At 59.3% G+C, this 56,035-nt stretch carries 53 protein-coding genes and 1 tRNA gene (1 of these 54 cut by a window edge); 33 read left to right on the top strand and 21 right to left on the bottom strand.

Annotated elements, in window-relative coordinates:
* On the bottom strand, positions 1-947 hold the 5' portion of the coding sequence (nadA, locus tag ACUTJJ_RS06790) for a quinolinate synthase NadA (protein WP_445541728.1). It extends 25 nt beyond the left edge of the window; the window shows 947 of its 972 coding nt (coding positions 1-947); its start codon is at positions 945-947; the stop codon falls past the left edge of the window.
* Between the two features lie 69 nt (positions 948-1,016).
* Complete coding sequence (locus ACUTJJ_RS06785) at positions 1,017-1,919, bottom strand: NUDIX hydrolase (protein WP_296072523.1); 903 nt, start codon at positions 1,917-1,919, stop codon at positions 1,017-1,019.
* A 208-nt stretch (positions 1,920-2,127) separates the two neighbouring features.
* Between ACUTJJ_RS06785 and ACUTJJ_RS06780 the strand changes: the two genes are divergently transcribed.
* Entirely contained in the window at positions 2,128-2,502 is a 375-nt protein-coding gene (locus tag ACUTJJ_RS06780; RefSeq protein ID WP_296072525.1) for a PAS domain-containing protein, read from the top strand.
* Positions 2,503-2,771: 269 nt separating this feature from the next.
* Here the strand turns inward: ACUTJJ_RS06780 and ACUTJJ_RS06775 are convergent.
* A tRNA-Ala gene (locus ACUTJJ_RS06775) sits at positions 2,772-2,847 on the bottom strand.
* A 153-nt stretch (positions 2,848-3,000) separates the two neighbouring features.
* A complete protein-coding gene (locus ACUTJJ_RS06770; protein ID WP_063947181.1) occupies positions 3,001-3,387 on the bottom strand; it encodes a TIGR02300 family protein in 387 nt (128 codons plus the stop codon).
* Between the two features lie 226 nt (positions 3,388-3,613).
* Here ACUTJJ_RS06770 and cmk point away from each other — a divergent pair, with 226 nt between their 5' ends.
* A complete protein-coding gene (gene cmk / locus ACUTJJ_RS06765) occupies positions 3,614-4,246 on the top strand; it encodes a (d)CMP kinase (protein WP_063947255.1) in 633 nt (210 codons plus the stop codon).
* A gap of 169 nt (positions 4,247-4,415) precedes the next feature.
* Positions 4,416-6,116, top strand: a complete 1,701-nt coding sequence (gene rpsA, locus ACUTJJ_RS06760) for a 30S ribosomal protein S1 (protein WP_063947182.1) — start codon at positions 4,416-4,418, stop codon at positions 6,114-6,116.
* A gap of 93 nt (positions 6,117-6,209) precedes the next feature.
* On the opposite strand, the gene ACUTJJ_RS06755 is transcribed toward rpsA, so the two are convergent.
* From ACUTJJ_RS06755 to ACUTJJ_RS06740, 4 genes are all read right to left on the bottom strand, one after another.
* A complete protein-coding gene (locus ACUTJJ_RS06755; RefSeq protein ID WP_445541727.1) occupies positions 6,210-7,766 on the bottom strand; it encodes a hypothetical protein in 1,557 nt (518 codons plus the stop codon).
* 258 nt (positions 7,767-8,024) lie between these two features.
* Complete coding sequence (locus ACUTJJ_RS06750; protein WP_445541726.1) at positions 8,025-8,333, bottom strand: hypothetical protein; 309 nt, start codon at positions 8,331-8,333, stop codon at positions 8,025-8,027.
* A gap of 48 nt (positions 8,334-8,381) precedes the next feature.
* Positions 8,382-9,614 (bottom strand): hypothetical protein, encoded by a 1,233-nt coding sequence (locus tag ACUTJJ_RS06745; protein WP_445541725.1) that lies wholly within the window; start codon positions 9,612-9,614, stop codon positions 8,382-8,384.
* A gap of 84 nt (positions 9,615-9,698) precedes the next feature.
* Positions 9,699-10,325 carry a ribonuclease D gene (locus tag ACUTJJ_RS06740; protein WP_445541724.1) on the bottom strand — a complete coding sequence of 209 codons (627 nt, stop codon included), beginning with the start codon at positions 10,323-10,325 and terminating at the stop codon, positions 9,699-9,701.
* Between the two features lie 160 nt (positions 10,326-10,485).
* Here ACUTJJ_RS06740 and ACUTJJ_RS06735 point away from each other — a divergent pair, with 160 nt between their 5' ends.
* The 8 genes from ACUTJJ_RS06735 to ACUTJJ_RS06700 all read left to right on the top strand — a co-directional run bounded on the left by ACUTJJ_RS06735 (position 10,486) and on the right by ACUTJJ_RS06700 (position 18,951).
* Positions 10,486-11,097, top strand: coding sequence for a nucleoside 2-deoxyribosyltransferase (locus tag ACUTJJ_RS06735; RefSeq protein ID WP_445541723.1), 612 nt, complete (start codon positions 10,486-10,488; stop codon positions 11,095-11,097).
* Complete coding sequence (locus ACUTJJ_RS06730) at positions 11,094-11,843, top strand: SDR family oxidoreductase (protein ID WP_445541722.1); 750 nt, start codon at positions 11,094-11,096, stop codon at positions 11,841-11,843. Before ACUTJJ_RS06735 ends, ACUTJJ_RS06730 begins: the two co-directional genes overlap by 4 nt.
* A 531-nt stretch (positions 11,844-12,374) precedes the next feature.
* Positions 12,375-13,562, top strand: a complete 1,188-nt coding sequence (locus ACUTJJ_RS06725; protein ID WP_445541721.1) for a M24 family metallopeptidase — start codon at positions 12,375-12,377, stop codon at positions 13,560-13,562.
* 117 nt (positions 13,563-13,679) lie between these two features.
* On the top strand, positions 13,680-15,284 hold the full coding sequence (locus ACUTJJ_RS06720; RefSeq protein WP_063947190.1) for an ABC transporter substrate-binding protein: 1,605 nt from the start codon (positions 13,680-13,682) through the stop codon (positions 15,282-15,284).
* Positions 15,285-15,347: 63 nt separating this feature from the next.
* Positions 15,348-16,355 (top strand): ABC transporter permease subunit, encoded by a 1,008-nt coding sequence (locus ACUTJJ_RS06715; RefSeq protein WP_004437854.1) that lies wholly within the window; start codon positions 15,348-15,350, stop codon positions 16,353-16,355.
* Entirely contained in the window at positions 16,352-17,266 is a 915-nt protein-coding gene (locus ACUTJJ_RS06710; RefSeq protein ID WP_063947192.1) for an ABC transporter permease subunit, read from the top strand. The genes ACUTJJ_RS06715 and ACUTJJ_RS06710 overlap by 4 nt, the downstream gene beginning before the upstream one ends.
* Positions 17,267-17,269: 3 nt before the next feature.
* On the top strand, positions 17,270-18,109 hold the full coding sequence (locus ACUTJJ_RS06705; RefSeq protein ID WP_063947193.1) for an ABC transporter ATP-binding protein: 840 nt from the start codon (positions 17,270-17,272) through the stop codon (positions 18,107-18,109).
* Positions 18,106-18,951, top strand: coding sequence for an ATP-binding cassette domain-containing protein (locus tag ACUTJJ_RS06700; protein ID WP_296072175.1), 846 nt, complete (start codon positions 18,106-18,108; stop codon positions 18,949-18,951). The genes ACUTJJ_RS06705 and ACUTJJ_RS06700 overlap by 4 nt, the downstream gene beginning before the upstream one ends.
* Positions 18,952-19,031: 80 nt before the next feature.
* Here ACUTJJ_RS06700 and ACUTJJ_RS06695 read toward each other — a convergent pair whose 3' ends face one another.
* The gene (locus ACUTJJ_RS06695) at positions 19,032-19,706 is read right to left on the bottom strand and encodes a GntR family transcriptional regulator (protein ID WP_445541720.1); all 675 of its coding nucleotides are present in this window, start codon (positions 19,704-19,706) and stop codon (positions 19,032-19,034) included.
* Between the two features lie 230 nt (positions 19,707-19,936).
* Between ACUTJJ_RS06695 and ACUTJJ_RS06690 the strand changes: the two genes are divergently transcribed.
* A complete protein-coding gene (locus ACUTJJ_RS06690) occupies positions 19,937-21,055 on the top strand; it encodes a mandelate racemase/muconate lactonizing enzyme family protein (RefSeq protein WP_445541719.1) in 1,119 nt (372 codons plus the stop codon).
* 186 nt (positions 21,056-21,241) lie between these two features.
* On the opposite strand, the gene ACUTJJ_RS06685 is transcribed toward ACUTJJ_RS06690, so the two are convergent.
* Together ACUTJJ_RS06685 and ACUTJJ_RS06680 are read right to left on the bottom strand one after the other, a co-directional pair.
* Positions 21,242-22,264 (bottom strand): LLM class flavin-dependent oxidoreductase, encoded by a 1,023-nt coding sequence (locus tag ACUTJJ_RS06685; RefSeq protein WP_445541718.1) that lies wholly within the window; start codon positions 22,262-22,264, stop codon positions 21,242-21,244.
* Between the two features lie 135 nt (positions 22,265-22,399).
* Positions 22,400-23,317, bottom strand: a complete 918-nt coding sequence (locus ACUTJJ_RS06680) for a LysR family transcriptional regulator (protein WP_445541717.1) — start codon at positions 23,315-23,317, stop codon at positions 22,400-22,402.
* 211 nt (positions 23,318-23,528) lie between these two features.
* On the opposite strand from ACUTJJ_RS06680, the gene ACUTJJ_RS06675 reads away from it, so the two are divergent.
* The 11 genes from ACUTJJ_RS06675 (at position 23,529) to ACUTJJ_RS06625 (ending at position 36,369) form a co-directional block, all read left to right on the top strand.
* Entirely contained in the window at positions 23,529-24,737 is a 1,209-nt protein-coding gene (locus ACUTJJ_RS06675) for an ABC transporter substrate-binding protein (RefSeq protein ID WP_006698064.1), read from the top strand.
* Between the two features lie 27 nt (positions 24,738-24,764).
* The gene (locus ACUTJJ_RS06670) at positions 24,765-25,550 is read left to right on the top strand and encodes an ABC transporter ATP-binding protein (protein WP_445541716.1); all 786 of its coding nucleotides are present in this window, start codon (positions 24,765-24,767) and stop codon (positions 25,548-25,550) included.
* A gap of 1 nt (position 25,551) precedes the next feature.
* Complete coding sequence (locus ACUTJJ_RS06665; RefSeq protein ID WP_445541715.1) at positions 25,552-26,253, top strand: ABC transporter ATP-binding protein; 702 nt, start codon at positions 25,552-25,554, stop codon at positions 26,251-26,253.
* Between the two features lie 2 nt (positions 26,254-26,255).
* Positions 26,256-27,143: a branched-chain amino acid ABC transporter permease gene (locus ACUTJJ_RS06660; protein WP_004437878.1), complete on the top strand. Its 888-nt coding sequence runs from the start codon at positions 26,256-26,258 to the stop codon at positions 27,141-27,143.
* Between the two features lies 1 nt (position 27,144).
* Positions 27,145-28,152: a branched-chain amino acid ABC transporter permease gene (locus ACUTJJ_RS06655; RefSeq protein ID WP_445541714.1), complete on the top strand. Its 1,008-nt coding sequence runs from the start codon at positions 27,145-27,147 to the stop codon at positions 28,150-28,152.
* A gap of 73 nt (positions 28,153-28,225) precedes the next feature.
* Positions 28,226-29,821, top strand: a complete 1,596-nt coding sequence (locus ACUTJJ_RS06650; RefSeq protein ID WP_445541713.1) for a GMC family oxidoreductase — start codon at positions 28,226-28,228, stop codon at positions 29,819-29,821.
* A 13-nt stretch (positions 29,822-29,834) separates the two neighbouring features.
* Positions 29,835-30,719, top strand: coding sequence for a 3-hydroxyisobutyrate dehydrogenase (gene mmsB / locus ACUTJJ_RS06645; protein WP_445541712.1), 885 nt, complete (start codon positions 29,835-29,837; stop codon positions 30,717-30,719).
* Positions 30,716-32,671 carry an acetoacetate--CoA ligase gene (locus ACUTJJ_RS06640; RefSeq protein ID WP_445541711.1) on the top strand — a complete coding sequence of 652 codons (1,956 nt, stop codon included), beginning with the start codon at positions 30,716-30,718 and terminating at the stop codon, positions 32,669-32,671. The genes mmsB and ACUTJJ_RS06640 overlap by 4 nt, the downstream gene beginning before the upstream one ends.
* Before the next feature lie 4 nt (positions 32,672-32,675).
* Positions 32,676-33,461 carry a 3-hydroxybutyrate dehydrogenase gene (locus ACUTJJ_RS06635; RefSeq protein WP_209090228.1) on the top strand — a complete coding sequence of 262 codons (786 nt, stop codon included), beginning with the start codon at positions 32,676-32,678 and terminating at the stop codon, positions 33,459-33,461.
* Positions 33,462-33,593: 132 nt separating this feature from the next.
* Entirely contained in the window at positions 33,594-33,935 is a 342-nt protein-coding gene (locus ACUTJJ_RS06630; RefSeq protein WP_445541710.1) for a hypothetical protein, read from the top strand.
* A gap of 97 nt (positions 33,936-34,032) precedes the next feature.
* Positions 34,033-36,369 (top strand): glucose/quinate/shikimate family membrane-bound PQQ-dependent dehydrogenase, encoded by a 2,337-nt coding sequence (locus tag ACUTJJ_RS06625; RefSeq protein WP_445541709.1) that lies wholly within the window; start codon positions 34,033-34,035, stop codon positions 36,367-36,369.
* A 157-nt stretch (positions 36,370-36,526) separates the two neighbouring features.
* Here ACUTJJ_RS06625 and ACUTJJ_RS06620 read toward each other — a convergent pair whose 3' ends face one another.
* Positions 36,527-37,027, bottom strand: coding sequence for a YciE/YciF ferroxidase family protein (locus ACUTJJ_RS06620; protein WP_445541708.1), 501 nt, complete (start codon positions 37,025-37,027; stop codon positions 36,527-36,529).
* 170 nt (positions 37,028-37,197) lie between these two features.
* On the opposite strand from ACUTJJ_RS06620, the gene ACUTJJ_RS06615 reads away from it, so the two are divergent.
* Complete coding sequence (locus ACUTJJ_RS06615; RefSeq protein WP_063947212.1) at positions 37,198-37,683, top strand: MgtC/SapB family protein; 486 nt, start codon at positions 37,198-37,200, stop codon at positions 37,681-37,683.
* A gap of 34 nt (positions 37,684-37,717) precedes the next feature.
* On the opposite strand, the gene ACUTJJ_RS06610 is transcribed toward ACUTJJ_RS06615, so the two are convergent.
* The 5 genes from ACUTJJ_RS06610 to ACUTJJ_RS06590 all read right to left on the bottom strand — a co-directional run bounded on the left by ACUTJJ_RS06610 (position 37,718) and on the right by ACUTJJ_RS06590 (position 40,354).
* Positions 37,718-38,128, bottom strand: coding sequence for a TIGR02588 family protein (locus ACUTJJ_RS06610; protein ID WP_445541707.1), 411 nt, complete (start codon positions 38,126-38,128; stop codon positions 37,718-37,720).
* A gap of 7 nt (positions 38,129-38,135) precedes the next feature.
* The gene (locus ACUTJJ_RS06605; RefSeq protein WP_445541706.1) at positions 38,136-38,996 is read right to left on the bottom strand and encodes a TIGR02587 family membrane protein; all 861 of its coding nucleotides are present in this window, start codon (positions 38,994-38,996) and stop codon (positions 38,136-38,138) included.
* Between the two features lie 54 nt (positions 38,997-39,050).
* Positions 39,051-39,491: a PPC domain-containing DNA-binding protein gene (locus tag ACUTJJ_RS06600; protein WP_144578491.1), complete on the bottom strand. Its 441-nt coding sequence runs from the start codon at positions 39,489-39,491 to the stop codon at positions 39,051-39,053.
* Between the two features lie 62 nt (positions 39,492-39,553).
* Positions 39,554-40,114 (bottom strand): DJ-1/PfpI/YhbO family deglycase/protease, encoded by a 561-nt coding sequence (locus tag ACUTJJ_RS06595; RefSeq protein ID WP_445541705.1) that lies wholly within the window; start codon positions 40,112-40,114, stop codon positions 39,554-39,556.
* A gap of 18 nt (positions 40,115-40,132) precedes the next feature.
* Positions 40,133-40,354, bottom strand: a complete 222-nt coding sequence (locus tag ACUTJJ_RS06590) for a hypothetical protein (RefSeq protein ID WP_063947256.1) — start codon at positions 40,352-40,354, stop codon at positions 40,133-40,135.
* A gap of 289 nt (positions 40,355-40,643) precedes the next feature.
* Here ACUTJJ_RS06590 and ACUTJJ_RS06585 point away from each other — a divergent pair, with 289 nt between their 5' ends.
* Genes ACUTJJ_RS06585 through ACUTJJ_RS06575 form a run of 3 tightly spaced genes read left to right on the top strand, consistent with a single transcriptional unit; the run spans position 40,644 to position 44,405 of the window.
* The gene (locus ACUTJJ_RS06585) at positions 40,644-41,474 is read left to right on the top strand and encodes an N-formylglutamate amidohydrolase (protein ID WP_445541704.1); all 831 of its coding nucleotides are present in this window, start codon (positions 40,644-40,646) and stop codon (positions 41,472-41,474) included.
* Positions 41,471-43,348: a flavohemoglobin expression-modulating QEGLA motif protein gene (locus ACUTJJ_RS06580; protein WP_445541703.1), complete on the top strand. Its 1,878-nt coding sequence runs from the start codon at positions 41,471-41,473 to the stop codon at positions 43,346-43,348. Before ACUTJJ_RS06585 ends, ACUTJJ_RS06580 begins: the two co-directional genes overlap by 4 nt.
* Positions 43,349-43,358: 10 nt before the next feature.
* Complete coding sequence (locus ACUTJJ_RS06575) at positions 43,359-44,405, top strand: glutathione synthase (protein WP_209090220.1); 1,047 nt, start codon at positions 43,359-43,361, stop codon at positions 44,403-44,405.
* Here ACUTJJ_RS06575 and ACUTJJ_RS06570 read toward each other — a convergent pair whose 3' ends face one another.
* Together ACUTJJ_RS06570 and ACUTJJ_RS06565 are read right to left on the bottom strand one after the other, a co-directional pair.
* On the bottom strand, positions 44,406-45,425 hold the full coding sequence (locus ACUTJJ_RS06570) for an NAD-dependent epimerase (protein WP_445541702.1): 1,020 nt from the start codon (positions 45,423-45,425) through the stop codon (positions 44,406-44,408). It abuts the gene before it with no gap.
* A gap of 86 nt (positions 45,426-45,511) precedes the next feature.
* A complete protein-coding gene (locus ACUTJJ_RS06565) occupies positions 45,512-46,843 on the bottom strand; it encodes a UDP-glucose dehydrogenase family protein (RefSeq protein ID WP_209090216.1) in 1,332 nt (443 codons plus the stop codon).
* A gap of 378 nt (positions 46,844-47,221) precedes the next feature.
* Between ACUTJJ_RS06565 and ACUTJJ_RS06560 the strand changes: the two genes are divergently transcribed.
* Both ACUTJJ_RS06560 and ACUTJJ_RS06555 read left to right on the top strand, forming a co-directional pair.
* A complete protein-coding gene (locus tag ACUTJJ_RS06560) occupies positions 47,222-48,109 on the top strand; it encodes a DMT family transporter (RefSeq protein ID WP_445541701.1) in 888 nt (295 codons plus the stop codon).
* 104 nt (positions 48,110-48,213) lie between these two features.
* Positions 48,214-49,194 (top strand): glutathione S-transferase family protein, encoded by a 981-nt coding sequence (locus ACUTJJ_RS06555; protein WP_445541700.1) that lies wholly within the window; start codon positions 48,214-48,216, stop codon positions 49,192-49,194.
* A gap of 11 nt (positions 49,195-49,205) precedes the next feature.
* On the opposite strand, the gene ACUTJJ_RS06550 is transcribed toward ACUTJJ_RS06555, so the two are convergent.
* Positions 49,206-50,108: a LysR family transcriptional regulator gene (locus ACUTJJ_RS06550; RefSeq protein ID WP_445541699.1), complete on the bottom strand. Its 903-nt coding sequence runs from the start codon at positions 50,106-50,108 to the stop codon at positions 49,206-49,208.
* Between the two features lie 209 nt (positions 50,109-50,317).
* On the opposite strand from ACUTJJ_RS06550, the gene amaB reads away from it, so the two are divergent.
* The 4 genes from amaB (at position 50,318) to ACUTJJ_RS06530 (ending at position 54,659) form a co-directional block, all read left to right on the top strand.
* A complete protein-coding gene (gene amaB / locus ACUTJJ_RS06545) occupies positions 50,318-51,847 on the top strand; it encodes an L-piperidine-6-carboxylate dehydrogenase (protein ID WP_445541698.1) in 1,530 nt (509 codons plus the stop codon).
* Positions 51,848-52,074: 227 nt separating this feature from the next.
* Positions 52,075-53,028, top strand: coding sequence for an aliphatic sulfonate ABC transporter substrate-binding protein (locus ACUTJJ_RS06540; RefSeq protein ID WP_445541697.1), 954 nt, complete (start codon positions 52,075-52,077; stop codon positions 53,026-53,028).
* 15 nt (positions 53,029-53,043) lie between these two features.
* Complete coding sequence (locus tag ACUTJJ_RS06535; protein WP_445541696.1) at positions 53,044-53,823, top strand: ABC transporter permease subunit; 780 nt, start codon at positions 53,044-53,046, stop codon at positions 53,821-53,823.
* An 8-nt stretch (positions 53,824-53,831) separates the two neighbouring features.
* The gene (locus ACUTJJ_RS06530; protein WP_445541695.1) at positions 53,832-54,659 is read left to right on the top strand and encodes an ABC transporter ATP-binding protein; all 828 of its coding nucleotides are present in this window, start codon (positions 53,832-53,834) and stop codon (positions 54,657-54,659) included.
* Positions 54,660-54,697: 38 nt separating this feature from the next.
* Here ACUTJJ_RS06530 and ACUTJJ_RS06525 read toward each other — a convergent pair.
* A partial coding sequence (locus ACUTJJ_RS06525; protein WP_445541694.1) for an aldehyde dehydrogenase family protein occupies positions 54,698-56,035 on the bottom strand: 1,338 nt, incomplete at its 5' end.

Below are 56,035 nucleotides of genomic sequence, written 5' to 3'. Positions count from 1 at the left end.
GCGCGGCGCGCGGCAACGGCGATGGCCGGATCAACCGTCACTTCGTGGCGGTTTTCCTCCAGCGCCGTGCGGATGTTGCCAAGCGTGATGCGTTTCATATGCGGGCAGAGATTGCAGGGACGGATGAATTCGACATCCGGGTGATGCACGGCGACGTTGTCGCTCATCGAGCACTCGGTTAGCAACACCACGCGGGCGGGGCGCTCGCGGCTGACATAGTCGGACATGACGGCGGTTGAGCCGGAAAAATCTGCGGCCTCCACGACATCGGGTGGGCATTCCGGGTGCGCCAGCACGGTCACACCGGGATGGCTTTCCCTGAGTTCCCTGATGTCATCGGCGGTGAAAAGCTCATGCACCTCACAATGGCCGCGCCATGCTATCAGCTCCACATGGGTTTCGCGCGCGACGTTTTTCGCCAGATATTCGTCCGGCAACATCAGCACACGGGGCACGCCGAGGGATTCCACCACCTGACGCGCATTGCCTGAGGTGCAGCAGATATCGGAGGCGGCCTTCACGGCCGCAGACGTATTCACATAGGTCACAACGGGCACGCCGGGATAGGCTTTGCGCAGAAGGGCGATATCCTCGGGCGTGATGGAATCGGCGAGCGAACAGCCAGCACCCATATCCGGAATGAGCACGGTTTTTTCCGGGTTGAGGAGCTTGGCCGTCTCCGCCATGAAATGCACGCCTGCGACGACGATCACATCCGCTTCCACCTCCATTGCCTTGCGGGCGAGCGCCAGGCTATCGCCGACGATGTCCGCCACGCCATGGAAGATTTCCGGTGTCTGGTAATTGTGGGCGAGGATGACGGCGTTGCGGTCGCGCTTCAGCGCGAGGATGGCGTTTACATCGTCCTGAAAGCTCATCCATTCCGCTTTGGGAATGACGCGGGAAACGCGGTCGTAAAGGCTTGCAGCGGAAATCGGTTCGTTCACGGACGCCTCCCATTAATGCTCTAATTGAGCATATGTCGTCCAAATACATATTCTCATCATGAGCATATGTCAATTGCGGGAGAGGGGAAGCTTTGATCCAGAAAGCGCGCGTTCATCAAGAACGGTTTGACGAAAGCGGAAGAGTTTGGCTGGGCGTCCGCCGGTCTCGGTGGTCACGTCGCCGGTTTCTTCGACCAGTTGCTGCAACTCGATCAGTCGGCGGAAATTCTGTTTGTGCAGCGTGAGGCCCGCCAGGGCCTCGACAGCGCGTTGAAGCTGGAGGAGCGTGAAGGCATCCGGCATGAGTTCGAAAACCACCGGACGATATTTGATCTTCGCTCGCAGGCGCGCGATGCCGGTGGCAAGGATGCGGCGGTGATCGGCAAACATCGGCTTGCCGAAATTGATCCGTGGTTCGCCCTGCGCTTCCTCGACCAGCCCGGCTTCATAGAGCAGCTCGTACCGTTGCAGGGTAAGTTCTTCGTTCCATCCGCCGCCATCAAGGCCGAAGGTGAAGTTGGCCCGCAGATGACGCTGGTCCTTGCAGGCGGTGTCGGAATCGGCCCAGTCGCGGAGCCGGTCGATGATACTTCCCAGAATTTCGGGACGGCCCTTGCGATGATCCTCCCAGGGGAAATAGTCGTACCAGCCGTGCCACAGCGCGCGTCTCCCGCCCGACGCTTCCTGCTCGCGCACCAGGCCGAGATAACCGATCGAGATCGTTCTCCCGCCTGGAATGTCGTTGTTACGGTCGCGATCGGCGAAGGTGTAGAGCTGCTCCAGGTAACCAACCGGGTGGTGCGTCTGCTCGTGGATCCATTCACGCAACCCGCTCTGGAGTGTCCTGTGTCCGAATTCGAAAGGCCCGGAGGGTAGGGCGATACCTTCCCGAACGGTCATCACACGCGGTTCATCCGTCGTCATCGCGGTAACGACGGCAATGAGTTCGGCGTGGGCAAGCCCGATTGTCACGGCTGGTCCTTTTATCGTTGTCCCCAGGATCAATCTTCTTTGGCACAGGATGCCTGGTTCGCCAACATGGCCGCTAAAATGCGCTGTCGATAAAACGCCTGTTCGCACAATCGCGGCCCGTCAGACAAAAGGATGAACTCTTGGCATTAGCCGTCCGGCATCAGCTATGTTACAGAGCCGCCGCAAGCTTTTCAGACCATAAAGGCTAGTGTTGGACAACATATCTTTCGAAGAGACACTTGTGGGTTATTACACCTGGAACGTCGGGCCGAATCTGGTTTATCTGGATGCCGTAGCCGCCCATCTGCGCGAATTTTCCCCGGAACAGGGCGCAAGAGGCATTCCGGTCGAGGATTTCATTGCCCAAATCGAAAACGGTTCGCGCGCACGCGTTGCTCAGGCCGTCTATAATTCCCTTACCAATGGCGTGTTTTATGACCAGGAATACCGCATCCAGCTGAGGGCGGGCGGTTTTCGCTGGTTGCGCACGACGGGACGAGTAATTCTGGACAGCGACCGTCTTCCGATCATGGCGATGGGCACGGTGAGGGATGTGACGGCCGGCAAGGTTCTGCTGATGTAGCAGACGGCTGGACGCCACGAAGCCGGCTGATCAATTCATGCATTGCCTGATGGTGCGGTGAGGTTCTGGGCCGGAGTGCGTGGGACCGGTCAACATATCATCGGCCTCCGCCTGCGGCACGCGGGCTCACCGGTGCTGAAGCATCGTCTGTGTGACATATATCTGGATGCCCGCATCAGGCACGAGGATGTGCGGCGTGGCGACAAAACGCGATGCTCGGACATCGTTTTACGTTTTTGCGCAAAGAGATTTTACTGCTGAGAAGGATTTGGTGGAGCTAAGCGGGATCGAACCGCTGACCTCTTGCATGCCATGCAAGCGCTCTCCCAGCTGAGCTATAGCCCCATAAGGGTTCCGGCATTTCTTCCGGTTCCGGGAACCGAAGCGGTTGTTGTTTCCGTTCGGTGGCGGCTTACTACTTCGGCTTTCCGGTGAGTGCAAGCATAAAAAACGGCCCGGCGTCATTTTTTTGTCGCCGGGCCGGATTATCATGGAAAATCAAGCTTCTTCGTCGTCACCCGGTACGCCGATGATGCCGGACATGTCGTCGTCGTCATCTTCGTCGTCGGTTTCGAGGAAGGTGTCGTCATCATCGTCGATTTCGACGTCGTCGTCGTCACCCAGATCAGGGATGTCGTCGCCGCTGTTGTCGCCATCGGCATCTTCCAGCGAGACGAGTTCGACTTCCGTGTTTTCGGTATCGACTTCCGCCACTTCCTCTTCTTCAGCCTGCTCCATCTTGGCCTGGGCGGTGCTTTCCTCGAAGAAGGAGAGCGGCCAGGACTTGCCGGTGTAGGGAGAAACGACCGGGTCGCGGTTCAGATCGTAGAACTTCTTGCCGGTATCGGGGTCTGTGCGCTTGGTACCAAGTTCCGCTTTTGCCACTGTCTAAGCCTCAAATTGTCGAATGAGTTTCGGTGTGTACGCCGTGAAACCGGCATAGACGGTAAAATTTATAGCCGGTCCCCTTAATCGTTGCGCTCTTTCGTGTCAAAGACAAACTTCGCGTGCTACCTCCGCTGGCGCAAGCCCTATGCGTCTATGCTGATGTAATAGGAGAGGCTTCGCACACATTATTATAGTGACGACGGATGCACGGACGGAACGCTTCATGACCTTCACGATTGCCATAGATGGGCCAGCCGCGGCCGGCAAAGGAACCCTTTCCCGCAGGATAGCCGAGACCTATGGCTTTCATCACCTTGATACTGGCCTGACCTACCGCGCGACCGCTAAAGCTCTTCTGGATGCCGGGCTGCCGCTCGATGATGAGACCGTCGCGGAGAGAATAGCGCTGGAGGTCGATCTTGCCGGCCTGGATCGCGCCGTGCTTTCCCGGCACGATATCGGCGAGGCTGCGTCAAAGATTGCGGTGATGACGCCCGTGAGGCGCGCGCTGGTCGAGGCGCAGCAGCGCTTTGCCGCAAAGGAGCCCGGTACGGTGCTTGATGGCCGCGACATCGGGACCGTCGTCTGCCCGGACGCGCCGGTGAAGCTCTATGTGACGGCTTCTCCAGACGTGCGGGCGCGCCGGCGCTACGATGAAATTCTGGAGAGTGGCGGCGCCGCGGATTATGATTCCATTTTCGCCGAGGTGAAAAAACGTGACGAGCGGGACATGGGCCGTGCCGACAGCCCGTTGAAACCGGCTGAAGACGCGCACTTGCTAGATACGTCGGAAATGAGTATAGAGGCGGCGTTTCAGGCCGCGCGCACGATTATCGACGCCGCTCTGAAGAGATAGGTTTTTCGCGGAACGGCTTGTCGCCATCTGCGTTTAGTCCGGAATTGCCTGAAGACATGTCCTTGCGCCGGAAAGCCTCTTGAAGAGGCGGGCATGGGTTCGGGTATCAACAACACTAGCCCACCGGCGCTTTGTATTCGCCCCCGTGCGGATGCATTCAGGAGATTTCATGTCAGTATCTACCCCCACGCGCGACGATTTCGCAGCGCTTCTCGAAGAATCCTTTGCCTCTAACGATCTTGCCGAAGGCTATGTTGCCAAGGGTATCGTCACGGCAATCGAGAAGGACGTCGCCATCGTTGACGTCGGCCTCAAGGTCGAAGGTCGCGTTCCGCTCAAGGAATTCGGCGCAAAGTCCAAGGACGGCACGCTGAAGGTTGGCGACGAAGTTGAAGTGTACGTCGAGCGCATCGAAAACGCTCTCGGCGAAGCTGTTCTGTCGCGCGAAAAGGCTCGTCGTGAAGAAAGCTGGGTCAAGCTCGAAGCCAAGTTCGAAGCTGGCGAGCGCGTCGAAGGCGTTATCTTCAACCAGGTCAAGGGTGGTTTCACCGTCGATCTGGACGGCGCTGTTGCCTTCCTTCCGCGTTCGCAGGTCGACATCCGTCCGATCCGCGACGTGACCCCGCTGATGCACAACCCGCAGCCCTTCGAAATCCTCAAGATGGACAAGCGTCGCGGCAACATCGTCGTTTCGCGTCGTACGGTTCTCGAGGAGTCGCGTGCCGAGCAGCGTTCTGAAATCGTTCAGAACCTCGAAGAAGGCCAGGTTGTTGACGGCGTCGTCAAGAACATCACCGATTACGGTGCGTTCGTTGACCTCGGCGGCATCGACGGCCTGCTGCACGTCACCGACATGGCATGGCGCCGCGTCAACCATCCTTCGGAAATCCTCAACATTGGCCAGCAGGTCAAGGTTCAGATCATCCGTATCAACCAGGAAACCCACCGTATCTCGCTCGGCATGAAGCAGCTCGAGTCGGATCCGTGGGATGGCATCTCCGCCAAGTACCCGGTTGGCAAGAAGATCTCCGGTACGGTCACGAACATCACCGACTACGGTGCATTCGTTGAGCTGGAGCCGGGCATCGAAGGCCTGATCCACATTTCCGAAATGTCCTGGACCAAGAAGAACGTACACCCCGGCAAGATCCTGTCCACGAGCCAGGAAGTTGACGTTGTCGTTCTCGAGGTCGATCCGTCCAAGCGCCGCATCTCGCTCGGTCTCAAGCAGACGCTTGAAAACCCGTGGCAGGCATTCGCTTACAGCCATCCGGCTGGCACGGAAGTCGAAGGCGAAGTCAAGAACAAGACCGAATTCGGCCTGTTCATTGGCCTCGAAGGCGATGTCGACGGCATGGTACACCTGTCGGACCTCGACTGGAACCGTCCGGGCGAGCAGGTCATCGAAGAGTACAACAAGGGTGACGTCGTTAAGGCTGTCGTTCTCGACGTTGACGTTGAGAAGGAACGCATCTCGCTCGGCATCAAGCAGCTCGGCAAGGACGCTGTCGGCGAAGCCGCTTCTTCCGGCGACCTGCGCAAGAACGCAGTCGTTTCCGCTGAAGTCACCGCGGTCAACGATGGCGGCATCGAAGTGAAGCTCGTCAACCACGAAGACCTCACCTCGTTCATCCGTCGCGCTGATCTCTCCCGTGACCGTGACGAGCAGCGCCCTGAGCGCTTCTCCGTTGGCCAGGTTGTCGACGCCCGCGTCGTCAACTTCTCGAAGAAGGACCGCAAGGTCATGCTTTCGATCAAGGCTCTGGAAATTGCTGAAGAGAAGGAAGCCGTCGCACAGTTCGGTTCGTCCGACTCGGGCGCTTCGCTCGGCGACATCCTCGGCGCGGCTCTGAAGAACCGCGGCGAATAATCGCCAAGATCGTTGAAATGAAGAACCCGCCGGAATTTCCGGCGGGTTTTTTATTGCTTGCAGCTCATCCGTATGGGGGCAGCGAGCCGCTTTTCAGAGCATGCCGCTCATCTTCAGGTAATAGTTTTCTGCACTGTCGTCGGACGTTGCTGGGGACCCGCTCACCTGCTCCCCGCTCGTGTCATTGGCGGCGATGCGTTCTTCCTTGTCTTCCTGATTATCGCGATCCTCAGCCCCAGCCTCGGCTTCCTCTTCCGCCTCTTCCTCTGAAAAAGGTCCACCACCCCGCGGTGGCGTTTCCGATTCGTAGTCCTCATCCGCTGGCGGGTAGGCGACGATCGGTAGTGGCGTGCCGTCTTTCGCAAGAGCCGCGGCGAGCAGGGATTGCGAGGCCGTTTGCTCCAGCATCGCCGTTCTCGCTTCCGGGTCGAGCGTCGCGCGCGGCGACATCTGGGGCTCCGGGCGATTGGCCGCAGCGTCCGTCTCGTCGCCAACGGGATGAGATGTAGGCGTTGCGAGGGCGGCTTTTTCCGTGGCCTGATCGTCAGACTGCTGTTGCGCAGCGCTTTGCGGCGCGGGCAGAGCCTGCTGCATAACGGCTGCCTTGAGCGGAAGCCTGCCTGTTGCGGCCGCAAGCAACAGGGTGTTTATGGTTTCGGCATCGTCCGTCCGAGGACCGGATGGTGGGATGACGCCCGTGCGGGTTTCCTTCGAATCGGTCTTGGTCAATTCCCGATGCGCAACGGCAGGGCGGGTTTCACCATTGTCGATGCGGGGCAAGTTTGGCAGACGGTTGTCACCTGACATCTCCTTCGCCCCGCCGCCGGCTTGCGGCGGAAGCGGACGTGCGGCGTCGTTTGCTCGTCCATCCGGTTTGGCGATATTGCTCGGCACCTCATCCGTGTCGGCCAATACGACTTGCTTTGTGGTGCGAAATTCGGGCGGCGTAGTTAGAGCCGCGACCGTTGCTTTCACCGCTGCGCCACTGAGGACGAGCGGGCCGATGAGCATGGGAAGAAGTTTGGTGGCGCCTGCGGCGTTCGCCGCCGGCGCTGTGGGGGCGAAGGATGGGCGGGGTTCGATAGTCTGATTCGGTGCTGTCTGCTGTCTCGGCTGGCCGGGCGGTGCAGCGGTCGTCTCGGAATGAGCCACATTGTTCTGCTGATAGGATGAAACCGCGGCCCTGGCCGCCAAATCCGCACCCTTGTATCGGGAAAGCTCTATCAGCAGCGCCAAACGAGCAGCATCCGGCCCGGTCGGCTGTTTGAGAATGTCGGCGAGCATTGTCAGGGTCAAACCCTGCAGCGCCTTGCCGACCTGTTGTTCCAATGCCAGGCGCTGCGATGCTGGCAAGGCGCGGAGCGCCTCCGTCAGTCGCGTCACGTAGGTCTGGATAGCCTCGCCGTCCCGGCGTGGCAGGTTCATAAGCTTGCCCAGCGCTTCTGCCAGAACAGCAGTGCTGCGGGAGAGCTGAAATTCGCCGGTGAGCGAGGCGACGGCGGCCCGGGGGAAGAGGCTGCCACTGGTTTCAGGGGCAGGATCGCCCATCCGTGTCGGCACGATTTCTTTCACCGGCGTGCGCGTGGTCACCAAAACGGTGGTCCCACTGGCGGCGTCGGCTGCTGCGATTTTCGGTACAGGCGGTAACATGCTGCGCTCCGTTCCTATCGGTGACCGCCGCTGGCTGCGAGAGGCCAATCCCCATTGGCCTCGTGATCCGCATCTGGCTCGAATGGTGAGAAATCGCCGCGCCGGTGATGTACAGGTGTCATCTCGCCCGCTCATGCGGGAGCGCCGTATGCGTCTCTGCCCGCGTCAACGGTTCCAGCGCATACAGAATCATCTGGTTCAATCCTGGCTTGCAACTGTTAAGATTTGGCTAACCGGCCCCGCGCCGTAGGCGCGCAGTCAGGGAGAGACGCCGATGAACATGCGATAGAGGCCGTTATCGTCGGAATTCACCGAGGAAATATGGTCCGCGTCGCTTGAAGGAGCTTCGTACGAAACCGGTGGCATGGCATCAAGCCAACTCGCCATGGGCAAGCTGCGCTCCGGCCGCCTCTCCACCGTGGACATGGGTTGCTCCTCGCCGGCGGCTGCAGCAATGGTCGCGTCGTCGGGTACAAGCGGCGGGGCGGCCATGGACAGCAGGGCTCGCGCCACATTGTGCTCATCGTCGTAAAGGACCTCGCCGGGCAAGCCGGGAATATCGGTCATGTCTGAACTCACATCATGTTTCGCTCAAGGGAATGGTCCGAACGGCAGTCATGCCGCCTTTTTCTTCAGCAGTTCGTAAAGCCCATTGTCATCGATCGAGATCGGCAGAATGGCGGCGCGGGCGTCATTAACAACGGCCTGCGCTTTAAGCAGTTCTTCAGCATCATTTTCCACGTCAGCTGGACTTTCGGCCGCCGCTTCTGCCTTTGCCGGCTCATCTTGGTTTTCAGTTGGAGCGGTGTCTTCGTTCGATTTCGCTGCTAATACGGAGATGAGCGTCGTTTCAGGCAAGGTATCGCTCGGCTTCTGCTTGTTGGTGCCGTCTGCCTTTTTGTCCATGGAAGCATCGATGTGCTCCTTCACGGCATCCTGAAGCTCCTGCACGTCCTCAAGCTTGCCCTGCGCATTGAGCGCCTTGATTTCCTCCTCGCGCTCGGCCTTGACTTCGGCATCGTTGATTTCGCCGATCTCTTCCTTGCGGCGTTCGGCTTGCAGCTCCTCCTTCGTCTTCGGATCGGCGACATCTTCAAGGCGCTGGATAATCTTCAACGTCTCCCGCGTCATGAATTGCGTGCCCTGCACCTGCTCGTTCAGGGCATTTTTCACCGCGCGCGCCTCGTCCCCATAGGGGTTCGCGATAGCAGCGATCATCTGTTTTGCCGAAATGCCGAGTTCCTTGAGCCCCGTGACCTCTTCGAGCTCGGTGTCGTTTTTCGGCAAGGTTGCACGCATGGCCATGATGACCGTCGACATCTGCGCGCCGAAATTCTCCTCCTGACCCGTCAATCCCGCGCGCTTTGCGATGCGGGCGGCGAGAGCAGCCATGGCATCGGTCTTGGCATTGATACCGTTGTTCAGCACCTCCACAACCTGCGCCTCCGAAACGCCGAAGGATTTCAGAGAAATCGTCGTGGCTTTTCCCTGCACGTCGGTTTTGCTGAAACTCGTCGTCAGGGTGAGGGCGTCCTGAAGCCGCCGCGCGAAGGAGAAGCTTGATTCATCGGCTTCCTGTGTGACGCCAAGGGCGGAGGAAAAGCGGGAGACAAGGGATGCGAATGCGTTCGGGTCCTGTTTCATGAAACCGAACAGATAGGCACTGATCTTTTCGTTGGCGATACGATGGCTTTTGTCCGGCTGCGGCTGGGTCTTGACCGCATCATCCCTTTTGGTGCCGTTCGCCTTTTCCTGCTCTTCGCGCCGGCGGTCCTCTATGGCTTCCACCATCGAGCGCATTAGGTCGCTGACAGCAATACCCGCTGTCTGCTGTAGCGGAGTGATCATCCTTCACGGTTCCCGGCTGCCCAAAGTTGCAGCCGAGAATAGGCAGTTCTGGTAAATCAGACCTTAAACACAGGCTCGGGACGCTCAACTATGGGCGAAAATATCCGTTTCGTCCCAACCGAGAAGATCAAGCTTGGAGCGGGTCGGCAGGAAGGCAAAACAGGCGTCGGCATGATCGATTCGGCCGTCACGGATGAGGCGCGCGGTCAGCTTGTCACGTAGTGCGTGCAGATAAAGCACGTCGGAGGCGGCATATTCGAGCTGTGCCGGCGACAGGGTCTCCGCCGCCCAGTCGGAGGATTGCTGGGCCTTCGAGATATCGACTTCCAGCATTTCCTTGAGGTTGTCCTTCAGCCCGTGCCGATCCGTATAGGTGCGGCAGAGACGCGACGCGATCTTGGTGCAGAAGACCGGCGTGGTCGTGACCCCGAACGTATGGAACAGAACGGCGATATCGAAACGGCCATAGTGAAAAATCTTCTGATGGGCGGGGTCGGCCAGCATTCGGACGAGGTTCGGGGCCTCCGTCTGGCCGGCAGCAATGCGGATGACGTCAGCCGTGCCGTCGCCCGGTGAAAGCTGGACGACGCAGAGACGGTCGCGGCGCGGCACCAGCCCCAGCGTTTCCGTATCGACGGCGATGGCACCGGTGTAACGGGCGGCGTCTTCGGCGGAAATATCGCCTTCGTGGTAGCGGATGGTGGCTGCCATGTCTTGCTCCGAATTTTCCTGTCTGTCGAACCGGCTATAACGCAAAGGGCATCGGGGCGATACTGTTTATGGGCGGTTTCCGCCCTTCATCGGCTTGCCTTTGCGAAACAGCCCGGGTTAGGTTCAACACATTCCTTCCTTCAGATTGCATGAATTCCCCATGACAAAGAAAATCTATCTCGCTGGCCCGGAAGTTTTCCTCCCGAATGCGCGTGAGATGCTTGACCTCAAGGCAGCGCTCGCCCGGGAAGCGGGGTTTACGCCGCTCTCTCCAGGTGATTTGCAAATACCGCCGGCGGATACCAGGATCGGCCACGGCTGCAATATCAACGAAGTGGACGAGCGGATGATGCTCGAGGCCGATGCGGTGATTGCCAATCTCACGCCCTTTCGCGGGATCGCCGCCGATACCGGCACAAGCTACGAGCTTGGTTTCATGTGCGCGCTGGGTAAGCCGGTTTTCGCTTACACCAATGTCGCCGCCAATCATTTCTCGCGTATCAAGGCGCATTACAACGATGTTGCCACGATGGATGAAATGGGGCGGTATCGCGGACCGGACGGGCTATCCATCGAAAATTTCGACATGGTCGACAATCTCATGCTGCACGGCGGCATCCTGCGCCGGGGCGGGGTTGTCATTGTTGGCGATGCCGCAGAAGAGGCGCTGTATACGGATCTCGAGGCGTATAAACGCTGCCTTGCAGTGGCAGCCCAAAGATTGCTGACTGAAACTTATCCTGAAAAAACGAATGTGGAGGCATCATCATGAGCGGCACCATCCTTATTACCGGCGCGACATCCGGCTTTGGCCAAGCGACGGCGCGGCGTTTCGTCAAGGAAGGCTGGAAGGTCATTGGCACCGGCCGGCGGGCGGAAAGGCTGGAGGCCCTATCGGCAGAACTCGGGCCCGCGTTCCATGGGGCAGCCTTTGACATTACCGATCAACCCGCGACCGAAGAGGCGTTGGCGGCTTTGCCGGAGGAATTAAAGGGCATCGACATTCTCGTCAACAATGCGGGTCTTGCTCTCGGCACCGCGCCCGCGCCGCAGGTGCCGCTGAAAGACTGGCAGACGATGGTCGACACCAACATCACCGGTCTGCTCAACATCACCCATCATCTTTTGCTAACGCTGATTGACCGCAAGGGCATTGTCGTCAATCTTGCCTCGGTCGCCGCGCATTATCCGTATACGGGCGGCAATGTTTACGGCGGGACGAAGGCTTTCCTGCGCCAGTTTTCGCTGGGCCTGCGTTCTGACCTGCATGGAAAGGGCGTGCGCGTAACGTCGATTGAGCCCGGCATGTGTGAAACCGAATTCACGCTGGTGCGCACCGGTGGAAACCAGGAAGCGTCGGACAATCTCTACAAGGGCGTTAACCCGATTACGTCCGAGGATATCGCCAACACGATCTACTGGGTGGCTTCACAGCCAAAACACATCAATATCAACAGCCTGGAGCTGATGCCAGTCAACCAGTCCTTTGCCGGTTTCCAGGTCTACCGCGAAAGCTGATGTCCCGCTGAACGATGTGTGCTGAAAAACAGAGCAAGATTCGGGGAGCTATGCAGATTTGCAATGCTGCATTGCGAGACTTGCTCTGTTAAAAATCGCAGGAACCGCTATATTCCAATCATCGAAGCGACGCACTCCTCCTCCCAGCGTCGCTCGATGTGGATCGGTGGTACTCCTCCTCCCAATCACCGATCAAGTTTGAAGCCTGCCGCACCTCCTCCCGCGGCAGGCTTTTTCCTTTTCTGGACCTCTCTTCGCAGAAATATTTTGGTGGCCGCTCCTCGTTGCCGGCTGACAATACCCTTGGATTTCCGGGGGCGCGCCAATTCAAGTCGTCAAGGCGACGGCAACCAAAATCGGGACGGTGTCGATCACATTTTCGTTATGTCTAGATAAATTTGCACAGTTTTCTCTTGCCACTCTCCAGCGGCCCATTGCTTCGCTCCATGCCTCTGTTTAAGCATGAGCAAAAGAACGCTTGGGAGGTGGCTGGCACTTTGATGTCTGCGGCCCCAAAGCGACGGGGAAAGAATGGCAGACTTACAAGAGGCGCTGAAACGTTTTCAGCCGGTCGCGGTTTCATCGATCGCTGAAGATGAGTTCAGGCTGCGGCTGCGCGGCCTTCAGGCGCGTATGATCCGTGAAAATGTGAAGGCGGTCTGGCTCGATGCTTCGTCGTCGCTGACCTATTATACCGGTTTGTCGCTTGGTTTGTCCGAGCGTATTCATGGTGCTCTCATTCCTTCTGAGGGCGCGCCGCTTTATATCAGCCCGACCTTCGAAGAACCGAAGCTGCAAACGCTCATCCGCATTCCCGGTGACGTCGCCGTTTGGGAAGAAGATGAAAATCCCTTCGATCTGATGTCTGATCGCATCGACGCTTTCAGCTGTCCTGGTCATCGCGTTGCGATCGATCCTGCTACGCCCTTTGTGTTTGCATCGGCGCTCATGCAGCGGCTGGAAGGGCGGATCATCTCCGCCCAGCCGATGATCGTTGCGCAACGGCAGGTAAAGTCCGCAGCCGAAATCGCCATCATCCAGACGGCAATGGACGCGAGCTACAGCGTGCAGAAGGCAGTGTTCGAAGGTCTTCGACCCGGAATATCGACGACCGAAGTCGCCGATTTTGTGAATGCCGCCCATATTGCGCTTGGCCTCAAGCCGCTTTTCGTGGCGGTGCAATTCGGTGAAGCGACGGCCTATCCGCATGGCGTTGCCCATGCACAGACGCTGAAGGCCGGCGACATGGTGCTCGTCGATCTCGGGGGTATTCTCCATGGATATCGCTCAGACATCACCCGCACTTACGTTTTCGGCACGCCGACCGATCGCCAGCGCTTCCTCTGGAACACAGAGCGCGATGCTCATGCCGCCGCCTTTGCCGCTGCGCGCCCGGGCGTCGCCTGTCAGGACGTCGACAAGGCCGCGCGCGACAGCCTGAAGGCGGCCGGTTTCGGTCCCGCTTATCAGGTTCCCGGCCTGCCGCACCGCACCGGCCATGGGCTGGGGCTGGATATTCATGAAGAACCCTATATCGTTGCTGGAAATGCGACGGTGCTGGAGCCGGGCATGTGTTTTTCCATTGAACCGATGCTGTGCGTCTATGGTGAATGCGGCGTCCGTCTCGAGGATATAGCTTATATGACGGAGGCAGGGCCGCGCTGGTTCTGCCCGCCGGAAACGAACCTCGACCGGCTGTTTCAGCCGGTTGCCGGGTAATTGGTCGGGAGGCAAAAGACCGAACGGCGACACGGAACCCATGTCGCTGCTGACCAGAAGAGGTAGGCCCCTGGAGGGGGCCGCAGGAACTCAGAAAAAGAGGGAAAGGACCATCAGATGAAAATGCTGACCCGCAGTTTGCTTATCGCTTCTGCACTTGCGATGACTTCCGCCATGCCAGCCATGGCGAAGACCTTCGTTTATTGCTCCGAGGCATCGCCGGAAGGCTTCGATCCGTCGCCTTATACCGCAGGCGGCACCTTCGACGCTTCCGCGCATCCGGTCTACAACCGTCTGACGGAGTTCAAGAAGGGCACGACCGAAGTAGAGCCCGGCCTTGCGGAAAAATGGGACGTTTCCAAGGATGGTCTCGAATACACTTTCCACCTGCGCAAGGGCGTCAAGTGGCACTCCAACGACAAGTTCACGCCGAGCCGCGAATTCAACGCTGACGACGTGATCTTCAGCTACAACCGCCAGGGCGACGCCAAGAACCCGTGGAACCAGTATATCGCCGGCATCACCTACGAATATTACAACTCCATGGAAATGCCGTCCCTGATCAAGGAAATCGTCAAGGTCGACGATTACACGGTCAAGTTCGTGCTGACCCGCCCGGAAGCGCCGTTCCTCGCCAATATCGCCATGCCTTTCGCATCGATCGTGTCGAAGGAATATGCCGATACGCTTGAGAAGGCCGGCACCAAGGAAGACTTCAACAACCTGCCGATCGGCACGGGTCCGTTCAAGTTCGTCGCCTATCAGAAGGACGCGGTCATCCGCTATCAGAAGAACGCCGATTACTGGGGTGAAGCCCCGAAGATCGACGACCTGATCTTCGCGATCACGCCTGACGCCGCCGTTCGCCTGCAGAAGCTGAAGGCCGGCGAATGCCACCTGATGCCTTATCCGGCTCCGGCTGACCTCGCCACCATCCGCGCCGACAAGAACCTCAAGCTCGATGAACAGCCGGGCCTGAACGTCGCTTACTTCGCCTACAACACGACCGTTGCACCTTTCGACAAGCCGGAAGTGCGCAAGGCGCTGAACATGGCGATGAACAAGCAGGCGATCATCGACGCCGTGTTCCAGGGTGCAGGCCAGGTTGCCAAGAACCCGATCCCGCCGACCATGTGGTCCTATAACGACAGCATCAAGGACGATGCTTACGATCCGGAAGCAGCCAAGAAGGCTCTCGAAGCCGCTGGCGTCAAGGATCTGTCGATGAAGATCTGGGCAATGCCGGTTCAGCGTCCGTACATGCCTAACGCCCGTCGCACCGCCGAGCTGATCCAGTCGGATTTTGCGAAGGTCGGCGTCAAGGCGGAGATCGTATCCTTCGAATGGGGTGAATATCTCAAGAAGTCCACCGAAACGAAGCGCGACGGTGCCGTCATCCTCGGCTGGACCGGCGACAACGGTGACCCGGACAACTTCCTCAGCGTTCTCCTGTCCTGCGCCGCAACCGGTGAAGGCGGTGCGAACCGTGCACAGTGGTGCAACAAGGAGTTCTCGGACCTGCTCGCCAAGGCAAAACAGACCACCGACGTTGCAGAGCGCACCAAGCTTTATGAGCAGGCCCAGGTGATCTTCAAGGAACAGGCTCCGTGGGCGACGCTTGCGCACTCCACGCAGTTCGTTCCCATGTCCGCCAAGGTTTCCGGCTTCACCATGAGCCCGCTTGGCGACTTCACCTTCGAAAACGTCGACATCGCGGAGTAATCCCCGAACAACCGGACGCGCGGAAGAACCCTGTTCTTCCGCGCGTCTTTTCAGGAAAAAACCATGATCCGGTTCATTCTCGGCAAACTTCTCTATCTCGTTCCGACCTTCCTCGGGATTACCATCGTCGCCTTCGCCTTCGTGCGCGTCCTGCCGGGCGATCCCGTGCTGTTGATGGCGGGCGAGCGTGGTATTTCGCCCGAACGGCATGCGCAGCTTGCCGAACAGCTCGGCTTTGCACAGCCCGTGTGGCAGCAATATCTCCATTTTCTCGGACGGCTGCTTCAGGGCGATCTCGGCAATTCGCTGGTCACCAAGAAGCCGGTTCTCACCGAGTTCCTGTCGCTCTTTCCCGCGACGGTCGAGCTTGGTCTCGTCGCCATCATCATCGCAACGCTGATCGGCGTGCCCGTTGGCGTCATCGCCGCCATCAGACGTGGTTCCTGGTTCGACCAGATTTCCATGACGACGGCTCTGGTTGGCTTTTCCATGCCGATCTTCTGGTGGGGGCTGCTGCTCATCATCATGTTCTCCGGTATCCTGCAATGGACGCCGGTTTCGGGCCGTATCTCGCTGATGTATTTCTTCCCCTCCGTCACCGGTTTCATGCTGATCGACAGCCTGATTTCGGGGCAGAAGGGCGCCTTCGCCTCAGCGTTTTCGCATCTTATCCTGCCCTCGGTGGTGCTTGCCACCATTCCGCTTGCCGTGATTGCGCGCCAGACGCGCTCGGCCATGCTGGAAGTACTCGGTGAGGATTATGTGCGCACGGCTCGCGCAAAGGGCATGTCGCCTTCGCGCGTCGTTGGCATTCATGCGCTGCGCAACGCCATGATCCCTGTCATCACCACTATCGGTCTCCAGATCGGCGTGCTGATGGCGGGTGCGATTCTGACAGAAACCATCTTTTCCTGGCCGGGTATCGGCAAGTGGATGATCGATTCCATCTCGCGCCGCGACTATCCGGTCGTGCAGAGCGGCCTGCTGTTGATTGCGGGCCTGGTGATGATCGTTAACCTGCTCGTCGATCTGACCTACGGCCTCATCAATCCAAGGATCCGTCACAAATGAGCGATGTGACCACAGCTCCGGTCGTCAGGCTTTCTGACGCTGCCATCCGCCGCCGGATGATCGCCGATTTCTGGTTTTATTTCCGCCAGAACCGCGGTGCCGTCATCGGCCTTGCTGTCTTCATCCTGTTGGTGCTTGTCGCGGTGTTCGCGCCGCTCATCGCGCCGCATGATCCGACCCAGCAATATCGCGACGCCCTCCTCGTGCCGCCGGTCTGGCAGGAAGGCGGCCGTGCCGGCTTCTTCTTCGGCACGGACGCCGTCGGGCGTGACATGTTGTCCCGCCTGATCTACGGCGCGCAATATTCGCTGTTCATCGGTATCGTTGTCGTCTCCATCGCGCTCGTCGGCGGCATCGTCATCGGTCTCATTGCTGGCTTTTTTGGTGGCTGGGTCGATTCCGTCATCATGCGCGTCATGGACGTCATCCTGGCGTTTCCATCGCTGCTTCTGGCGCTGGTGCTTGTCGCGATCCTTGGGCCGGGCCTCACCAACGCGATGATCGCGATTGCCATCGTCTATCAGCCGCATTTTGCCCGTCTGACGCGCGCTGCCGTCATGAGCGAGCTTCGGCGTGAATATGTCACGGCCGCGCGCGTGGCCGGTGCCGGCAATCTGCGGCTGATGTTCAAGACCATCCTGCCGAACTGCCTTGCGCCGCTGATCGTGCAGGCAACGCTTTCGTTCTCGTCCGCCGTTCTCGACGCGGCCGCACTCGGCTTCCTCGGCATGGGCGCTCAGCCGCCTGCCTCCGAATGGGGTACGATGCTTGCCGAAGCGCGTGAGTTCATTCTGCGCGCCTGGTGGGTTGTGACCCTTCCTGGCCTGACGATCCTGATCTCGGTGCTTGCCATCAACCTGATGGGTGACGGGCTGCGCGATGCGCTCGATCCCAAACTGAAGCGGAGCTGAGAGATGAGCCTGCTGAAAATCAAGAACCTGACGGTTAAATTCGCCACCGCGACAGGCGCGTTCACCGCCGTCGATGGCATCGATGTCTCCGTCGACAAGCACGAAGTGCTGGCGATCGTCGGTGAATCCGGTTCGGGCAAATCAGTCTCGATGCTCGCCGTCATGGGGCTTCTGCCCGATACGGCGACGATTACGGCGGATGAAATGGTGTTTGACGGCATCAACCTGCTGGCCATGTCGCCGCAGGAGCGCCGCAAGTTGATCGGCCGCGAGATTACCATGATCTTTCAGGAGCCGGTCGCCTCGCTCAATCCGTCTTTTACGGTCGGTTTCCAGATCGAGGAAGTTCTGCGCCTCAATCTCGGCATGGGCGGCGCTGCCGCGCGCGCCCGGGCGCTGGAACTGTTCCGCGCCGTCGGTATTCCCGATCCCGAGACGAAGCTGAAGGCCTATCCGCATCAGATGTCGGGCGGCCAGTGCCAGCGCGTGATGATTGCGATTGCGATCGCCTCCAAGCCGCGCCTTCTGATCGCCGACGAGCCGACGACTGCGCTCGACGTGACCATCCAGAAGCAGATCCTCGACCTGTTGATGAAGCTGCAGGAAGAATACGGAATGGCGCTGATCCTCATCACCCATGACATGGGTGTCGTTGCGGAAACCGCCGATCGCGTCGTGGTGCAATATAAGGGTCGCAAGATGGAGGAGGCAGATGTCTTGAGCCTCTTCGAAGCCCCGCAGCATCCCTACACCAAGGCATTGCTTTCGGCCCTGCCGGAAAATGCCACCGGCGACCGTTTGCCCACTGTCTCTGATTTCTTTGGCAAGGAGGGCGTTCGATGAGTATCGTTGTGGAAGGCAAGGGGATCACCCGCCATTACCACGTTCCCGGCGGCATTTTCGGCGGCGCAAAGACCGTTCAGGCGCTGAAGGGCATCGATTTTGCCGTCGAGCGCGGCAAGACGCTCGCCATCGTCGGCGAATCCGGATCGGGCAAGTCGACGCTCGCCCGCATCATCGCGCTGATCGACCCGGCGTCCGGCGGTGAGCTCAAGATCGAGGGCAAGCCGGTCGATATCGCCAAGCGCCGTCCGGACACGCAGATGCGCTCCAAGGTGCAGATGGTGTTCCAGAACCCCTATGGCAGCCTTAACCCGCGCCAGAAGGTGGGCGACGTGCTGATGGAGCCGCTCATCATCAATACCAAGATGCCGGCTTCCGAGCGCCGCGAGCGGGCCGAAGCCATGCTGGTGAAGGTCGGCCTTGGTCCTGAGCATTTCAATCGCTATCCGCACATGTTCTCGGGCGGCCAGCGCCAGCGCATCGCCATTGCGCGCGCGCTGATGCTGAACCCGGCGCTTCTGGTGCTGGACGAGCCGGTCTCGGCACTCGATCTTTCGGTGCAGGCACAGGTCTTGAATCTGCTGCGCGATCTGCAGGAAGAATTCGAGCTGACCTATGTCTTCGTGAGCCACGATCTTTCGGTGGTCCGCTATATAGCTGACGACGTGCTGGTCATTTCCAAAGGCGAAGCTGTGGAGCAAGGCACGCGTGAGGAGCTTTTCGCCGATCCGAAGCATCCCTATACGCGGCAGCTTTTTGCCGCCACGCCCGTCACGGATGTGGAGGCAATCCGCGCCCGCGTTGAACGCCGCAAGGCGGCGCGACAGGGCGCGACGGTGTGAAATCGACGCATCGATAGATCAACAAGTGAGAAGGGCCGGATTTCCGGCCCTTTCTTTTTCAGGCCTTAAATCGTGACAGGTCATGCCCCGGCCTCTTTTAGGAGCCGAACCTGACGCAGCGTGTTCTGGCGGCTGCGCTCCAGATGCCGCCACAGCGCATCGATGATCTGGGCCTTACTGCCGGCGGCAATGGCGTCGGCAATATTCTGGTGCTCCTCGACCGAGCGGGCGTAATCACCGAGGATCGAGACGAAGACCGTGTGGGTCTGGTCGAGAATGCGCTCATGCGAGCCGGAAATGACGGGAATGCGCGCCGCCGACACAAGGGTCGTGTGGAAGCTGCGGTCATAAAAAAGCGCTTTCGACAATTCGTCCAGGGTCGAGCCCTTGGCGAACTCGCGATGTTTCGCAAGGCTTTCCAGCAGTGTCGCGTGCAGCGCTCCGTCCAGTTGGCCGGCATCGAAGGCCACATCCACCGCACCTTTTTCGAGCAGCATTCTGGCGGCGTAAAGTTCCTCCACATCCTCCACGGTGAAATTGCGCACCACCATGCCGCGACGGGAGGAATTGACCACCAGGCCATCGGCCTCGAGTTTCAGGCAGGCTTCCTTGACCGGCGTGGGGCTGATGCCAAGATCGGCGGCAAGCTCATTGGGCAGCAGCCGTTCGCCGCCGCGCAATCTGCCGCTGACGATGCGCGCGCGCAGTTCCTGATGCGCCTGTTCGGCGAGCGTGACTTTGACCAGCGAGTTCATGGCGGCATCATTGCCCAGCTTCGAAGGGCTGACAATGGCTGAATATTAAAAATAAAAAATTTTTTATTTTACAAGTGCCGTTTTTCCTTTAGCTCTATCCATCGTCGGAAGCCGGCTGCTGGAGGAGGGCGGTCGGGCCATTTCCCGAAAGCCATCTTCGCGGCCATGGTCGCGGGGACGCGGCGTCTATTCCTCCCCGCAAGCAATCAGCAATCGAGGAATGACCGATCATGAAAATCACCACCGTCGAACCCTTCATCCTGCACCTGCCGCTGACCTCGGACTCCATTTCGGATTCCACCCACAGCATCACGCATTGGGGCGTCGTCGGCGCGAAGATCACCACCAGCGAGGGCCTTGAGGGCTATGGTTTCACCGGCACCCATGCGCATCTGGCGTCGGACAGGTTGATTACATCCTGTATTAGCGATTGTTATGCACCATTGCTCGTCGGCGAGGATGCGTCGGAGCATTCACGGCTCTGGATGAAACTCGCCCGTTATCCCTCGCTCCAATGGGTCGGCAGGGCCGGCATCACGCATCTGGCGTTAGCCGCGATCGATGTGGCTCTCTGGGACCTGAAGGCGAAAAAGGCGGGTGTGCCGCTGTGGCACTATCTCGGCGGTGCACGCACGCCGGCGGTGGAAGCTTACAATACCGATATCGGCTGGCTTTCCTTCTCGTTGGACGATTTGCTCGCAGGCAGCACAAGGGCCGTGGAGGAAGACGGCTTTACCCGATTGAAGATCAAGGTCGGGCATGACGATCCGAATATCGACATCGCCCGGCTCGCTGCCGTGCGCAAACGCGTCGGCTCATCCATCCGCATCGCCATCGACGGCAACGGCAAGTGGGATTTGCCCACATGCCAGCGCTTCTGTGCGGCAGCGAGGGATCTGGACATCTACTGGTTCGAGGAGCCGCTGTGGTACGACGATGTGACGAGCCATGCCCGGCTGGCGCGCAATACCACTATCCCGATTGCGCTGGGCGAGCAGCTCTACACGGTGGATGCGTTCCGTTCGTTCATCGATGCAGGCGCGGTCGCCTACGTCCAGCCTGACGTGACGCGGCTTGGCGGCATCACCGAATATATCCAGGTCGCGGATCTGGCACTCGCCCATCGCCTGCCTGTCGTGCCGCACGCCGGCGAGATGAGCCAGGTGCATGTGCATCTGAGCTACTGGCACCCGGCTTCGACCATTCTCGAATTTATACCCTGGATCAAGGATCATTTTGAAGAACCGATCCAGGTGCGTGATGGTGTTTACAAACGGCCCGAGCAGCCGGGTGCGAGCACCACGCCGCTGACGGAAAGCTTCGCCCGTTATGGCAAGGCGGTGAAATGAACAGCGGTACACAGCCCGGATTTTAATGGAGGTAAGTCCGTCCTCCGTCATGCCGGACTAGCTCCGGCATCCAGCCACGGCGCGTCTGCGCCGTGAAAAGAGTCTCTCGCGATCAAAGACTTGATCGCGCTGGACCCCGAATCTAGTCCGGGGTGACGGAGTGTGGATGGTGCAATTTTTCCAAATTTAACGCCAGCCGAGTGCCGGCGCCACCTGCTTCAGGATGGTCTCGATCACATGGGCGTTGTAATCGACGCCCAGCTGGTTCGGCACGGTCAGCAACAGCGTGTCGGCCTCGGCGATGGCTTCGTCGGCCCTCAGCTGTTCGATCAGCTTTTCCGGTTCGGCGGCATAGCTGCGTCCGAAGATCGCGCGCGTCTTGTCGTCGATATAGCCGATCTTGTCGTCGCCTTCGTTACCGTAACCGAAATAGGCGCGGTCGCGATCATTGACGAGGGCGAAAATGCTGCGGCTGACGGAGACGCGCGGCTCGCGGGCATGTCCGGCCTCCTTCCAGGCTTCCCGGAAGGTGCGGATCTGCTGCGCCTGCTGGACGTGGAAAGGCTCACCCGTTTCGTCCGTCTTGAGCGTGGAACTTTGCAGGTTCATGCCAAGCTTTGCCGCCCACACCGCCGTTGCATTGGAGCTCGAACCCCACCAGATGCGCTCACGCAAACCTTCCGAATGCGGCTCCAGCCGCAGAAGGCCGGGTGGGTTGGGGAACATCGGCCGCGGGTTCGGCTCGGCAAAGCCTTCGCCCTTCAAAAGCTCGAGGAAGACCTCGGTGTGCTGACGCGCCATATCTTCTTCGCTCTGGCCCTCAGCCGGTCGGTAACCGAAATAACGCCAGCCGTCGATGACCTGTTCAGGCGAGCCGCGGCTGATGCCGAGCTGCAGGCGTCCACCGGCGATGAGGTCGGCCGAACCGGCATCCTCCACCATGTAGAACGGGTTTTCGTAGCGCATATCGATGACGCCGGTGCCGATCTCGATCTTCTTCGTGCGGGCGCCGACGGCGGCCAGTAGCGGGAAGGGCGAGGCCAGCTGACGGGCGAAATGGTGCACACGGAAATAGGCGCCGTCAGCCCCCAGTTCCTCCGCAGCCACGGCGAGGTCTATCGATTGCAGCAGCGTATCGGCTGCCGAGCGGGTCTGCGACTGGGGGGAGGGCGTCCAGTGGCCGAAGGATAGGAATCCGATCTTTTTCATAATGATCTTCCAGATGTCGGAGGATGCCGGCTCTGCAAGCCAGCTCTGTTGTTGTCCCTCATATAGGCAATGGGGCAGTTCCTCCAACCTGCCGGGCGTAGACAGGGTGTCGCCAAAATGTGAACGATCGCGATTTCAGACCATGATGCCGCGGTTGAGAATAAAGAGCTTTTCGTGGGCGCGCGCGGTGGCGAGGATGAAATCCATCAGGGAGCGCACCCGTGGCACGTTGGCAAAGTCCTGGTGGCTGGTAAGCCAGTAACCTCGCCGCAGCTCGACCTCACCCGGAAGCACCATCTGTAAATCCGGAAAGCGCGCGGCGATGAAATTCGGCAGGATGCAGAGCCCTCGCCCTCCGAGCGTGGCGGTTAGCTGTGCGAAGATGCTGGAAGACTGGAAATTTGGCCGCAGGCCTGGAAGCACGTCGCGCATGTAATCGAGGCCGGGCGAAAAGATCAGATCCTGCACGTAGCCGATGAAGAAGTGGTCGAGCAGGTCTTCCCGCTTCGTGATTTTCGGCTGTCCGGCGAGATAGGACCGTGAGGCGTAAATATGCAGCGTGTAATCGATGATCTGTTCATTGATATAGGGACCGGCCTTCGGCGGATCGAGCGTGACAGCCACATCCGCCTCCTTACGGGAAAGCGCCATGATCTGCTGGATCGTCACCATTTCCACCATGATGTGCGGATGAGTGGCGGCGAAGTCCTTCAGCCTTTCGACGAAGAAAAAATTGGAAAAACCTTCAGGGGCGCTCAGGCGCACAACGCCGCGCAGCAGGCTGCCGCTTTCGGAAATATCCGATTGCAGCCGTTCAGCCTCAGCCTCTATGCGCTCGACGGTATCCACCAGTCGACGACCCACCGTTGTCAGTTCGTAACCGCGCGGGTTTCGCTCGAAGAGCTTGGTTTTAAGCGAAAATTCCAGCCGGTCGATATGGCGGGAGACGGTGGCGTGGCTGGTGCGCAGGCTTCTGGCGGCGGATGAGAGTTGTCCGGTGCGGGCCACGGCCAGGAAATATTGCAGGTCGTCCCAGGTGAACGGCGTGGCCATATTCGTCTCCCATCAAGAGTTTTGTTCAAAAATGAACAGTTCCTGTTCGCAATTTGATGATGACTTGCTCTTGTGTCAACGGCCGAATTCGAGAAGTCTACGCTCAGGATGCACCGCTTTGAGGAGGGCGGTGCGGCCATTCATGTGCAGGGTTTCGGTTCACCGCTGCACAGACAATCTGAGGCTCGCAATCTCTCTGGGAGGAGAAGTCATGCGCAAGAGTATCGTTTTATCCACGGCCATGGCACTGGCCGCTGGCACCGCTGCCTATGCTGCCGAGATTTCGGACGGCAAGGTCAAGATCGGTATCCTGAACGACCAATCCGGCGTTTACGCCAACTTCGGCGGCAAATACTCTTACGAAGCCGCGAAGATGGCGGTCGAGGATTTCGGCGGCAAGGTGCTCGGTGCGCCGGTGGAAGTGGTGACCGCCGACCATCAGAACAAGGCTGACGTTGCCTCCAATATTGCCCGGCAGTGGTACGACACCGAACAGGTCGATTCCATCATGGAACTGACCTCGTCATCGGTTGGCCTTGCCGTGCAGGCGCTTTCCAAAGACAAGAAGAAGATCACCGTCAATACCGGTGCTGCCACCACCGAGCTGACCGGCAAGCAGTGCAGCCCGTATGGTTTTCATTGGGCCTATGACACCTATTCGCTGGCTGTCGGCACCGGTGGCGCGCTCGTCAAACAGGGCGGCGACAGCTGGTTCTTCCTGACAGCCGACTATGCCTTCGGTTATTCGCTGGAAGAAAATACGTCCAATTTCGTCAAGGCCAATGGCGGCAAGGTGCTGGGCTCCGTGCGCCATCCGCTGGCGACGACCGACTACTCGTCCTTCCTGCTGCAGGCGCAGTCCTCGGGCGCGAAGGTTATCGGTCTTGCCAATGCCGGTCTCGACACCTCCAACGCCATCAAGCAGGCGGCGGAATTCGGTATCGTTGCCGGCGGCCAGCGCCTTGCAGCGCTTCTCTTCACGCTAGCCGAAGTCCATGGCCTCGGCCTTGAGGCAGCTCAAGGATTGACGCTGACAGAAGGTTTTTATTGGGACCGCGACGATGAATCGCGGAAGTTTGGTGAGCGCTTCAAGGAGCGCACCGGCGCCATGCCGAACATGGTTCACACCGGCACCTATTCCGCTGTCTTGCATTATCTGAAGGCGATCGAAAAGGCCGGCACCGACGATGCCGACGCCGTCGCGAAAGCCATGAAGGAAATGCCCGTCAACGACGTCTTCGCCAAGGACGGCCATGTGGCCGCCAATGGTCGCATGATCCACGACATGTACCTCATGGAAGTGAAGAAGCCTGACGAAAGCAAGCAGCCCTGGGATTATTACAAGGTTCTCGCCACCATCCCCGGCAAGGAAGCCTTCATGGACCCCGCAAAGAGCGGTTGCCCGCTGGTGACGCAATAAAAGACTGATGCAATAAAGGGGAAAGTCATGACGATCGCTCCCGCCCCCGCCGGGCAGGCAGAACCTCGCGTCGTTCTTTCGGCGCGTGATCTCACTAAAACCTTCGGCGCATTCGCAGCCGTGAAAAACGTCGATCTCGACGTGCATCACGCCCGCGTCCATGCGCTGATCGGCCCCAACGGCGCCGGCAAGACAACGGTCTTCAACCTGTTGACCAAGTTTCTCCAGCCGACAGGCGGGGCGATCACCTTCATGGGAACGGATATAACAAAGACGCCACCGGACAAGGTGGCGCGTCTCGGTCTCGTGCGCTCTTTCCAGATATCGGCGGTGTTTCCGCATTTGACGGTTCTGGAAAATGTCCGGGTTGCGTTGCAGCGGCCGAATGGCCTTGCAACGCAGTTCTGGCTACCGCTGTCGTCGCTCGACAGGCTGAATGCCCGCGCCGAGGAGTTGATCGCAACGGTTGGCCTGACACGGGAAAAACATACGCTTGCGGCCGATCTTTCCTACGGTCGCAAGCGGGTTCTCGAAATCGCCACCACGCTGGCGCTCGATCCGAAGGTTCTGCTGCTGGACGAGCCGATGGCCGGCATGGGCGGGGAAGATGTTTCTCACGTCGCCGAGCTTATTCGTGAGGTGGCAAAGACCCGCGCGGTGCTGATGGTCGAACATAATCTGAAGGTCGTGGCCGATATCTGCCATCACGTTACTGTTCTGCAGCGTGGAGAAATTCTGGCTGAGGGCGATTATGCCACGGTTTCCGCCGATCCGCGTGTGCGCACGGCCTATATGGGCACGGAGGAGGCTTGATATGGCGGCGATGCTCGAAGTCTCCAACCTGAAATCCTGGTATGGCGAAAGCCAGGCGCTGCACGGCGTCGATCTGACGGTCGGCGAGGGTGAAACCATCACCATTCTCGGCCGCAATGGCGTGGGCAAGACCACGACGTTGCGCACCATCATGGGCATCATCCGCAACCGCAAGGGCGTCGTCAAGCTCGGCGGCAAGGATATGATGCCGGTGCCGCTGCATCGTACGGCGAAATACGGCCTCGGTTTCGTGCCGGAAGAGCGCGGCATCTTCGCGACGCTGAGCGTCGAGGAAAACCTGAAATTGCCGCCCGTCGTCGCGCCCGGCGGCATGACGCTTGATGAAATCTACGAGCTGTTTCCCAATCTTTACGAACGCCGCACCAGCCCCGGCACGAAGCTCTCCGGCGGCGAGCAGCAGATGCTGGCGATGGCGCGCATCCTGCGCACCGGCGTCAAGGTGCTGCTGCTGGACGAGCCGACCGAAGGGCTTGCTCCCGTCATCGTTCAGCGCATCGGAGAGGTTTTGCAGAAGCTGAAGAGCCGAGGCATGACCGTGGTTCTGGTGGAGCAGAATTTCCGGTTTGCGAGCCGCATCGCCGATCGCTTCTACCTCATGGACCACGGCCAGATGGTCGGCGATTTTCCGGTGGGGGAGCTTTCCGCCCGCATGGGTGAGCTTAACAAGGTGCTGGGGGTTTAACCATGACGATGATCTTCGGCGTTCCCATTCAGGCGCTCCTCGGGCAATTGCTTGTCGGCCTTATCAATGGGTCGTTCTATGCGCTGCTGTCGCTCGGTCTCGCTGTCATCTTCGGGCTGCTGCGCGTCATCAATTTTGCCCATGGCGCGCAATATATGCTCGGCGCTTTTGTCGCCTTTCTCGGCCTGCAATATTTCGGCATCAATTTCTGGGTAGCGCTCATCGTGACGCCGCTCGTCGTCGCGCTGTTTGGGGCCATCATAGAGCGTTTCCTTCTGTCACGGCTATATGATCTCGATCCACTCTATGGTCTGCTCTTCACCTTCGGCCTGGCGCTGGTGGTGGAAGGCACGTTCCGGTGGCTTTACGGCGCGGCGGGACAACCCTATTCGGTGCCGCGCGAACTGGCAGGCGGCACCAATCTCGGCTTCATGTTCCTGCCGAACTACCGCGCTTTCGTCGTCGTGATTTCGCTGATCGTGTGCATCGCCACCTGGGCCTTGATCGAAAAGACGCGCCTCGGCTCCTATCTGCGCGCCGCGACCGAAAACCCGACCCTTGTGCAGGCTTTCGGCATTAACGTGCCTGTTCTGTTGACGCTCACCTATGCGCTGGGTGCCGGCCTTGCGGGTTTCACCGGCGTGCTCGCCGCCCCCATCTATCAGGTCTCGCCGCTGATGGGCACGAACCTCATCATCGTCGTCTTTGCGGTGGTCGTCGTCGGCGGCATGGGCTCGATCATGGGCGCCATCGTCACCGGCTACATGCTGGGTATCGCCGAGGGTCTCACCAAGGTGTTCTATCCCGAGGCCTCCAACATCGTCATTTTCGTCATCATGGCCTTTGTGCTGCTCATCCGCCCCGCCGGACTTTTCGGAAAGGACGCCTGATATGTCCAAAGCCACTCATAGCCCGACGGCCGGTGCAATGCCGCAGACGGAAGTATCGACGACGGCAGCCACCATCAAGACCGTGCTCATCCTGGCCGGGCTTGCCGTGCTCGTCGCCGCGCCGATGTTCGTTTATCCAATCTTCCTGATGAAGCTTCTCTGCTTCGCGCTTTTCGCCTGCGCTTTCAATCTTCTCATCGGTTATACCGGACTGCTCTCCTTCGGCCATGCGGCATTCTTTGGCGGTGCGGCCTATTTCACCGCCTATTCGGTGAAGGAATGGGGTGTCACGCCGGAAATTGGCCTTGTGATCGGCATGGCGGGCGCGGCGCTTTTGGGGCTCGTCATCGGTTTTTTCGCCATTCGCCGGCAGGGCATCTATTTCGCCATGATCACGCTCGCCCTGTCGCAGATGTTTTATTTCTTCTGCCTGCAAGCGCCGTTCACCCATGGCGAGGATGGTTTGCAGGGCGTGCCGCGCGGCCACCTCTTCGGTATTCTCGATCTCAGTGGCCCGCTCAACATCTATTACACGGTGCTTGCCGCCTTCGTGCTGGCGCTGCTGGTCATCTGGCGTTTCGTCAATTCGCCTTTCGGCATGATCCTGAAATCGATCCGCGAAAATGAGCAACGCGCCATTTCGCTTGGCTATAGCGTGCAGCGCTACAAGCTCGGCGCGTTCGTCATGTCGGCGGCGCTTGCCGGTCTCGCGGGTGGGCTGAAGGCGCTGGTGTTCCAGTTCGCGACGCTAACGGATGTGACCTGGCAGATGTCCGGCGAAGTGATCCTCATGACGCTGCTCGGCGGCATCGGCACCATGATCGGCCCTATCTTCGGCGCGGGCCTCGTCGTCACCTTGCAAAACTATCTCGCGACCTCGGATTTCCCGGTCACCATCATCACCGGCCTCGTTTTCATGGCCTGCGTTCTGGTGTTCCGTCGCGGTCTGATCGGTGAATTTTATGCTTCCCGGCTTGGGCGGAAACTCGGCTTTCAGCACCGCAGCTAGCCAATTTTGAAAACACCTCAAAAGCCTCCCCGCGTTCGGGACGACGCGGCAAGGACGGCGTGTGGAGAAGAGCATGGGCGAATATGACTATATCGTCATCGGGGCGGGCAGTGCCGGATGCGTTCTCGCCAACCGCCTTTCGAAAGACCCGAACAACCGTGTTCTGCTTTTGGAAGCGGGCGGCAACGATAATTACCACTGGATCCATATTCCCGTCGGTTATCTCTATTGCATTAACAATCCGCGCACGGACTGGTGTTTCAAGACGGCGGAAGAGCCTGGCCTGAATGGACGCGCGCTGATCTATCCGCGCGGCAAGGTGCTGGGCGGCTGCTCCTCCATCAACGGCATGATCTACATGCGCGGTCAGGCACGGGACTATGACGTCTGGCGCCAGCTTGGCTGCGAAGGCTGGGGGTGGAACGACATCCTGCCCTATTTCCTGAAGTCGGAGGATTTTTATCGCGGCAAGAGTGACCTGCATTCCTCCGGGGGCGAATGGCGGGTGGAAAAGGCCCGCGTGCGCTGGGATGTGCTGGATGCCTTCCAGAAGGCGGCAGGAGAAGCGGGCATTCCCGCGACTGACGATTTCAACCGTGGAGACAATGAAGGAGCCGGCTATTTCGATGTCAACCAGCGGGCGGGCTGGCGCTGGAACACGGCGAAAGCCTTCCTTAAACCGGCGCTTGGCCGCAAGAACCTCACTGTCTTAACCAAAGCCCACGTCAAACGGCTCATCATCGAAGAAGACCGGGTCACGGGCGTCGAATTCCACCATGACGGCGTCCTGAAAAAAATGCGGGCGCGGCGCGAAACCGTGCTGTCGGCCGGCGCGATCGGCTCGCCGCATATTCTGGAGCTTTCCGGGGTCGGCCGTGGGGATGTGTTGCAGGCTGCCGGTATCGATACGGTGGCGGAGGTTCAAGGGGTGGGCGAAAACCTGCAGGACCATCTACAGCTGCGCATGGTCTACAAGGTCTCCGGTGTTCTGACGCTGAATGAGCGGGCCTCGACGCTCTTTGGCAAGGCGCGGATCGGCCTCGAATATGCGCTGACGCGCTCCGGGCCGATGTCCATGGCGCCGAGCCAGCTCGGTGTCTTCACCCGCTCTTCGCCGGAAAAGGAAACCGCCGATCTGGAGTATCACGTCCAGCCGGTTTCGCTCGACAAGTTCGGAGACCCGGTTCACACTTTTCCCGCGATAACGGCAAGCGTCTGTAATCTGCGGCCGGAAAGCCGTGGCTCAGTGCATGTGAAAGGACCGGATTTCGCCATGCAACCGGAAATCCGCCCGAACTATCTTTCCACCGAAGGCGACCGGAAGGTGGCCATAGATGCCATGCGACTGACGCGCCGCATCGTCGCCCAGCCGGCCTTTTCCCGCTTCAGGCCGGAGGAATACCGGCCCGGTCCCTCCTTCGAAAACGACAATGAGCTTGCCAAGGCGGCAGGTGATATCGGCACCACCATCTTCCACCCTGTCGGCACGCTGCGCATGGGATCGGATATCGAAAGCGTCGTTGATGCACGCCTGAAGTTCCGCCGGCTCGCCGGGCTCCGCGTCGCCGATGCCTCGGTGATGCCGCGCATTACATCCGGAAATACCAATTCGCCGACGATCATGATTGCCGAAAAGGCCGCCGACATGATCCTTGCGGATAATCGCTGAAAGGAACCTACCGATGAAGACCGTCGCTTTTCTGGGGCTGGGACATATGGGCCTGCCAATGGCCGCCAATCTCGTCAAGGCGGGTTATGCCGTCAGGGGATATGATCTTGCCGAAGCCTGCCGTGCAGCGGCAAAGGAGGCGGGCATTCCGGTTGCCGCGGATTCTGCCGAAGCTGTCAAAGCTGCTGAAGTCGTCATCACCATGCTGCCGAAAGGCGAACATGTCGTTTCGGCCTATGGCGATCTGGTCGGTAAAATCTCTGCCGGAACGCTCCTTATCGACTGCTCGACTGTGGACATGGCAAGTGCATTGAAGGCGCATGAACTGGCCGCTTCCGCTGGCTGCCCTTCGGTCGACGCCCCCGTTTCCGGCGGCACGGGCGGCGCGGCGGCGGGCACCCTGACCTTCATGTGCGGCGGTGAGGCGGAGGCTTTTTCGGCAGCGAGGCCGCTGCTGGAAGCCATGGGCAAGAAGATCGTGCATTGCGGCAAGGGCGGCAATGGGCAGGCGGCCAAGATCTGCAACAACATGATCCTCGGCATTTCCATGATCGCGGTTTCCGAGGCTTTCGTGCTCGGCGAAAAACTCGGACTTTCGCACCAGGCGCTGTTCGATGTCGCCTCCACATCTTCCGGGCAATGCTGGTCGCTCACCACCTATTGCCCGGTGCCGGGCCCGGTGCCGACATCACCCGCCAACAAGGATTACCAGCCCGGATTTGCCGCGGCCTTGATGCTGAAGGACCTGAAGCTTTCTCAGGAGGCGGCCAATGGGGCCGACGCCTCTACACCGCTTGGTGCTGCTGCAACAGCGCTTTACGAGAGCTTCGTTGACGACGGGCAGGGCGGGCGTGATTTTTCCGCAATAGTGGAAATGCTGCGCGGGAGCAAAGCATGACAGCCGCAACGCCATCCGAGATTCTATGGGTGCCGCCGGAAGAGCGGGTGATGGGCTCGGCGCTTTTTTCCTTCGCGACAAAAACGGCAGAGCTCCACGGGCAGGCCGCCGATGATTATGCTGGCCTGCTGCGCTGGTCCATCGACGCGCCGGAAGATTTTTACAATGCGCTGTGGGACGAGCTCGGCATTATAGGTGCGCGCGGCGAGGTAGCGTTCAAGCCGGGCGCAACGATTCGGGAGGCCGAGTTTTATCCGGGCGCGAGGTTGAATTATGCCGAAAACCTCCTGCGCGATGCCGATGAGCGTCTCGCCATCATCGCGCACCGGGACGACGGCACACGGCGCGAGATAAGCCGCAAAGCGCTTTATGACGACGTGTCGCGCATGGTGCAGGCGCTCGTTCATGCTGGCGTGCGGGAAGGCGACCGCGTCGGCGCGATCGTCACCCATGACATAGAAGCGATCGTGGGATATCTGGCCGTGAGCGCCATCGGTGCCATCTGGTCGTCCTGCTCCCCGGATTTCGGCCCCGCAGGTGCCTCGGACCGCCTTTCCCAAATCGATCCCAAAGTTCTCATCGCCGTACCGGAATATGGCTATGCCGGCAAACGCATCGACGTCGGACCCACCATCCGCGCCGTAGCTGATAGTGCGGGTCCGGAGCAAATCGTCCTGATCGGCGAAACCGTACCCGAAAGCCTTGCCGATCTCGGCTGCGTGACGCTTGCGGATCTCGTCGCGCCTTATGCTGCGGGCGAGATTGCCTTCAATCGTCTGCCCGTCAAGGCGCCGCTGGCGATCCTTTATTCCTCCGGCACGACCGGCAAGCCGAAATGCATCACCCATTCCGGCGGTGGACTGCTTCTCCAGCACATGAAGGAGCAGAAGCTGCAATGCGATATCAAGGAGGGCGAGCGCTTCTTCTATTTCACCACCTGCGGCTGGATGATGTGGAACTGGCAGGTCTCCGGTCTGGCGCTCGGTGCCACTCTCGTCACTTATGATGGCAATCCCGGCTATCCGACGCCCGGCCGGTTGATCGATCTCATCGATGCCGAACGTATTGCGACTTTCGGCACGTCGGCGAAGTTCATTGACGCCTGCCTGAAGGCCGGACTGACACCCCGCGAAAGCCACGATCTGTCATCGCTGCGGACAATCCTCTCCACCGGCTCGCCGCTCATCCCGCAGTCCTTCGATTACATCTATCGCGACTGGAAAGCGGATGTGCATCTCGCCTCCATTTCCGGCGGTACCGACATCTGCGCCTGTTTCCTCGGCGGTAATCCGCTGCAGCCGGTTCATCGCGGCGAATTGCAGGGCGCCATGCTGGGCATGGATATCGATACGCTTGACGATGAGGGCCGTTCCGTTCGTGGCGTTGCCGGTGAACTCGTCTGCCGCAATGCCCATCTTTCCATGCCGGTGAGATTCTGGGGCGACGACGATGGTTCGCGCTATCGGGCCGCCTACTTCGAACGGTTCCCCGGCCTTTGGGCGCATGGCGATTTTGCCGAACTGCGGCCTTCCGGCGGATACGTCATTCACGGTCGTTCCGACACGACGCTCAATCCCGGCGGCGTCCGTATTGGAACGGCAGAGATCTACCGGCAGGTGGAAGCCGTGCCTGAGGTCGAGGAGGCCATTGCCGTCGGCCAGGATATCGAGGGCGACCAGCGGGTCGTCCTTTTCCTGCGCATGAAGGAAGGTGCTGCGCTTACGGAAGAGCTGGAAAAGACGATCCGCAGCCGCATCCGCTCAGGCGCGACGCCGCGGCACGTTCCAGCAAAAATCATCGCCGTCAGTGCCATTCCCCGCACCCGGTCGGGCAAGATTTCCGAAATCGCGGTACGCGATACCATTCACGGGCGGCTGGTCAAGAATACCGATGCGCTCGCCAATCCGGAATCGCTTGAGCTTTTCCGCAACCTGCCGCAGCTGAGGGACTAGGCCGATGGAGGATCAACCAAAGACCGTGCTGGTTACGGGTTCCACCAGCGGCATCGGGCTCGCCATCGCCAAACGTTTTGCCGAAGCAGGGTATCTGGTCGCGGTGCATGGGCTAGAGACCCCCGAGGAGGCGAGGCAGGCGCTGGAGACAGTTGCAAGGGTCGCGCGGCACAGGCCGGTCTATTTTTCAGCCAACCTCGCCAAACATGACGAAAGCGCGCATCTGCCGGAAAAGGTCATCGCTGAGTTCGGCCATATCGATGTCCTCGTCAACAATGCCGGCATTCAGAAGGTCGCACCCATCGATGAGTTCGATGCAGCGGATTTCTCCCGCATCGTTTCCATCTCACTCGACAGCGCCTTTCACACCATCCACGCGGCCCTGCCGGGCATGAAGGAGAGGGGTTGGGGTCGCATCGTCAATATCGCATCTGCCCATGGCCTGCGCGCCTCGCCCTTCAAGGCGCCTTATGTTGCGACCAAACATGCGGTGGTGGGGCTGACGAAGAGCGTCGCACTGGAGATAGCGGAGCTCGGTATCACCTGCAATGCCATCTGCCCCGGTTATGTCTGGACCCCGCTTGTTGCCGCGCAGGTGGCCGATCAGGCACGGGTGCACGGTATGAGCGAGGATGACGTGGTGAAAAAGGTCATGCTTGCGCCGCAGCCGACAAAACGCTTCATCCAGCCGGAGGAAATCGCCGAGATGGCGCTTTATCTCGCCGGCGATATGGCGCGTTCCATCACCGGCACCACCATCTCCATCGATGGCGGCTGGACCGCAAAATGAGCTGAAAGCATCTCGACGTCAAAAAGCAGGTTTGCAAACCAGTGCTTTGGTCTGTCTCGGTCATCCTGTCCTGTCTGGAACAAAACCCGTCGCCGGGGATTAGATTTCCAAAGGACACAGGGAGTGAGAGATATGGCTAGAGACAATACCGGCTATATGCGCAGCCAGGATGCACCCAGAGCGGAAACAGCGACGCGCGCACGCCAGGGTTCGCGCGGTCGACCTGTTCTCGTCATCCTGATCGTCAGCGTGCTTCTGGCGTTGGTGGTTTGGGGCGTAGTGGAATATTCCGTCTTCAAACCGGACGAGAACCTGCCGCCGAACCCGCAAACGGAAACCGCACCCGTGCCTCAGCAGCCATCGGGTTCCGGTACCTTCGACAATGACCCTGCCAATGGCCGCCCGGCCGCTCCGTCTTCGACGGAAACCAACCCGACACCGCAGGATTCAACCGGCGCGCCCCGGAGCCCATAACCATCATGGGCTAAATACCCATGGTGATAAATAGTATGGAACCATATCGCCCTCGATTCCGTTCGACCCAAAGTGACAGGAATCGGGGGTCTCATACATGGCAGTCACGGTCACTGCAGTTATTCTCGCGCTGATCGGCCTTGCGCTGTTCGGCTTCGGCTCCGAGCTCGTTATGCTGGGCGGGAGCTTTTATTATGTTCTTTCAGGGTTGGCCTTCCTCCTGACAGCGTTTCTGCTGTTCAAGCGCAATCGCGCCGCCCTTCACGTCTATGCCATCTTCATCGTGGCGACGCTCGCCTGGGCAGTCTGGGAAGTCGGTTTCGACTGGTGGCAGCTTGGACCGCGCGGCGGCGTCATCATCGTTATCGGTCTTTGGCTACTGGTGCCGTGGGTCAGGAAACCGCTGGGTTTTTCCAGTCCGACCGGGCTGAGCTATGGCCCGAACGCTTGGCCGCTCGCGCTTTCCGTCCTGGCATCCATTGCTGTGGCCGGTTATTCCATGGCACAGGATCCACATGACCAGCCGGGCTCGCTGCCGCAGGAAACCGCTTCGGCGGCACCTGTTTATGGCGGCGATGTGCCTGACGGAGACTGGCATCAATATGGCCGCACGCCCTATGGTCAGCGATATTCCCCCCTGACGCAGGTCAACGTCGACAATGTCTCCCAGCTTAAGGAAGCGTGGCGCTACCAGACGGGTGATGTGAAGCTGCCTGACGATGTCGGCGAAACCACCTACCAGGTGACGCCGCTTAAGATCGGTAACACGCTTTACATCTGCACCCCGCATAACTGGGCAATCGCCATCGATGCTGCCACCGGCAAGGAGAAGTGGAAATACGACCCGAATGTCGGCCTCAATCCGGACCGTCAGCACCAGACCTGCCGCGGTGTTTCCTATTACGCCGAACCCAGCGCTGTAGAAGGCACGGCCTGCGCCCAGCGCGTTTACCTGCCTACCTCTGACGCGCGCCTGATCGCCCTCGATGCCGGCACGGGTCAGGTCTGCACCTCCTTTGCCGATCAGGGTGTTCTCCATCTTGAGCAAGGCATGAAATACAACCCGGCAGGCTATTATTATTCCACCTCACCGCCGGTCATTGCCGCTGGAAAGATCATCATTGGCGGCGCTGTGAACGATAACTATTCGACGCAGGAGCAGTCCGGTGTCATCCGTGCTTTCGATGTGAATAGCGGTGAACTGCTCTGGAACTGGGATTCGGGCAATCCAACGAAAACCGAGCCGATTGCCGCCGGCGAAACCTATACCACGAACTCGCCAAACAGCTGGTCGGTCTTCAGTTACGATGAAGGCCTTGGTCTGGTTTATATCCCCCTTGGCAATCAGGTGCCGGACCAGCTGGGCATGGGCCGCAGCGAGAACGTGGAGAAATATTCTTCCTCCATCGTCGCGCTTGATATCAACACCGGCAAGGATCGCTGGGTTCGCCAGACGGTTCACCACGACCTTTGGGATATGGACGTACCGGCGCAGCCGGTGCTGCTCGACATCACCAAGGATGGCCAGACCGTGCCTGCGCTCGTCGGACCTACGAAACAGGGCGACATCTATGTTCTTGACCGCCGCACCGGCGAGCCGCTGCTGCCGATTACCGAAGAACCTGCCCCTGATGGTGCGATCCCCGAGGATTTCACGTCTCCGACGCAGCCAACGACAGCCTTGTCCTTCAAGCCGGAGCCATTGCGGGAAAAGGACATGTGGGGCGTCTCCATGTTCGACCAGCTGGCTTGCCGGATTCGTTTCCATCAGTTGAATTATAAAGGCCGTTACACGCCGCCTTCACTCAAGGGATCGATCATTTATCCCGGCAATTTCGGCACGTTCAACTGGGGCAGCGTGGCCGTTGACCCCGAGCGTCAGGTGATGTTCGGCATGCCGACCTATCTCGCCTTCACCTCGCAACTCGTGCCGCGCGCCGATATCCCGCCAAAGGGACAGGACGAAAAGGGCAGCGAACAGGGATTGAACCGCAACGATGGCGCACCCTACGGTGTGTTCATGGGACCCTTCCTCGGACCGTTGCAGGTTCCCTGCCAGGCGCCGCCATGGGGTTATGTCACAGGAGCCGACCTGCGTACCGGCGATGTCGCCTACAAGCACAAGAATGGTACGGTTTATGACATGACGCCCCTGCCGCTGCCGTTCAAGGTAGGTGTTCCGGGCATCGGTGGTCCGATGATCACCAAGGGCGGCGTGGCTTTCCTCGGTGCCGCTGTTGATAACTATCTGCGGGCCTACAACCTGACGACTGGCAAACAGCTGTGGGAAGCACGTCTGCCCGCCGGCGGCCAAGCGACGCCCATGACCTACTCCCTCGATAACGGGAAACAGTATGTGGTGATGGTGGCCGGCGGTCACGGGTCTGTCGGAACCAAGCCCGGGGACTATGTCATCGCTTATACCCTGCCGTAACAACGGCAGGTTTCGGGCCCGTAAAAAACCGGAATGGTTGGCCATTCCGGTTTTTATTGCATTCCAGTAAAAGCGGGTCGCGTTTTACTTACGTCTCATGCGATGGCGGTGGGGCACGCGGGGTTGTTTCGAACCCCGACGTGCTCTGCGGGCGGTATCAGGCCGCCTTTTTCTCGCCGGCAGCATTGACCGACGTTTTAGCGAGTGCGGTAAGCGCGTCGTCTGTCTTGGACTCCTCCTTGAGGGTCGCGTCGAGCAACGACACAGCCTTGGTATGGCCCAGCTTTTCCGCCCACGCCTTCAGTGTGCCGTAGCGGGCAATTTCATAATGTTCGACTGCCTGTGCAGACGACACGAGGCCGGCATCGAGAGCGGGCGAACCCTTAAAGTCGTCCATGATCTCTTCGCCTTCCGCGATGATGCCCTGGATAGCTTCACAGGTCTTGCCCTGCGCCCGTTTGCCGATGATCTCGAACACTTCCTGCAGGCGCTCGATCTGACCCTGCGTCTCGTCCTTGTGCTTCTCGAAGGCCTGTTTGAGTTTCGGGTCTGTGGCTGCCCGCGCCATTTTTGGCAGGGCCTTCAGGATCTGCCTTTCGGCATAATAGATGTCCTTGAGCGTATCATAAAAAAGGTCATCGAGTTTCTTCTCGGCCATTGGTTCTTCTCCCATGAAGTGAATAGCATGAAGTGCGTCATGCGCACGGGAGACAAACTGTCCGCCGCTCCTATGGTTCCGGGTTGGTTGTGCACAAGGTTTATATTGCGCGGGCGGAACCAATGCGCGCGTTCGCGCTTAGTGTGACCAGTTTACGGAGGAGTGCGAACATGCCGCAGAGTCTGGCAGAAGAATTTTCAATGGATATTTCCATTCCGTTCGAGGTGCTTGTCGTGCGCATCTTCGGTGCCGTCATCCTGTGCGGTCTGATCGGTTTGGAGCGGGAGTTCCACAGGAACACGGCGGGCCTGCGCACCAACATGCTGATCGGCCTGGCCGCCGTCACGTTCTGCATCATCACCATCCATATGATGGAAACGATGGCCGAAGGCCAGGAGGCAGCGCGGCTCGATCCTATCCGCCTTGTGGAGGCAGTAACTGCCGGCATCGCGTTTCTTGCCGCGGGCGTGGTCGTTTATACGCGAGGCGATGTCAAAGGCCTGACGACCGGGGCCAGCATGTGGCTTTCGGCGGCCATCGGCCTCTCGGCCGGTCTCGGCCTGTGGCCCTTGGCTTTCCTCGCGTCGGCCGTGGGCATCATCGTGCTGTGGATGCTGCGTCGCGTCCAGGTCATCGCGGGTATCAAGGAAGAATGAGCGAGCTACCGCAAACAGACACGATGGCGATGGCTCACGGCTCGGTATAGCCGGCGACGCTGAGGGTGAGTGTTCCGCTGCGTGGATCGTTACGGAAGAAGAGTGTGCCGCTGTCGCTGGATTCCGATGCGACATAATCGAAGGTCACGTCGGCGTTTTCCGGCGCTGCGTCATTCCGCTCGAGGTCTCCTTGCACCTTGACCTGGGCTGCCGTGGTCATCGAAAGATTGCGGATGTCGAATTTCACGCGATATTGTCCCGGCTCGCCCTCGACATTGCTGACGGCCACCTCAAAGCGTGCCTCCTCAGGGGAATAGCGGTAGATGTCATAGGCGATCCAGCCCAGCATCGCGGCAACCAGCAAGGTGCAGGCGATGCCCGTTACCCATTCAATCCAATGCGGATTTGAACTTTCCGTCTGTTTTCCGTTTTTTGATGTCGTCATCTTGTCCTCACAGGATCAGCCGGGCCGACGCCGCGCCGATCGAGGCGGGAACACCCAGAATGACCGCAGCATTCATGATCTGCGATAGCGACGTATGGTCGAGGCGTTCGAAGGTCCAGAGCGTATAAATGCTGATGGCGATGGCGACGACATAACCGGGCAGGGTAAAGCGGATGAAGGATTGCCACCATTGCTGGCCTTCATCCAGCTGATGTGATCCCTTGAAATGAAGCGCATAGACAAAACCGTGCATGACGGCGATGGACAGCAGGGAGAGCGCAAGAATGTGAAAGGGCGTCACCTTGTAGGCAATCAGGATCATTTCTTCCGTCGGCGCGACATTCAGGCTGAGAAAAAGCGCGCCCACCATCATCATGAACAGCTCGTGCAGATAACCGGTCTCGCCGGAATATTCGTCGTCTTCTTCATCGTCATCGTCGGAGTGCTGGCCAAGCTGGCTGCGGCCAAGAAGAGCGCCAATGCTGGCAGGCACAGATTGCAGCGCAACTTTCGCAACGGCCGTCGACGCGGTGAGCTGGTCGTCCAGTATGCCGAACAGAAGGAGCACGGCTGCGCTGACCATTATGCCCAGGCCATAAGCTGTTATCGCATCCCTTAAAGCCTGGCCCCAGGAGTGGATGTTCTCAAAACCGATGCGGCGAGCAAGAAGGAAAAGAAGCGGGAGATTAAGGACGCAGAGCAGCAGAAGGCGCCATGGGTTGATGTAGAGACCCAGAAACCACATTTCCATGGTCATTAGCATCGGCAGGGCAAACAGCAGCGCACCAGCCGTTCCACGCGCAAGGCCGATCAGAAACTTTCTAACCTCGCCGTCTTCCCCGTCTTTACGATCTATTGCTGTCGCCATGCTGCCCCCAGATACACGCCAATAACGCCAGCGCGTTTTTCCGGTTCCGTCGTGTCAGCGCGCAGGATCGATCAATGCGATGCCAAAGTCTTTGCTGTAGCTCCGTCGCAGTTCCGCAGGCGTCTCGCGGATAACCACCTCCAGTGTCGGCCGTACCATACCCTTCAGGAAATGGCCTCCTCTCGTCGAGCCGTCGGCAAAGCCCAGCACGACGTGCAGGTGAGGATTGGGCGTATCGTTTTCGTCGAGCACGATATCGCCGAGCATGCTCAGGACCTCGCTCTGCGCACTTACCGGAATTTCCTTGTATTCTTTGCTGGCGAGATCGAAAAAAGCGAGCGTCGCCGTCGAAAAGGCGCCGATCGCGGTCACTGACGCGGCATTGATATTTTCTCTTTTGGCAAAGCGCTTGATCGCCTCGAAGGCTTCTTCCTCGGGTTCGATGACGAGGATGAAAGTCCGCTCCGCGCCGCCTGCCAGTAATCTGCTTTTCATGTCTTCCTCCCGAATAAAAATGCCGCCGGCAGGGCCGGCGGCATGAGGGCGTCAAGGACCGATCACGCGGCGCGGCGTTCGTGGCGGCCTTCCTCGACCTCCTCAACGATCTTCGCGACGAAGGCATCCAGGTCGTCAGGGCTGCGAGAAGTAATGATGCCCTTGTCCGTCACCACCTGCTCGTCTTTCCAGTTGGCACCGGCGTTCTTGACGTCGGTCTTGATCGACCAGTAGGAGGTGGCGTCGCGTCCGCGCAGGGCGTCTGCTTCGATCAGCAGCCAGGGCGCGTGGCAAATCGCGGCGACCACCTTGCCGGATTTGACGAAGTCGCGCACGACGCGCATCGCGTCTTCATCATGGCGCAGCACGTCAGGATTGATCTGGCCGCCGGGAAGCACCAGCGCATCGAAATCTTCTGTCTTCACGGTCTTTGCCTGGATGTCGACGGCAATACTGTCGCCCCAGTCTTTCTCATCCCAGCTCTTGATTTCGCCTTCCTTGATGGAAGCGATCTTCACGTCCGCACCCTTGGCCTTGAGCTGGTCATAGGGCACGCGCAATTCTGAACGCTCGTAGCCATCGGTTGCGAGGATAAGGATTTTTGCAGAGTTGATGGAAGTCATGTCGATCTCCTTTTGATTTCAGTCTTCCTGGTCGGAATTGATGGATGGCAGGAAAAATTCCACGTCCTTGCGGCGTTCCGCATCGAGCTTTTCGATATTTTCCCGCCAGAACTTTTCTGCCTCGGCAGGCTCGTGCTCCCACTGGCGCACGAAGGTCTTGTTGTCGTCGATCATCACCTGGCGGGTGCCGCCGAGACGCAGATATTCCTCGGCGATCTTGCGCGTTTCGGTCTTTTCCATGTCGCGGCTCCTTGTGCGTGGAAAGCGAAGCGGAGGGGATGCCGGATGGGTAAGAAGCTCGGCTGCCATTTCGTTGGCCATCGGGAGAAAACGGAAAAATCCCGATGTTCTTCAGCGCCATCGCGTCCGTTTGACACGGCGGCCCCTCCTGCCAGAACAACGTGAGCTTTTCGGTATGGTTCCGCATTTTTTCTGTTGAACTCGTGTTGACGACGACTAGATCGCGCACAATTTTTACCGGAACAAATGCTGAGGTCGTGCTGTTTTACCCCCGATGCAGGGAGGCAGCATGTCAGCCAGAACAAACGACGGTGAAGGCAAGCGTATCAACGAAAACAAGGGCTTCTGGACGATCGACTTCGGCGGCTCGCCGATCGTTGGCACGGCTATTCATGATGGCCACCAGATCCGGCCCGATGTCGCCGGTCTTATCGCCCTGTCCGACGAGCAATGTCTGAGAGAGGAAGACCCTTTCACCGGTGAGATGATTGCCGGCCTCACCAACCGCATTGTCGTTCACCATTCGCGGTTCGAGGTCGACCTCAACCGCGCCGCCGACCAGGCAGTGTATCTGAGACCCGAACAGTCCTGGGGCCTTGAGGTCTGGAAAGAGCAGCCCTCCGAGCAGGCAATTTCCCATTCTCTCGACTTCCACGCCGATTATTATGCGATGCTGGAGAGCGTGCTATCGGCTGTCGAAAGGCGGCACGGCGCTTTTGTGGTCCTTGATGTGCACAGCTACAATCATCGTCGGCAGGGGGCTTCTGCACCGCCGACCGCGCAGGCGGAAGCGCCGGACATTAATATCGGCACCTTTTCCATGGACCGTAGCCGCTGGGGCGATGTCGTTAGCATCGTCGGTCGCCATTTTGCATCCGCCACCATCGGTGGACGCCGCCTCGACGTGCGTGAGAACGTTGCGTTTCAGGGCAAGGGAGAGCAGACCCGCTTCATCCATGAGCGTTTTCCCGAGAATGGCTGTGCCATCGCGATTGAGTTCAAGAAATTCTTCATGGACGAATGGACCGGTGAGCCAGACAGGCGTGTCATTGCTGATATCAGGGACACTGTCGTGTCCCTTCAACCAGTTCTCGAAGACTTCCTGAGGTCGCGGCGATGAACCTCTCATCCGCCCGACATGCGCCGCCGTCCGTGAACGATCTGGTCGATGACGTTACATCATGCCTTGAAGCCGGAAAGGCAATCCGCCGTGATGTGGGGAAGGATGGCCGCCTCCATATCGACCGGCCGCTGCCGTTTCTCTGCCTGCACCTGACCGGCGGCACGAAGAATTTGGCGGCCCGGGACATCGCCGCAGCCCATGCTTCCTACCTCATCGCTTCGAACATTCAGGAAGCCGCGCCGCTGATAAAGGCGGTTGGTGCTGTGATGCAGGCGCGTTTCGGCGCCTTTATCGTTCTCGATATTGGCGAACTGGAACACGACATTCTCCTTGCGGACGATTCACCTTTTCTGCCGCACTACGAGGTCTCAATCTCTGCGACGACGGAGCCGGAAACGCAAAAGGCGCGCAGGGTGTTTATCAAGGCGGTCTGCGATGCGGAGGTCCGGTTTCGCACGCCCCGCATCACCCGCCCCGAGCCTGAGGCGGATCCAATACTCAGATTCCAGAATGCCAATCTGGAGTTCCCATGCATCAGCGTGCGCTTTGCGCCGATCTATCGCCAACCGGAATCCGGTGCGGATTATCCCGGCCTTCGCGAAACAATGATCGCCGATCTCTTCGATGCGGGTCTCCAGGCATTCTCGGCTTTTTCCTCCGGCATGGACGCGCTGAAAGTCACCACGCACCGGGCGCTGGGCCGCAAGGCATTTGTCGATGCGGTGAAACGTGCTGACCGATCGATCGACGATATCGTCTCCTCTTTCGACTTCCTTCTTTCCGTCACGCCGATCAATGCCCGGCGCGCCTTCGAGGAATTCCGCGACGGCGGGTTTCAGTATGCGCCGCGCCTGCTTTATCGCCCGCTCGGCGTCGATGTGGAGGAACAGAAACGCAAGCTCTATTCTGTGGTCTTCGATCACCTCGAAGACCCGGTGCTTTACCATCTGTATCGCGAAAAGCAGCAGGAGATCGACCTGCAACTGACGATGCTCGCGAACCTGCACCGGCGAACCTTCACCGATTTCTCCCGCGCGCTTTATGGCGCTGTCGAGCCGGAGCTTCTGACGCTTGCGCTTCGTGTTCTCGATGAATGCCCGCGCGCAGAGGAGAGCGGCGCGATCGCGATGGTGGACTGTTACGCTGTCGCTGGCAAATCGCGTGAGATGATCGAGACCTATCTGGCGGAAGAACCGGAATTCAAGGCGCGTGTCGAAATTCGTGACGACCTACCGCCCGGCTTGATGGTGACGGGGGAGAAGCTTTTGATTTCCCGGCACACCGTCATGGAACAGCGCCGCGTCGAGGCTCTGTTGTCGCACGAGATCGGCGTGCACCTCCTTACGTATTTTAACGGCTCGTTTCAGGGCTTGCGCCTCTTCCGCACGGGGCTATCGGGTTACGAGGGCGTGCAGGAGGGATTGGCAGTTCTGGCAGAGCATCTGGCCGGCGGGATGACGCGCGAGCGCCTGCGGCTGATCGCCGGCCGCGTTGTCGGCTGCGCGGCGATGCTGGATGGCGCAAGCTTTGTCGACACCTTTCGCATCATGACGCGCGAGCACGGTTTCGACGAGGCCGGCGCCTTCAATATGGTGCTGCGCATCTATCGAGGCGGCGGCCTTTCGAAGGATGCAATCTATCTGCGGGGTCTTTCTGAAGTGATGGAGCATTTGCGCCGGGGCGGTGCGCTCGATCCATTCTGGATGGGCAAGATCGCGGCCCAGCATTTTCCAATCATGCAGGAGCTTGCGCTGCGTGGCCTGTTAAGGCCCCCGGGCGTGCGGCCAGCATTTCTGTTACCCGCAAAGGCGAATGAACGCCTGGAAAAGATCCGTGCGGGATTATCCATTGCCGAACTGGCGACATTATAGGAGGGGCTCTATGCGCATCGCATTTTTCGTCAATTCCATCGAAACCGAAGGTCCGACCTTCGCAACCGGTCTGCTGGCCATGGCGGCGCTCAATCGCGGCCACGAGGTGGTCTATCTGACGCCCGGCGATTTTACCCTGCGCTCCGACGACACGCTGGCCGTCCATGCGACGATCATGCGTAAGGGAAAATACAAGAAACCCGAAGCCTTTCATGCCGCCCTGCAGGACAAGTCGCTCGAGCGGATGACCATGGATGTGGAGGAAATCGATGCGCTGATGTTGCGCAACGATCCTTCGCTCGACCAGACGACCAGACCCTGGGCGGTTCACGCCGGCATTCTGTTCGGCAGGCTTGCCGAGCAGCGCGGCGTCGTCGTGCTTAATGATCCGGAAGGTCTGGCGCTAGCGCAGAACAAGCTTTATTTCCAGAGCTTCCCCGAGATCGTGCGGCCGACGACGCTTATCTCCCGCAATGTCGAGGAAATCCGCGCTTTTGCCGATGCTCATCCCAAGGGTGTCATCGTTAAGCCGCTTCAGGGGTCCGGTGGCAAGAACGTCTTCAAGATCGGGTCCAGTAAGGAAGCCAATCTCAACCAGATTTTCGAGGCGGTCAGCCTCGAAGGTTATCTTATCGCGCAGGCCTATCTCCCTGCGGCGAAGGAAGGCGACGTCCGCTTTTTCATGATGAACGGCAGGCCGCTGATGCGCGATGGCCAATATGCCGCGCTTCGCCGCGTTCCGGCCAAGGGCGACCTGCGTTCCAATATTCATGCCAACGGCACCGCCGAAGCGGTGAAGGTGACGGACGACATCGTCGAGCTTGCCGAAATGATGCGGCCAAAGCTCGTCGAAGACGGGATGTTTTTGGTGGGTCTCGATATCGTCGGCGACAAGATACTCGAAGTGAACGTCTTTTCGCCCGGCGGCCTGTCCAACATCCTGGAGCTTACCAATGTGGACTTCAGCGATACGATCATAGAGGCCGTGGAGACCAAGGTGTCGATGCAGGCGGCATCGGGCGGCACGCTATCGAACCGCCTGCTCGCGACCCTTTGATTATTCCTGCAGCGGGCCGTTCATCTCGCGATACCAGGCGACGAGGGCCTTGATGCCCTCTTCGACAGGAGTGTGCGGCACAAAACCGGTCAAAGCCCGGAGAAGATCAGGCGACGCGAAGGTTCGCGGAACATCACCCTGCTGCATCGGAAGCATGTTGCGGATCGCCGGTTTTCCCACCGCCTTTTCGACCGTTTCGACGAAATGCATCAGTTCCACCGGTTGGCCGCCGCCGATATTGACGACGCGGAACGGCGCGTGGCGGGAAAGTGTATCGATGACGCCGTTCTCGGTGACCCGGTTTTCCTCGGAAGGGATGATCTGGCTTAGCCGCACAATGCCTTCGACGAGATCGTCGATATAGGTGAAGTCACGGCTCATGTTACCCTGGCCATAAATGTCGATCGGCCGGCCGTTGGAAACGGCATCAACAAACTTGATCGGCGCCATGTCCGGGCGTCCCCATGGTCCGTAGACGGTGAAGAAGCGGAAGGCAGTCGTCGGAAGCTTGTGAAGATGGGCATAGGAATGCGCCATCAGCTCCATCGATTTTTTGGTGGCCGCATAAAGCGTCATCGGCTCATCGGCCTTGTCGCTTTCCGCGAACGGGATTTTCTCGTTGGCGCCGTAGATGGAGGAGGTCGATGCCAGCATCAGGTGCTTCACCTCCAGGCTTCTCGCAAGCTCCAGCATATTGAACGAGCCGATGAGATTTGAATCGACGTAGGCGCGCGGATTTTCGAGGCTGTAGCGGACGCCGGCCTGCGCGGCGAGATGGATGATGATTTCCGGCTCTGCGGCCTCTGCGGCACGCTTCAAGGCATCCACATCTTCCAGCATGCCGATTTCGGCCCGAAAGCCGTTAGAGCGGGAAAGAATGGCGTGGCGTTTTTCCTTGAGACTGACATCGTAATATTTCGTCATTCCGTCGAAGCCGGTGACGAAGTGCCCGGCATCCAACAGCCGTTTCGCGACGTAAAAGCCAATGAAACCGGCAGTGCCTGTAACCAGATAACGCATGATGATCATATCCTGAATTGTTTGGCGCGTTTGCGATCTGACCGAAACGCTGAAAATCTATTAATGAAATTGTAAAACTGGAACCTTCATGCGCCCTGGTCGAGGCTGCTTTCGTGCGGACGACCAACGGCGGCATAGGTGAAGCCATGGGCGGCAACCTCATCCGTGCGGTAGATATTGCGCAGATCCACCAGAACTGGGCTCTTCATGATGGCCTTGAGACGCGGTAGATCGAGCGCGCGGAACTGGTTCCATTCCGTCACGATAACCACGGCGTCGGCGTCCTGCGCCGCCTCGTAAGGGCCGGTTGCATAATCGATGTCTTCGATCAGGTGCCGGGCATTCGTCATGCCTTCCGGATCGTAACCCACAATTTTCGCTCCTCCATCTTGCAGGGTCTGGATGATGGCAATGGCCGGGCTGTCGCGCATGTCGTCCGTATTCGGCTTGAAGGTGAGGCCGAGAACAGCGATCTTCTTGCCGCGCACATCGCCACCCACGGCATTGATGACCTTGCGGCCCATGGCGCGCTTGCGGTTGTCGTTGATGGCAATGGTGGTTTCGATCAGTCGCACCGGTGCGTCATAATCCTGCGCGGTCTTGGCAAGCGCCAGCGTATCCTTGGGAAAGCATGAGCCGCCATAGCCCGGCCCGGCATGCAGGAATTTCGACCCGATACGGCCGTCCAGACCGATGCCGCGCGAGACGTCCTGTACGTTGGCACCGACTTTTTCGCATAGATCAGCCATCTCGTTGATGAAGGTGATTTTCATCGCCAGGAAAGCATTGGCGGCATATTTGATCAGTTCGGACGCTCTTCTGGTGGTGAAAAGGAGCGGCGACTGGTTGAGGTAAAGCGGTCGATACACCTCGGTCATGACCGGGCGGGCACGCTCGTCCGAAAGGCCGACGACGATGCGGTCCGGCCGCTTGAAATCCTCGATGGCGGCGCCTTCGCGCAGAAACTCCGGATTGGAGACCACGGCAAAATCCGCAGATGGATTTTCCTCGCGGATGATGCGTTCCACCTCGTCGCCAGTGCCGACGGGCACGGTCGATTTGGTGACGATGACGGTGAAGCCGTCGAGCGCATGGGCGATCTCCTTTGCCGCCGCATAGACATAGCCCAGATCGGCGTGCCCATCGCCGCGCCGCGACGGCGTGCCGACCGCTATGAAGACGACATCGGCATTGGCCACGGCTGCCGAAAGATCTGTTGTGAAGCTCAACCGGCCCGCTTTGGTATTGTTGGCGACGATGGTTTCGAGACCCGGCTCGAAGATCGGTATATGGCCGCTTTTCAACGCCTCGATTTTCTCCGGCATTTTGTCGACGCAAACCACGTCATGCCCGAAATCTGCAAAGCATGCGCCGGACACAAGACCGACATAACCCGAACCAATCATTACAATTCGCATTCGTTTTCCTTTCGGTTAGCAGGGCGATGGTAACGCATCGGCAGCCGATGGGGAAACTGGCGGATGAAAAAAACCGTCGCAATGGTTAGCCGCCATCGTGTCAGGCACCAGCCCCTTTATCATCACCGGCTAACCGCTTTCCGTGACGGTGATGTGATGCCCCGCGGGACAAATTTGCCGCACCTCGCAGCCATTTGCATCGATGTTGGAGGATGGCCCAATTTTGCCGGTTTTGCGGCTTGCACTCATAGGTAGCCGGGTCTAGCCATAGGGTGAGGATCAAATCTGCCAGACTGTCTGTCCCTACAGGGGCATCCGGGTCGCGTGTCACGCGACTGGGATACGCTTTGCGTTGCGGTCTATGTTCGGGGAAGTCGAATGCAAAAGGGTTTTCTGCTCGGTCTGTTCGCCTATGCGACTTTCTCCATGGGCGATGCCACCATCAAGTCGCTGGGATCTCAGATCAGCGTTTTTGAAATCGGTTTCTTCAGCATCCTGTTTTCCGGCATTTTCATCTTCTTCAGCAAGCCGCGGGAAGAGAGATGGCGTGAATTCTGGCGCATGAGTCGCCCCTTTGCCGTGCATGGCCGCGCGATTTCCGGCCTTTTTGCGGGTATTTTCGGCATCTATGCCTTCACCACCATTCCGCTGGCGGAAGCCTATGCGCTGATCTTTCTGTCACCGCTCTTCGTGACCGTGCTGTCAGCTTTTGTGTTGAAGGAGAATGTAGGCCCTTGGCGTTGGGCAGCGGTACTCGCCGGCATCGTCGGTGTCATCCTCGTCGTGCGGCCGGGGTTCAAGACACTCGAGCTCGGGCACATCGCCGCCATCGGTGTCGCCTTCCTTGCTGCCATGACCATTGTGCTCTTGCGTTCGCTCGCGGGAAAGGAAAAGCGCACCTCGATCATGGGTGTGCTGTTGATCTATGGTTTGACCTTCAATGGACTTGCCGCAATCCCCGATTTCGTCATGCCCAATTTGCACCAGTTGCTCGCATTCGCTTTCATCGGGCTTTGCACGGCAACGGGTCAGATCACCCTCTTGATCGCAACCCGTATTGCACCGGCAAGCCAGATCGCGCCGTCGCATTACTCGCAAATCCTTTGGGCCGTAGCGATTGGCATGACCTTCTTCCATGAATATCCTGATGCCATCGCCGTGCTCGGGCTCGCCGTCATCGCCGCATCGGGGTTGCTGACGATGATCCGCGAAAAGGTGAGGCTGGGCACGGTGCGCTGGAACCCGTTTTTCCGCAATCGCCTTTGAAATCATTCGTGGTTTGAAACAGTGCGTCAACCGAAGCGTGGCTTGTGAAAGGATGACGTCCCGTTCCATATGGCGTTCATCGATAGATGAACGGGGAGCCGCAAATGCTCGTGGATGGAAAATGGACGGCCGAATGGCATCCGGTGCAGGCGACCGACACGAAAGGCGGCTTCGTTCGCCAGACCTCCGGTTTCCGCAACTGGGTAACTCCAGATGGTTCTGCCGGACCAACGGGTGAGGGCGGTTTTGCGGCGGAAGCTGGCCGTTATCATCTTTACGTCGCGCTGATCTGCCCTTGGGCGTCGCGGACGCTGATCGGGCGAAAGCTGAAAAAGCTGGAAGATGTCATTTCGGTCTCGGTGGTGGAGCCGGCACTCTCGGACGAAGGCTGGAAATTCGGTGACTATCCGGGTTCGGACCGCGATATGCTCAACGGCTTCATCCATATGCATGAGGTCTATACCAGTGCGGACCAACACTACACCGGTCGCGCCACAGTGCCGGTTTTGTGGGACAAGAAGACGAGAACCATCGTCAACAACGAGTCTGCCGATATCCTGCGGATGCTGAATGACGGCTTTGGTAATCTTGCCGATAATGGCGTTGATCTCTATCCCGAAGCGCTGCGCAACGAGATCGATGCGCTTAACGACCACATTTATCCGCGCCTTAACAACGGCGTTTACCGAACCGGTTTCGCCACCACACAGGGGGCTTATGAAGAGGCCTTTGCAGACGTCTTCGCGACGCTTCAGGAGCTGGAAAATCGCCTTCTTTCAGGTGGACCTTTTCTTTTCGGCCAACAGCTCACCGAGACGGATGTCAGGCTTTTTGTGACGCTGGTGCGTTTCGATGCTGCCTATTACGGCCTGTTTAAATGCAATCTTCGCCGTATCGCAGATTATCCCGCATTGCAGGCCTATATGATGCGGGTGCTGGACATTCCAGGCGTGCGCGAAACGGTCAATATCGACCATATCAAGCGCGGCTATTATTCCATCAAAGCGCTCAATCCGACCCGTATCGTTCCTGTTGGTCCTGATCTTCCGGGGCTGGACGACGTCGCCTCGGGCTGGGCAGGCTGAAGAAGCAGCGCTCAGGCGGGTCTGCCGACCTGGTCGAGCAGCCACGCCTGGAAGCTGCGGGCGAGCGCATTGTCCTGCCGTCCTTCCGGCAGGGCGACATAATAGCTCTTGTCGGTCTGCAGGGGGATGTCAAAAACGATTTCTAGGCGGCCGGACGCCAGTTCCGCCTCGATCAGATACCGTGGCAGAAGGGCGAAGCCGATGCCGCTCGCTGCGGCCTCGATGATCATCGAAAACTGATCGAAACGGCTGCCCTGATAGGCATTGTCTGCCGTCACTCTGTTCATTTCCAGCCACTCCGTCCAGAGCTTCGGGCGGGTGGTCACATGAAGCAGCGGCTGTGCGGCCAGATCCTGGACATGGGTCACGCCGGCGCGGCGAAGCAGGGAAGGGCTCGCCACAGGAACGATGACCTCATTGCACAGGAAGGTGCAGGTGCCGTGCGCCCACACCGGCTGGCCATAATGGATGGCGAGATCGAAACCCTCCTCATCGAAATCGAAGGGGTGGGATCGTGAGCCGATGGTGATCGTCATATCAGGATTGGCATCGATGAAGCGATAGAGGCGCGGCATCAGCCAGCGGCTTCCAAACGTCGGTAGTGTCGCGACGGAGAGCGATGCGTGGGAGGTACCGGCAGAAACTGCACGCACCATCAACTGTTCGGATTGCTGCAACAGGCGCCGCACGTCCGGCAGAAATTTCCGGCCCGCCTCTGAGAGGACAACCCGTCTGCGGATACGCTCAAAAAGCTGCATGCCCGTCTGCGCTTCCAGCTCGCCGATCTGCCGGCTCACCGCACTCTGCGTGAGGTTGAGTTCTTCGGCCGCGCGCGTAAAATTGCCGTGGCGTGCCGCGCATTCGAACGCTTGCAGGGTGACGATATCAGGAACCAGTCTTCTGCGCGGGTCCATTCCATTCTCGCATCAACTTACCCGCGTTTGTCATTGGAAACGGGTTGTTATGGTCATATATGATTACGGGAAAGAATGGAACGACGTTTCTCGGCAATGCCGGCGCAGTTTCAGAGAACGAATGAAAAATCCGGGGAAAGAAGAGCGACGGGAGTTGAAGGGCCGTATCAAACGGCCTTTCCTCCCTTTCAACCAAAAGGACGATGGACATGGATGCGATGACGAAGCTCGACGTGAAACAGGAAGCTGCGGCCCTGCTCGACAGGATGGGCGTTGACCGCGATCTCTATATCGGCGGCGACATGGCGTCCTTCAGCCCCGTCACGGGTGAGCAGATTGCGAGCCTCAAGACCGTGTCGGTCGAAGGTGTCGCCGCTGTGATCGAGAAGGCCGATGCGGCTTTCCGGACCTGGCGTAATGTGCCGGCGCCCCGCCGCGGCGAATTGATCCGCCTGCTGGGCGAAGAACTGCGCGCCTTCAAGACCGATCTTGGCCGTCTCGTCTCGCTGGAAGCCGGCAAGATCCCGTCCGAAGGTCTGGGTGAAGTGCAGGAGATGATCGATATCTGCGATTTCGCCGTCGGTCTGTCACGGCAACTCTACGGCCTCACCATCGCCACCGAACGGCCCGGCCACCGGATGATGGAGACCTGGCATCCGCTGGGTGTCGTCGGCGTCATCTCGGCCTTCAACTTCCCCGTTGCCGTCTGGTCGTGGAATGCCGCACTTGCCCTCGTCTGTGGTAACTCGGTCGTCTGGAAGCCTTCGGAGAAGACCCCGCTCACGGCTCTTGCCGTTCAGGGCATTTTCGAGCGCGCCGCGGCCCGCTTTGGCGATGCGCCGGAAGGCCTGTCCCAGCTGCTGATCGGTGACCGCGCCGTTGGCGAGGCGCTGGTCGATCATCCAAAGGTACCGCTCGTCTCGGCCACCGGCTCCACCCGCATGGGCCGTGATGTCGGCCCGCGCCTGGCAAAGCGCTTCGCCCGCGCCATTCTGGAACTCGGCGGCAACAATGCCGGCATCGTCTGCCCGTCTGCCGATCTCGACATGGCGCTGCGCGCCATCGCCTTTGGCGCCATGGGCACGGCCGGTCAGCGCTGCACCACGCTTCGCCGCCTTTTCGTGCATGACAGCGTCTATGATGAGCTCGTGCCGCGTCTGAAGAAAGCCTATGCCTCGGTCTCCGTCGGCAATCCGCTGGAAAGTTCCGCACTCGTCGGCCCGCTGGTCGACAAGGCGGCCTTTGACGGCATGCAGAAGGCGCTCGAGGCCGCCAGGGCGGCCGGTGGCGCGGTGCATGGCGGTGATCGCGTGGATACGGGTGCGGCAGATGCTTATTACGTAAAACCTGCACTGGTTGAAATGCCGAAGCAGGTTGGCCCCGTTCTGGAAGAGACGTTCGCGCCGATTCTCTACGTCATGAAGTACAGCGATCTCGACCAGGCGATCGACGCGCATAATGCTGTCGCCGCCGGACTTTCCTCCTCGATCTTCACTCGCGACATTCAGGAGTCCGAGCGGTTCCTGTCGTCGGAAGGCTCGGATTGCGGCATCGCCAACGTCAATATCGGTACCTCGGGTGCTGAAATCGGCGGCGCATTCGGCGGTGAGAAGGAAACCGGGGGTGGACGTGAATCCGGTTCGGATTCCTGGAAGGCCTATATGCGCCGCGCGACCAACACCATCAACTACTCCAAGGCGTTGCCTCTGGCGCAGGGCGTTTCCTTCGATATCGAATAAGCTCGGACCATTGCGATTGATCTCTATGCCGGCGCCCCTCGCGCCGGCATTTTGTTGAGGCGAAAAAAATGTCGCCGCGATTATTTGCGGGAAGGCCCAATGGCGGCGGAATTTTATTCCCGCCATATCAGTTATATTGAATTATTGTCTCTCTATCGTTTTCGTCGGAAACCCTAGCATTACTCCATATCGCAGACCGGCCAGTGGGGCTGGTGATAGGAGATCAAATGCCAGCCATTACCCGACGCGCCCTTTCCGCCGGTCTCATCGCGGCAGCCGCATTTTCAACGCTCGCGTTCTCCGCCCAAGGTGGGGAAGAACTGAAAATCGGTTACCAGAAAACCGGCCTGCCAGTTATCGCAAGGCAGCAGGGCGTCATCGAAAAGGCGCTTGAGGCAAAGGGCGTCAAGGTCTCCTGGGTCGAATTTACGGCCGGCCCGCCGTTGGTCGAGGCACTGAATGTCGGCTCGATCAATGTCGGCTGGACGGGAGACGCACCCCCGATTTTCGGACAGGCGGCAGGTTCGGCCATTGTTTACGTCGCGGCGCTTCCTTCGAACGGCAAGGGCGAGGCGATCTTTACCAAGCCCGAAAGCGGCATCAAGTCGGTGGCTGATCTCAAGGGCAAGAAGGTTGGGGTCGGCAAAGGCACCAGTGCTCAAAATCTTCTGGTAGCGGCTTTGGAAAAGAACGGCCTGAAATTCAGCGATATCGAGGTGACCTATCTTAGCCCCGCCGATGCTGCCGCCGCTTTTGCCAGCGACAAGATCGATGCCTGGGCAGTGTGGGATCCTTTCTACGCGATTGCCGAAACCCGCTACAAGCCTGTCACTCTTGCGCGGACGAGCGACATTCTTGATGTCAAAACCTATTTCCTCGCCAACCGGGACTATGCCAAATCGCATGGCGACACCATCAACACGACGATCGATGCGCTCGGAGAGGCCGCGACGTGGTCCGCCGCCAATCGCGACAAGGTTGCTTCGGCGCTGCATGAGGTGACGGGTGTTCCGCTCGAGGCGCAAACGCTTGCCGCCAACCGCTCGGAATTTGGCATTACCAAGATCGATGACAAGATCATCGCCAGCCAGCAGGAAACCGCCGATCGCTTTTATCGTCTCGGCCTGATCCCGAAACAGATCAGCATCAAGGATGCCGTCTGGTCCGGCGCGACGAACTGAGCTGGAGGATATGCCGTGAGCAGCAGTAAGCGCATCGAGTTTGACGGTATCACAGGCTGGCTGCTTCCCGCAATCATCCTCTTAGGGTGGGAGGCGGCAGCAAGGGCGGGGGTGATTTCGGCTAACGTCCTGCCAGCACCTTCCGCCGTCGCGGAAGCATTCTGGCGTCTGCTCCTATCCGGCGAGCTTGTTGCCAATATTGGGGTAAGTTCTGCCCGGGCACTCGCAGGCTTCGCCATCGGGGGCTCCATCGGTTTCATTTTCGGGCTGGCCAATGGTCTCTCCAGATTTTCCCGAAGCTTCACCGATACGACGCTGCAGATGATCCGCAACATCCCGCATCTGGCGCTCATTCCGCTCGTCATCTTATGGTTCGGCATCGATGAGGAAGCCAAGCTCTTTCTGGTCGCGCTCGGCGTGTTTTTCCCGATCTACATCAACACGCTGCTCGGCATTCAGGGTGTTGATCCGCAACTGGCGGAGATGGGCCGGACCTATGGCATGACGCCCTTTACGCTGTTTCGAAGGGTCATCCTGCCGGGCGCGCTGCCATCCATCTTTACCGGATTGCGGTATGCTCTTGGCATCATGTGGCTGACGCTGATCGTCGCGGAAACAATCTCCTCATCGTCCGGTTTGGGTTACATGGCGATGCAGGCGCGTGAATTCCTGCTGATCGATGTCGTGGTTCTGTCCATCCTCATCTATGCACTTCTCGGCAAGCTTGCCGACAGTTTCGCCCGCTTCCTGGAAAGCGTCTTCCTGCAATGGCATCCAGCCTTCAAGAAAGCCTGAGGTAACCCATGTCGAACGGTAATGTGACGACGCTGAGACGCCCCGACGCTACGCAATCCCTTCCATCCGGAACCGAAGCGCGGATTGTGGAACGCGCCAAACCGGACGAAAGCAAGGTTGCCTTCAGTTTTCGAAACGTCACGAAGAGTTTTGGCGATAAACCCGTTCTGCGCGGCATCGATCTCGATGTGCGGGAAGGCGAGTTTCTGGCAATCATCGGCAAGAGCGGCTGTGGCAAAAGCACGCTTTTGCGCATTCTTGCCGGCCTCGACACGCCGACGACAGGAACCGTGTCGAAGGATGCGTCCAGCCGAACCCGCATGATGTTTCAGGAGCCGCGCTTGCTGCCTTGGGAGAGGATCGCAAGCAATGTTTCCGTTGGGTTGACTGGCATCGCCAAAGGCGAAGCGGCGCAGGAGCAGGCACTTGCGATTCTTGAAGAGGTCGGCCTGAAAGACCGGGCAGGGGAATGGCCCTATGTGCTTTCCGGCGGCCAGAAGCAGCGCGTGGCCTTGGCGCGCGCGCTTGTCGCCCATCCGCAGATACTGGCGCTGGATGAGCCGCTCGGTGCGCTCGATGCGCTCACCCGCATCGAAATGCAGCTCCTGCTGGAACGCATCTGGCGCAAGCAGAAATTTACAGCCGTCCTCGTCACTCACGATGTCTCGGAGGCTGTTGCGCTCGCAGACCGCATTGTTGTCATCGATGAAGGGCGCATCGCGCTCGACCTCGTTGTGAAATTGCCGCGCCCACGTCGCCACGGCACCGCCGAGTTTGCCAAATTGGAAGAGCAGGTCCTGGACCAGCTTTTTGGCCGTGGCGAGAGCAACGGATGAGGTTGACCGGCAGGGCCTGAGCCCCGCCGGTTTCCTGTTTAGCCGATGCTCATCAGGCTGGCGTTGCCGCCAGCCGCCGTGGTGTTGACGCTGACGGAAACCTCTTCAACGAGCCAATCCAGCGTGTAAGGCTGGCTGTCACCCTCGAGCCCCTCCGTGGTTGCGGCCTGAACCAGAACCAATGGTCCCGGAAGGGCGGCAATCTTCCTGTTCACGTCTACCACCCGCTCCGCATCCCCTTCGACAAGCGCCCCTGCAAAGGGACCGGCCTTCGACCAGTCATCCGCCCAGACAATCCGTGATGTGACAGTTGCCGGAAGGCCGTAGATGGATTTTTCCAATCCCGAAGCATTGTCGATGACAGCGGTGTTGCCGGTTGCGAGCGCCGCGGCGAGCTGGCGGTAAAGCCCCTGTTCGGTTGCCGGCACCAGCAGGATTTTTCCGCGCGGATGCAGCGCGTAGACGTTGCGCTCGCCAACGGGTCCGGCAAGCTCCGTCTCAAGGCCCAGGCCGGAATGCGCTGCAGCCTGGCGTGTGGCCTCGGCCGCAACGGTCTCGCCGTTTTCATCCAGCCAGCGGGCGAGTTCGACCGCAGCCTGATCTTGCTGGCTGGCGATGCGGTCGATCTTCGGTGCTTTCTCCGTCATGCGGCCAAGATAGAGCGGGCCGCCGGCCTTGGGGCCGGTCCCGGAAAGGCCGCGGCCGCCAAAGGGCTGCACGCCGACCACCGCGCCGATGATGTTGCGGTTCACGTACATATTGCCGGCCGCCACGCGGGAAAGCACATGCTGGATCGTATCATCGAGACGTGTGTGCAGTCCAAAAGTCAATCCGTAACCGGTAGCGTTGATGTCATCGATCAGCCGGTCGAGATTGTCGCGCTTGAAGCGGATGACATGCAGCACCGGCCCGAAGACCTCGCGCTTCAGGTCAGCAAGCGATTTCATCTCGATGATGGTCGGCGGCACGAAGGTGCCCTTGCCGGTTTCGCCGGCAAGCGTGATCTGCTCGATCCTGTGGCCAAGCGCGCGCATACCTTCGATATGCTTTTCAATGATGCCCTTAGCCTCAGCGGTGATGACGGGGCCGACGTCGACCGAGAGCCGGTCCGTGCGGCCGATGCGCAATTCGTGCAATGCGCCTTTCAGCATGGTCAGCGTGCGGTCCGCCACGTCTTCCTGTAGGCACAGAATGCGCAATGCCGAGCAGCGCTGGCCGGCGCTGTCGAAGGCGGAGGCAATGACGTCGGCGACGACCTGTTCGGCAAGAGCCGAGGAATCGACGATCATGGCGTTCTGGCCGCCGGTCTCGGCAATCAACGGCACCGGCTGGCCATTGGCCAGAACCCGGCCGGCAAGCTGGCCTTGAATCAGCCG

The sequence above is a fragment of the Agrobacterium sp. DKPNP3 genome (assembly GCF_052686535.1).
The sequence above is the reverse complement of the archived record's forward strand: the minus strand, read 5'-3'. Positions and strand labels throughout refer to the sequence as shown.

What these genes read in the sequence shown, in the direction of transcription:
- ACUTJJ_RS06595 (WP_445541705.1), bottom strand. Translation starts at nt 40,114, where the DNA reads ATGACTTCCATCAACTCTGCAAAAATCCTTATCCTCGCAACCGATGGC.
- ACUTJJ_RS06670 (WP_445541716.1), top strand. Translation starts at nt 24,765, where the DNA reads ATGACGATCGCTCCCGCCCCCGCCGGGCAGGCAGAACCTCGCGTCGTT.
- ACUTJJ_RS06675 (WP_006698064.1), top strand. Translation starts at nt 23,529, where the DNA reads ATGCGCAAGAGTATCGTTTTATCCACGGCCATGGCACTGGCCGCTGGC.
- ACUTJJ_RS06630 (WP_445541710.1), top strand. Translation starts at nt 33,594, where the DNA reads ATGGCTAGAGACAATACCGGCTATATGCGCAGCCAGGATGCACCCAGA.
- ACUTJJ_RS06655 (WP_445541714.1), top strand. Translation starts at nt 27,145, where the DNA reads ATGTCCAAAGCCACTCATAGCCCGACGGCCGGTGCAATGCCGCAGACG.
- ACUTJJ_RS06715 (WP_004437854.1), top strand. Translation starts at nt 15,348, where the DNA reads ATGATCCGGTTCATTCTCGGCAAACTTCTCTATCTCGTTCCGACCTTC.
- ACUTJJ_RS06610 (WP_445541707.1), bottom strand. Translation starts at nt 38,128, where the DNA reads ATGACGACATCAAAAAACGGAAAACAGACGGAAAGTTCAAATCCGCAT.
- ACUTJJ_RS06620 (WP_445541708.1), bottom strand. Translation starts at nt 37,027, where the DNA reads ATGGCCGAGAAGAAACTCGATGACCTTTTTTATGATACGCTCAAGGAC.
- ACUTJJ_RS06660 (WP_004437878.1), top strand. Translation starts at nt 26,256, where the DNA reads ATGACGATGATCTTCGGCGTTCCCATTCAGGCGCTCCTCGGGCAATTG.
- ACUTJJ_RS06705 (WP_063947193.1), top strand. Translation starts at nt 17,270, where the DNA reads ATGAGCCTGCTGAAAATCAAGAACCTGACGGTTAAATTCGCCACCGCG.
- cmk (WP_063947255.1), top strand. Translation starts at nt 3,614, where the DNA reads ATGACCTTCACGATTGCCATAGATGGGCCAGCCGCGGCCGGCAAAGGA.
- ACUTJJ_RS06755 (WP_445541727.1), bottom strand. Translation starts at nt 7,766, where the DNA reads ATGTTACCGCCTGTACCGAAAATCGCAGCAGCCGACGCCGCCAGTGGG.
- ACUTJJ_RS06565 (WP_209090216.1), bottom strand. Translation starts at nt 46,843, where the DNA reads ATGCGAATTGTAATGATTGGTTCGGGTTATGTCGGTCTTGTGTCCGGC.
- ACUTJJ_RS06615 (WP_063947212.1), top strand. Translation starts at nt 37,198, where the DNA reads ATGCCGCAGAGTCTGGCAGAAGAATTTTCAATGGATATTTCCATTCCG.
- ACUTJJ_RS06700 (WP_296072175.1), top strand. Translation starts at nt 18,106, where the DNA reads ATGAGTATCGTTGTGGAAGGCAAGGGGATCACCCGCCATTACCACGTT.
- ACUTJJ_RS06600 (WP_144578491.1), bottom strand. Translation starts at nt 39,491, where the DNA reads ATGAAAAGCAGATTACTGGCAGGCGGCGCGGAGCGGACTTTCATCCTC.
- ACUTJJ_RS06580 (WP_445541703.1), top strand. Translation starts at nt 41,471, where the DNA reads ATGAACCTCTCATCCGCCCGACATGCGCCGCCGTCCGTGAACGATCTG.
- amaB (WP_445541698.1), top strand. Translation starts at nt 50,318, where the DNA reads ATGGATGCGATGACGAAGCTCGACGTGAAACAGGAAGCTGCGGCCCTG.
- ACUTJJ_RS06740 (WP_445541724.1), bottom strand. Translation starts at nt 10,325, where the DNA reads ATGGCAGCCACCATCCGCTACCACGAAGGCGATATTTCCGCCGAAGAC.
- ACUTJJ_RS06745 (WP_445541725.1), bottom strand. Translation starts at nt 9,614, where the DNA reads ATGATCACTCCGCTACAGCAGACAGCGGGTATTGCTGTCAGCGACCTA.
- ACUTJJ_RS06585 (WP_445541704.1), top strand. Translation starts at nt 40,644, where the DNA reads ATGTCAGCCAGAACAAACGACGGTGAAGGCAAGCGTATCAACGAAAAC.
- ACUTJJ_RS06690 (WP_445541719.1), top strand. Translation starts at nt 19,937, where the DNA reads ATGAAAATCACCACCGTCGAACCCTTCATCCTGCACCTGCCGCTGACC.
- ACUTJJ_RS06635 (WP_209090228.1), top strand. Translation starts at nt 32,676, where the DNA reads ATGGAGGATCAACCAAAGACCGTGCTGGTTACGGGTTCCACCAGCGGC.
- ACUTJJ_RS06710 (WP_063947192.1), top strand. Translation starts at nt 16,352, where the DNA reads ATGAGCGATGTGACCACAGCTCCGGTCGTCAGGCTTTCTGACGCTGCC.
- ACUTJJ_RS06735 (WP_445541723.1), top strand. Translation starts at nt 10,486, where the DNA reads ATGACAAAGAAAATCTATCTCGCTGGCCCGGAAGTTTTCCTCCCGAAT.
- ACUTJJ_RS06650 (WP_445541713.1), top strand. Translation starts at nt 28,226, where the DNA reads ATGGGCGAATATGACTATATCGTCATCGGGGCGGGCAGTGCCGGATGC.
- ACUTJJ_RS06720 (WP_063947190.1), top strand. Translation starts at nt 13,680, where the DNA reads ATGAAAATGCTGACCCGCAGTTTGCTTATCGCTTCTGCACTTGCGATG.
- ACUTJJ_RS06680 (WP_445541717.1), bottom strand. Translation starts at nt 23,317, where the DNA reads ATGGCCACGCCGTTCACCTGGGACGACCTGCAATATTTCCTGGCCGTG.
- ACUTJJ_RS06540 (WP_445541697.1), top strand. Translation starts at nt 52,075, where the DNA reads ATGCCAGCCATTACCCGACGCGCCCTTTCCGCCGGTCTCATCGCGGCA.
- ACUTJJ_RS06575 (WP_209090220.1), top strand. Translation starts at nt 43,359, where the DNA reads ATGCGCATCGCATTTTTCGTCAATTCCATCGAAACCGAAGGTCCGACC.
- ACUTJJ_RS06730 (WP_445541722.1), top strand. Translation starts at nt 11,094, where the DNA reads ATGAGCGGCACCATCCTTATTACCGGCGCGACATCCGGCTTTGGCCAA.
- ACUTJJ_RS06625 (WP_445541709.1), top strand. Translation starts at nt 34,033, where the DNA reads ATGGCAGTCACGGTCACTGCAGTTATTCTCGCGCTGATCGGCCTTGCG.
- ACUTJJ_RS06560 (WP_445541701.1), top strand. Translation starts at nt 47,222, where the DNA reads ATGCAAAAGGGTTTTCTGCTCGGTCTGTTCGCCTATGCGACTTTCTCC.
- ACUTJJ_RS06550 (WP_445541699.1), bottom strand. Translation starts at nt 50,108, where the DNA reads ATGGACCCGCGCAGAAGACTGGTTCCTGATATCGTCACCCTGCAAGCG.
- ACUTJJ_RS06695 (WP_445541720.1), bottom strand. Translation starts at nt 19,706, where the DNA reads ATGAACTCGCTGGTCAAAGTCACGCTCGCCGAACAGGCGCATCAGGAA.
- ACUTJJ_RS06590 (WP_063947256.1), bottom strand. Translation starts at nt 40,354, where the DNA reads ATGGAAAAGACCGAAACGCGCAAGATCGCCGAGGAATATCTGCGTCTC.
- ACUTJJ_RS06570 (WP_445541702.1), bottom strand. Translation starts at nt 45,425, where the DNA reads ATGCGTTATCTGGTTACAGGCACTGCCGGTTTCATTGGCTTTTACGTC.
- mmsB (WP_445541712.1), top strand. Translation starts at nt 29,835, where the DNA reads ATGAAGACCGTCGCTTTTCTGGGGCTGGGACATATGGGCCTGCCAATG.
- ACUTJJ_RS06530 (WP_445541695.1), top strand. Translation starts at nt 53,832, where the DNA reads ATGTCGAACGGTAATGTGACGACGCTGAGACGCCCCGACGCTACGCAA.
- ACUTJJ_RS06725 (WP_445541721.1), top strand. Translation starts at nt 12,375, where the DNA reads ATGGCAGACTTACAAGAGGCGCTGAAACGTTTTCAGCCGGTCGCGGTT.
- ACUTJJ_RS06685 (WP_445541718.1), bottom strand. Translation starts at nt 22,264, where the DNA reads ATGAAAAAGATCGGATTCCTATCCTTCGGCCACTGGACGCCCTCCCCC.
- ACUTJJ_RS06750 (WP_445541726.1), bottom strand. Translation starts at nt 8,333, where the DNA reads ATGACCGATATTCCCGGCTTGCCCGGCGAGGTCCTTTACGACGATGAG.
- ACUTJJ_RS06665 (WP_445541715.1), top strand. Translation starts at nt 25,552, where the DNA reads ATGGCGGCGATGCTCGAAGTCTCCAACCTGAAATCCTGGTATGGCGAA.
- ACUTJJ_RS06605 (WP_445541706.1), bottom strand. Translation starts at nt 38,996, where the DNA reads ATGGCGACAGCAATAGATCGTAAAGACGGGGAAGACGGCGAGGTTAGA.
- ACUTJJ_RS06640 (WP_445541711.1), top strand. Translation starts at nt 30,716, where the DNA reads ATGACAGCCGCAACGCCATCCGAGATTCTATGGGTGCCGCCGGAAGAG.
- rpsA (WP_063947182.1), top strand. Translation starts at nt 4,416, where the DNA reads ATGTCAGTATCTACCCCCACGCGCGACGATTTCGCAGCGCTTCTCGAA.
- ACUTJJ_RS06555 (WP_445541700.1), top strand. Translation starts at nt 48,214, where the DNA reads ATGCTCGTGGATGGAAAATGGACGGCCGAATGGCATCCGGTGCAGGCG.